The 57,671-nt window shown below is 69.7% G+C and carries 45 protein-coding genes, 1 other RNA gene and 1 pseudogene (1 of these 47 running past the window's edge); 21 read left to right on the top strand and 26 right to left on the bottom strand.

Translation table 11 applies throughout. The features are described from left to right. A protein-coding gene (locus E1287_RS45540) for a BadF/BadG/BcrA/BcrD ATPase family protein (protein ID WP_243718840.1) crosses the window boundary here: on the bottom strand, positions 1 to 1,388 show its 5' portion. It extends 40 nt beyond the left edge of the window; 1,388 of the gene's 1,428 nt are visible here — the first part of the coding sequence; it begins with the start codon at positions 1,386 to 1,388; the stop codon falls past the left edge of the window. A 61-nt stretch (positions 1,389 to 1,449) separates the two neighbouring features. On the opposite strand from E1287_RS45540, the gene E1287_RS10955 reads away from it, so the two are divergent. The 9 genes from E1287_RS10955 (at position 1,450) to E1287_RS10915 (ending at position 16,144) form a co-directional block, all read left to right on the top strand. Continuing rightward, the gene (locus E1287_RS10955; protein WP_243718838.1) at positions 1,450 to 2,454 is read left to right on the top strand and encodes a MurR/RpiR family transcriptional regulator; all 1,005 of its coding nucleotides are present in this window, start codon (positions 1,450 to 1,452) and stop codon (positions 2,452 to 2,454) included. Then, positions 2,451 to 3,344, top strand: coding sequence for an N-acetylmuramic acid 6-phosphate etherase (locus E1287_RS10950; protein WP_131964767.1), 894 nt, complete (start codon positions 2,451 to 2,453; stop codon positions 3,342 to 3,344). The genes E1287_RS10955 and E1287_RS10950 overlap by 4 nt, the downstream gene beginning before the upstream one ends. Positions 3,345 to 3,451: 107 nt before the next feature. Beyond that, the gene (locus tag E1287_RS10945; protein ID WP_243718836.1) at positions 3,452 to 4,105 is read left to right on the top strand and encodes an HAD family phosphatase; all 654 of its coding nucleotides are present in this window, start codon (positions 3,452 to 3,454) and stop codon (positions 4,103 to 4,105) included. Positions 4,106 to 4,130: 25 nt separating this feature from the next. Then, complete coding sequence (locus E1287_RS10940; RefSeq protein WP_131964766.1) at positions 4,131 to 4,640, top strand: hypothetical protein; 510 nt, start codon at positions 4,131 to 4,133, stop codon at positions 4,638 to 4,640. Between the two features lie 65 nt (positions 4,641 to 4,705). Then, positions 4,706 to 6,337: an L-glutamate gamma-semialdehyde dehydrogenase gene (gene pruA / locus E1287_RS10935; RefSeq protein ID WP_131964765.1), complete on the top strand. Its 1,632-nt coding sequence runs from the start codon at positions 4,706 to 4,708 to the stop codon at positions 6,335 to 6,337. A gap of 161 nt (positions 6,338 to 6,498) precedes the next feature. Then, a complete protein-coding gene (locus tag E1287_RS10930; protein WP_131964764.1) occupies positions 6,499 to 7,209 on the top strand; it encodes a haloacid dehalogenase-like hydrolase in 711 nt (236 codons plus the stop codon). 102 nt (positions 7,210 to 7,311) lie between these two features. Then, positions 7,312 to 9,267 (top strand): acetoacetate--CoA ligase, encoded by a 1,956-nt coding sequence (locus E1287_RS10925; protein WP_131964763.1) that lies wholly within the window; start codon positions 7,312 to 7,314, stop codon positions 9,265 to 9,267. Between the two features lie 295 nt (positions 9,268 to 9,562). Then, on the top strand, positions 9,563 to 11,038 hold the full coding sequence (locus E1287_RS10920) for a serine/threonine-protein kinase (RefSeq protein ID WP_131964762.1): 1,476 nt from the start codon (positions 9,563 to 9,565) through the stop codon (positions 11,036 to 11,038). 264 nt (positions 11,039 to 11,302) lie between these two features. After that, entirely contained in the window at positions 11,303 to 16,144 is a 4,842-nt protein-coding gene (locus tag E1287_RS10915) for an NAD-glutamate dehydrogenase (RefSeq protein ID WP_131964761.1), read from the top strand. A 274-nt stretch (positions 16,145 to 16,418) separates the two neighbouring features. On the opposite strand, the gene E1287_RS10910 is transcribed toward E1287_RS10915, so the two are convergent. Both E1287_RS10910 and prfB read right to left on the bottom strand, forming a co-directional pair. Next, positions 16,419 to 17,411, bottom strand: coding sequence for a hypothetical protein (locus tag E1287_RS10910; RefSeq protein ID WP_131964760.1), 993 nt, complete (start codon positions 17,409 to 17,411; stop codon positions 16,419 to 16,421). 122 nt (positions 17,412 to 17,533) lie between these two features. Beyond that, positions 17,534 to 18,649 (bottom strand): peptide chain release factor 2, encoded by a 1,116-nt coding sequence (gene prfB / locus E1287_RS10905; RefSeq protein ID WP_131964759.1) that lies wholly within the window; start codon positions 18,647 to 18,649, stop codon positions 17,534 to 17,536. Positions 18,650 to 18,796: 147 nt separating this feature from the next. Between prfB and E1287_RS10900 the strand changes: the two genes are divergently transcribed. Then, positions 18,797 to 19,837, top strand: a complete 1,041-nt coding sequence (locus E1287_RS10900) for a hypothetical protein (RefSeq protein ID WP_243718834.1) — start codon at positions 18,797 to 18,799, stop codon at positions 19,835 to 19,837. 45 nt (positions 19,838 to 19,882) lie between these two features. Here E1287_RS10900 and E1287_RS10895 read toward each other — a convergent pair whose 3' ends face one another. After that, positions 19,883 to 20,068: a hypothetical protein gene (locus E1287_RS10895; RefSeq protein WP_131964757.1), complete on the bottom strand. Its 186-nt coding sequence runs from the start codon at positions 20,066 to 20,068 to the stop codon at positions 19,883 to 19,885. Between the two features lie 435 nt (positions 20,069 to 20,503). Here E1287_RS10895 and ftsE point away from each other — a divergent pair, with 435 nt between their 5' ends. The 6 genes from ftsE to ssrA all read left to right on the top strand — a co-directional run bounded on the left by ftsE (position 20,504) and on the right by ssrA (position 26,775). Then, positions 20,504 to 21,193 (top strand): cell division ATP-binding protein FtsE, encoded by a 690-nt coding sequence (gene ftsE / locus E1287_RS10890; RefSeq protein WP_117398760.1) that lies wholly within the window; start codon positions 20,504 to 20,506, stop codon positions 21,191 to 21,193. A 172-nt stretch (positions 21,194 to 21,365) separates the two neighbouring features. Beyond that, positions 21,366 to 22,271 carry a permease-like cell division protein FtsX gene (gene ftsX / locus E1287_RS10885; protein WP_131964756.1) on the top strand — a complete coding sequence of 302 codons (906 nt, stop codon included), beginning with the start codon at positions 21,366 to 21,368 and terminating at the stop codon, positions 22,269 to 22,271. A gap of 62 nt (positions 22,272 to 22,333) precedes the next feature. Continuing rightward, a complete protein-coding gene (locus E1287_RS10880; RefSeq protein WP_131964755.1) occupies positions 22,334 to 23,611 on the top strand; it encodes a S41 family peptidase in 1,278 nt (425 codons plus the stop codon). 4 nt (positions 23,612 to 23,615) lie between these two features. Next, positions 23,616 to 24,116, top strand: a complete 501-nt coding sequence (gene smpB / locus E1287_RS10875) for an SsrA-binding protein SmpB (protein ID WP_131964754.1) — start codon at positions 23,616 to 23,618, stop codon at positions 24,114 to 24,116. Between the two features lie 45 nt (positions 24,117 to 24,161). Beyond that, on the top strand, positions 24,162 to 26,099 hold the full coding sequence (locus E1287_RS10870) for a penicillin-binding transpeptidase domain-containing protein (RefSeq protein ID WP_131964778.1): 1,938 nt from the start codon (positions 24,162 to 24,164) through the stop codon (positions 26,097 to 26,099). Positions 26,100 to 26,402: 303 nt separating this feature from the next. Beyond that, positions 26,403 to 26,775, top strand: a transfer-messenger RNA (tmRNA) gene (gene ssrA, locus E1287_RS10865). Positions 26,776 to 27,249: 474 nt separating this feature from the next. On the opposite strand, the gene E1287_RS10860 is transcribed toward ssrA, so the two are convergent. From E1287_RS10860 to E1287_RS10845, 4 genes and pseudogenes are all read right to left on the bottom strand, one after another. Further along, entirely contained in the window at positions 27,250 to 28,572 is a 1,323-nt protein-coding gene (locus tag E1287_RS10860) for an MFS transporter (RefSeq protein ID WP_131964753.1), read from the bottom strand. Between the two features lie 1,338 nt (positions 28,573 to 29,910). After that, the gene (locus tag E1287_RS10855; protein WP_165968959.1) at positions 29,911 to 30,294 is read right to left on the bottom strand and encodes an STAS domain-containing protein; all 384 of its coding nucleotides are present in this window, start codon (positions 30,292 to 30,294) and stop codon (positions 29,911 to 29,913) included. A gap of 292 nt (positions 30,295 to 30,586) precedes the next feature. Further along, positions 30,587 to 30,864: pseudogene (locus E1287_RS45535) on the bottom strand (transposase); the annotation flags it as partial. Between the two features lie 149 nt (positions 30,865 to 31,013). Continuing rightward, a complete protein-coding gene (locus tag E1287_RS10845) occupies positions 31,014 to 31,502 on the bottom strand; it encodes a MarR family transcriptional regulator (protein WP_131964750.1) in 489 nt (162 codons plus the stop codon). A gap of 107 nt (positions 31,503 to 31,609) precedes the next feature. Here E1287_RS10845 and E1287_RS10840 point away from each other — a divergent pair, with 107 nt between their 5' ends. Next, the gene (locus E1287_RS10840; protein ID WP_131964749.1) at positions 31,610 to 32,782 is read left to right on the top strand and encodes a PP2C family protein-serine/threonine phosphatase; all 1,173 of its coding nucleotides are present in this window, start codon (positions 31,610 to 31,612) and stop codon (positions 32,780 to 32,782) included. Positions 32,783 to 33,051: 269 nt separating this feature from the next. Here E1287_RS10840 and E1287_RS10835 read toward each other — a convergent pair whose 3' ends face one another. After that, positions 33,052 to 33,222 carry a DUF1206 domain-containing protein gene (locus E1287_RS10835; RefSeq protein WP_243718845.1) on the bottom strand — a complete coding sequence of 57 codons (171 nt, stop codon included), beginning with the start codon at positions 33,220 to 33,222 and terminating at the stop codon, positions 33,052 to 33,054. Positions 33,223 to 33,502: 280 nt separating this feature from the next. Here E1287_RS10835 and E1287_RS43645 point away from each other — a divergent pair, with 280 nt between their 5' ends. Next, on the top strand, positions 33,503 to 33,652 hold the full coding sequence (locus E1287_RS43645) for a GPGG-motif small membrane protein (protein ID WP_165968957.1): 150 nt from the start codon (positions 33,503 to 33,505) through the stop codon (positions 33,650 to 33,652). An 826-nt stretch (positions 33,653 to 34,478) separates the two neighbouring features. Here the strand turns inward: E1287_RS43645 and E1287_RS10830 are convergent. Beyond that, on the bottom strand, positions 34,479 to 35,003 hold the full coding sequence (locus tag E1287_RS10830) for a MarR family transcriptional regulator (protein WP_165968956.1): 525 nt from the start codon (positions 35,001 to 35,003) through the stop codon (positions 34,479 to 34,481). Positions 35,004 to 35,541: 538 nt separating this feature from the next. On the opposite strand from E1287_RS10830, the gene E1287_RS43640 reads away from it, so the two are divergent. Next, positions 35,542 to 36,735, top strand: a complete 1,194-nt coding sequence (locus E1287_RS43640; protein ID WP_165968955.1) for a PP2C family protein-serine/threonine phosphatase — start codon at positions 35,542 to 35,544, stop codon at positions 36,733 to 36,735. 490 nt (positions 36,736 to 37,225) lie between these two features. On the opposite strand, the gene E1287_RS10820 is transcribed toward E1287_RS43640, so the two are convergent. Next, a complete protein-coding gene (locus E1287_RS10820) occupies positions 37,226 to 38,128 on the bottom strand; it encodes a LysR family transcriptional regulator (protein WP_131964745.1) in 903 nt (300 codons plus the stop codon). Between the two features lie 91 nt (positions 38,129 to 38,219). Here E1287_RS10820 and E1287_RS10815 point away from each other — a divergent pair, with 91 nt between their 5' ends. Both E1287_RS10815 and E1287_RS10810 read left to right on the top strand, forming a co-directional pair. Further along, positions 38,220 to 38,621 (top strand): DUF1330 domain-containing protein, encoded by a 402-nt coding sequence (locus tag E1287_RS10815; RefSeq protein ID WP_131964744.1) that lies wholly within the window; start codon positions 38,220 to 38,222, stop codon positions 38,619 to 38,621. Between the two features lie 401 nt (positions 38,622 to 39,022). After that, complete coding sequence (locus E1287_RS10810) at positions 39,023 to 39,568, top strand: hypothetical protein (protein WP_131964743.1); 546 nt, start codon at positions 39,023 to 39,025, stop codon at positions 39,566 to 39,568. Positions 39,569 to 39,775: 207 nt separating this feature from the next. On the opposite strand, the gene E1287_RS10805 is transcribed toward E1287_RS10810, so the two are convergent. The 15 genes from E1287_RS10805 to E1287_RS43635 all read right to left on the bottom strand — a co-directional run bounded on the left by E1287_RS10805 (position 39,776) and on the right by E1287_RS43635 (position 57,356). Continuing rightward, positions 39,776 to 40,438, bottom strand: coding sequence for an ATP-binding cassette domain-containing protein (locus tag E1287_RS10805; RefSeq protein ID WP_131964742.1), 663 nt, complete (start codon positions 40,436 to 40,438; stop codon positions 39,776 to 39,778). After that, positions 40,432 to 41,427 (bottom strand): ABC transporter ATP-binding protein, encoded by a 996-nt coding sequence (locus E1287_RS10800; protein WP_243718832.1) that lies wholly within the window; start codon positions 41,425 to 41,427, stop codon positions 40,432 to 40,434. Before E1287_RS10800 ends, E1287_RS10805 begins: the two co-directional genes overlap by 7 nt. Then, positions 41,424 to 42,359 (bottom strand): ABC transporter permease, encoded by a 936-nt coding sequence (locus E1287_RS10795; protein ID WP_131964740.1) that lies wholly within the window; start codon positions 42,357 to 42,359, stop codon positions 41,424 to 41,426. The genes E1287_RS10800 and E1287_RS10795 overlap by 4 nt, the downstream gene beginning before the upstream one ends. Then, entirely contained in the window at positions 42,352 to 43,392 is a 1,041-nt protein-coding gene (locus E1287_RS10790) for an ABC transporter permease (protein ID WP_243718830.1), read from the bottom strand. The genes E1287_RS10795 and E1287_RS10790 overlap by 8 nt, the downstream gene beginning before the upstream one ends. Further along, positions 43,389 to 44,804 (bottom strand): ABC transporter substrate-binding protein, encoded by a 1,416-nt coding sequence (locus tag E1287_RS10785; RefSeq protein ID WP_207934132.1) that lies wholly within the window; start codon positions 44,802 to 44,804, stop codon positions 43,389 to 43,391. The genes E1287_RS10790 and E1287_RS10785 overlap by 4 nt, the downstream gene beginning before the upstream one ends. Before the next feature lie 6 nt (positions 44,805 to 44,810). Next, positions 44,811 to 44,984, bottom strand: coding sequence for a hypothetical protein (locus E1287_RS44640; protein WP_207934131.1), 174 nt, complete (start codon positions 44,982 to 44,984; stop codon positions 44,811 to 44,813). A 472-nt stretch (positions 44,985 to 45,456) separates the two neighbouring features. After that, on the bottom strand, positions 45,457 to 46,680 hold the full coding sequence (locus E1287_RS10780) for a LuxR C-terminal-related transcriptional regulator (protein ID WP_165968954.1): 1,224 nt from the start codon (positions 46,678 to 46,680) through the stop codon (positions 45,457 to 45,459). Between the two features lie 126 nt (positions 46,681 to 46,806). After that, the gene (locus tag E1287_RS10775; RefSeq protein WP_131964738.1) at positions 46,807 to 48,264 is read right to left on the bottom strand and encodes a peroxidase family protein; all 1,458 of its coding nucleotides are present in this window, start codon (positions 48,262 to 48,264) and stop codon (positions 46,807 to 46,809) included. 449 nt (positions 48,265 to 48,713) lie between these two features. Next, a complete protein-coding gene (locus E1287_RS10770; RefSeq protein WP_207934130.1) occupies positions 48,714 to 50,198 on the bottom strand; it encodes an amidase family protein in 1,485 nt (494 codons plus the stop codon). Between the two features lie 362 nt (positions 50,199 to 50,560). Next, positions 50,561 to 51,931, bottom strand: coding sequence for a sigma-70 family RNA polymerase sigma factor (locus E1287_RS10765; RefSeq protein ID WP_131964736.1), 1,371 nt, complete (start codon positions 51,929 to 51,931; stop codon positions 50,561 to 50,563). Then, positions 51,928 to 52,191 carry a hypothetical protein gene (locus E1287_RS10760; protein WP_131964735.1) on the bottom strand — a complete coding sequence of 88 codons (264 nt, stop codon included), beginning with the start codon at positions 52,189 to 52,191 and terminating at the stop codon, positions 51,928 to 51,930. Before E1287_RS10760 ends, E1287_RS10765 begins: the two co-directional genes overlap by 4 nt. Before the next feature lie 714 nt (positions 52,192 to 52,905). Continuing rightward, positions 52,906 to 54,600, bottom strand: coding sequence for a discoidin domain-containing protein (locus E1287_RS10755; RefSeq protein WP_131964734.1), 1,695 nt, complete (start codon positions 54,598 to 54,600; stop codon positions 52,906 to 52,908). Then, entirely contained in the window at positions 54,597 to 56,096 is a 1,500-nt protein-coding gene (locus E1287_RS10750) for an alkaline phosphatase D family protein (protein WP_131964733.1), read from the bottom strand. The genes E1287_RS10755 and E1287_RS10750 overlap by 4 nt, the downstream gene beginning before the upstream one ends. A 373-nt stretch (positions 56,097 to 56,469) precedes the next feature. Beyond that, on the bottom strand, positions 56,470 to 57,222 hold the full coding sequence (locus tag E1287_RS10745) for a CHAP domain-containing protein (protein WP_131964732.1): 753 nt from the start codon (positions 57,220 to 57,222) through the stop codon (positions 56,470 to 56,472). Then, positions 57,219 to 57,356: a hypothetical protein gene (locus E1287_RS43635; protein WP_165968953.1), complete on the bottom strand. Its 138-nt coding sequence runs from the start codon at positions 57,354 to 57,356 to the stop codon at positions 57,219 to 57,221. The genes E1287_RS10745 and E1287_RS43635 overlap by 4 nt, the downstream gene beginning before the upstream one ends. Positions 57,357 to 57,671 lie beyond the last annotated feature (315 nt).

The raw sequence follows: 57,671 nt of genomic DNA, 5'->3' as shown, positions 1-57,671 counted from the left end.
CCGGCCGCGCCGACGGCTCCGTCGCCCGCGCAGCGCGGCGCCGCGGCGAAGCGGTCGCGCAGCCCGGTGCGGACGGCCTCGGCGACGGGGCCCTCACGGAGCACCGAGCCGTGCATGACGACCGGTGCGCTGGGGTCGGACAAGGCCGGGCGCACCGCGTCCACGTCGCGGAGCAGCCACTGCGCGGCCTCTTCGGTGATGCGCCTGGCCACCGGGTCGCCGGCGGCCGCGGCGGCCGCGACCACCGGGCCGAGCCGGCCCAGCGCCGCGGGCGGACGGCCGTACACCTCCTTGATGATCGCCTGGGCGAGCCGGGGGTTGGGCGGGGTGCCGGGCACCTCGGGGTGGCCCGGCGGCGCCGGATCGCCCCGCGGGCCGTATCCGCCCGGGTCGCCGCGCGGCCCGTGGCCGCCGGGATGCCCGGGCGGCCCGTGCGAGCCGGGCGGGCCGTGCGAGCCCGGATGTCCCGGCGGCCCGTGCGAGCCCGGAGGCCCGGCCGGACGGTGCGGACCCGCCGGGCCGTCTCCGGACGCCGGATGCGGCACGTTCCCGGTCGGCGGGTAACGGCCGTTTCCAGGCGGCGGGCCGGGCCCGTCGCCGGACGGCGGGCCAGGGGGGTCGGGGAGCAGCACGGCGGTTCCCGTGCCGCTCCGGAGGGGGGTGCCGAGGGGGGTGCCGCCTCCGGAGGAGAGCGTGACGGCCTGCGACAGCAGCGGGGCGCCCGGTGACGACGAAGGGGCGCCGGCCATGGCCAGCGCCCTCGGTCGGCGGGGTCTCCGCCGTTCCGCGTCGATCTCCGCGACCACGGTGGCGCCCAGCAGCGCCCGGGGGACCGAGTCGGTGAGCAGCGTCGGGGAGCCGCGGCCGTCGTAGGCGGCGAGCGCGGCCCGGACGGCCTCCTTCCCGAGCCATACCGCCGAACCCTCGTCCCCGACGAGCCAGCCGTAGCCGTCCGCGCGCTGCACGATCGTCCCGTCGTTGATGACCGCCGCGCCGGCGCCCGTGCCGGAGAACACCACGATGCCCTTGGGCTCGCTGGTTCCGGCGGCGAACGCCACCGCGATATCGGTCACCACCGCGGGCGAGCCGCGCAGGCCGACGGCCTGCCAGGCCTGCCGCGCCGCCGCGACGGCCGCGGGCCGCCCGGCGGAGCCGGCGCCGGCGATGCCGAACACGCCGGTGAGGATGAGGGTACGGTCAAGGTCCCCGAGCGCCTCGCTCAGGGCGGTGGTCAGCGCCCCAGCGGTGTCGCCTCCAGAGTTGGGATTTGCCCCGGGGCCGGTGCCGGAACCGGCCAGGGCACCCCCCAGCGTCAGCACGACGCAGCGGGTCTTCGTGCCACCCGCGTCGATACCGACCACGTAAGGACCGGCCAAATGGGTCAACACATGGCGACCGTAGCCTTTTCTACCGTTGACGTGACATCCTGCGCGTAAGAAAATTTCCATCATGAGGAAACCCATCGGCTCCGAGCGGAGCCTCGAGCAGGGCCCCGAGCGGGGGATCACGGGGGAGCCCGGTTCACCACGGGACCAGGCGGCGGGCCAGGCCCCGGAGCGGGACCGGGACAGCACGCCGCTGAGCACCGTGGTCCGGGTCCGCTCGCTGCTGCCCTCGCTGCCCCCCGCAGAGCGGCGAGTCGCCCAACGCGTCATCGACGACCCCGAAGGGGTCGCCAACTCCACCATCACCGAACTCGCGCAGACGTGCGGTACCTCCGAGACCACGGTCATCCGGTTCTGCCGGGCGATCGGGTTCCACGGGTACCCAGAGCTGCGGCTGACCCTCGCCACGGAGGCCGGGCGGGCGCAGAGCGCCGCCGGGGGCCGGGTCATCGGCAGCGACATCAGTCCCGACGACTCCCTGGAACAGATCGTTGAGAAGGTGACCTTCGCCGATGCGCGGGCCGTCGAGGAGACCGCCTCCCAGCTCGACATCAAGATGCTGGAACAGGTCGTGGACGCGGTCGTCGCCGCGGACCGGGTCGACGTCTACGGCGTCGGCGCCAGCGCGTTCGTCGCGGCCGACTTCCAGCAGAAGCTGCACCGCATCGGACGGATCTGCTCGGCGTGGGCGGACGCCCACATCATGCTCACCAGCGCCGCGGTGCTGGGCAGCACGAGCGTGGCGATCGGCATCTCGCACACCGGGTCGACGGTCGAGACCATCGACGCGCTGGAGGTCGCCAAGAGCAGGGGCGCCAAGACGGTGGCGCTCACCAACTTCCCCAAGTCCCCGATCGCGGAGGTGGCCGACCTGATCCTGACCACGGCGGCGCGGGAGACGACCTTCCGTTCCGGCGCCACCGCGAGCCGGCTGGCGCAGCTCACGGTGGTCGACTGCCTCTTCGTCGGGGTGGCGCAGCGCACCTACGGGCCGACCCGCAAGGCCCTGGAAGCCACATTCGAGGCGGTCCGCGGCCGGACCGTGCGACCCGACCGGAGGCGTCGGTGATCGATTGCGAGCTGCCCACCGAGGGACGGAACCCCCGCACCCTCGACGTCGACACACTCCCCACCCTGGAGGTGCTGCGCCTGATCAACTCTGAGGACGCGACCGTTCCGATGGCCGTGGCGTCCGTCCTGCCGGAGGTTGCCCGGCTGGTGGACCTCGCCGTGGAGTCGCTGCGCGCTGGAGGACGCGTGCACTACTTCGGCGCGGGCACGTCGGGACGGCTCGCGGTGATCGACGCCGCCGAGCTGCCGCCCACGTTCGGCATCTGGGGGCGGGTGGTCGCCCACCACGCCGGCGGGCCGGGCGCGCTGTCCCAGGCGATCTCCGACGTCGAGGACGACGTCGAGCTCGGCCGCCGGGACGCACGCGACGTCCGGCCCGGCGACATCGCCGTCGGCATCGCGGCGAGCGGCCGCACGCCGTACGTGGTGGGCGCGCTGCGCGCCGCCGCCGACGGCGCCCGCACGGCGCTGATCAGCTGCAACCCGCACACCCCGTACGGGGACGAGGTGGAGGTGCACATCGGCCTCGCCACCGGACCCGAGGTGATCAGCGGGTCCACCCGGATGAAGGCGGGCACGGCGACCAAGCTCGTGCTCAACTCCTTCTCCACCACACTGATGATCAGGATGGGCCGGACCTACTCCAACCTGATGGTCAGCGTCAACGCGCTGAACGGCAAGTTGCGCGCCCGGCTCGTCCGCATCCTCACGGAGGCGACGGGCATGGACGCGCGGACCTGCGAGAACGCGCTGACAGAGGCAGGAGGCAACACGCGCGTGGCGCTCGTCTCACTTCTCGGTGAGGTGCCCGCGGCACGCGCGACGGTGGTGCTGGAAGAGGCCGACGGGGGCGTGCGGGAGGCTCTGCAGCGGCTCAGATCAGCCTGATCGATGTTCCGGGGGCCGGCCGGTAGTTGGGGCCGGCGGCCTTTCGGACGGGGGAGTAAGGCAGAACGGGGTTCGGGGAGCGGTCCGAAATCGCCTAATATCGGGCCGTGCGAGATGAACGACACGCGACGCCCAGAGCTGTGATCACCGACTGGGGCGGCGTCCTGACCTCCCCTCTCAACGAGGCGATCGACGTGTGGCTCGCCGCCGAGCGCATCGACGTCCAGCGGTACAAGGACGTGATGCGCGCCTGGGTGAAGCAGGCGTACGACGGCGCCGGGACGAACCCGATCCACGGGCTCGAAGACGGCAGCCTCCCCGCCGCGGAGTTCGAGCGGCTCCTCGCCGCCGAGCTGCTCACCGCCGACGGCGGGCCGGTGCCGGCGGCGGGGCTCATCGCCCGCATGTTCGGGGCGTTCGCGCCCGTCCAGCCCATGTACGACGCGCTCCGCGCGGCCCGCGCCGCCGGGGCCCGTACGGCCGTCCTGTCCAACTCGTGGGGCAACGACTACCCCCGCGACCTGTTCGCCGAGGTCTTCGACGCCGTCGTCATCTCCTCGGAGGTCGGCCTCCGCAAGCCCGACGAGCGGATCTTCCGGCATGCGCTCGCCGTCCTCGGCCTGGACGCCGCCGACTGCGTCTTCATCGACGACATCGAGCACAACGTCCGCGCCGCCGAGGACCTCGGGCTCCACGGCATCCACCACACCGCTCCCGACACCACCATCGCCGAACTGCGCGCGTTGAACGTCCTGCCGTGACCGTCTGGCAGACTGGCTGACCGTCATGCGCGTCTACCTGCCGTCCACGCTCACGCTCCTCGCCGGCGTCCGCGCCGCCCAGGAGATCGGCCCCGCGCCGGTCGCGGCCCACGCGGTCACGCCCGCGCTGCGCGAGTGGTACGCGGGCGGCGATCTGGAGGAGCTGGAGTACGCGGCGCTGTCCGCCGCCGCCCGCGCCTCCCTGCGGCTCCTGGCCGCCGACCCCGCCGCCCCGCGCCGCCGCGTCGTCCTGGCCGCCGAAGTGCCCGACCAGCTGGTCACCTGGCCGCGCGGCGACGCCGGACTGGCCAACGACGACCGCGCGCAGGTCGAGATCTCCGAAGCCGTCCCGTGGAAGAGGATCGCGTCCGGCCATGTGGACGACGCGAACGCCGCCGCCGACATCGCCGCGGCCGCCGAGGCCCTCCCGGCCGCCGACGCCGGCGACGACGACGCCCGGTTCACCGTGGACGGCGCTGAAGGCCACGAACTCCTCTGGTACGCCACCCAGGAACTCCCTCACCTGCTCGACTGACCGGCATATGGGCGGGTAGGTCCCGGCACATCGGACAACGCCGTCGGAATCGCAGGGGAGCCGTCATGGACGCCGCCACCAATGTGCCCGCGCCGGTGAACGAGCCGGTCAAGACCTACGCGCCCGGCAGCGGCGAGCGCGCCGCGCTGGAGGCAAGGATCAAGGAGCTCGGCGGCGGGCAGACCGAGCTGACCATGACGATCGGCGGCGAGCGGCGCATGGGCGCGGGCACGCCGATCGACGTCGTCGAGCCGCACAACCACGGCCACGTCCTCGGCCGGATGGGCGAGGCGACCGAGCCGGACGTGGCCGAGGCGGTCTCCGCCGCGCGGGAGGCCGCGCCCGGATGGCGGTCCATGGCGTTCGAGGACCGCGCAGCGATCTTCCTGCGCGCCGCCGACCTGCTCGCCGGGCCGTGGCGGGCGACGGTGAACGCAGCCACGGTGCTCGGGCAGTCCAAGTCCGTGCAACAGGCCGAGATCGACGCGGCCTGCGAGCTGATCGACTTCTGGCGGTTCAACGTCGGCTACGCGCAGCGGATCCACGAGATCCAGCCGCTGTCGTCCCCCGGCGTGTGGAACCGGCTCGAATACCGGCCGCTGGAGGGGTTCGTCCTCGCGATCACGCCGTTCAACTTCAGCGCGATCGCCGGGAACCTGCCGACCGCGCCCGCGCTGATGGGCAACGTCGTGGTGTGGAAGCCGTCCCCGACGCAGCAGCTCGCCGCGCACTTCACGATGCGGGTGCTGGAGGCCGCCGGGCTCCCGCCCGGCGTGATCAACCTCGTCACCGGGAACGGGCAGGCCGTCTCGAACGTGGCGCTGCGCCACCCCGACCTGGCCGGGCTGCACTTCACCGGGTCCGCCGCCACCTTCCAGAACCTCTGGCGGACGATCGGCGAGAACATCGCCGCCTACAAGGGCTACCCCCGGATCGTCGGCGAGACCGGCGGCAAGGACTTCGTCGTCGCCCACCCGACGGCCGACCCCGCGATCCTCAAGACGGCACTCGTCCGCGGCGCGTTCGAGTACCAGGGGCAGAAGTGCTCCGCCGCGTCCCGCGCCTACATCCCGCGCTCCGTCTGGTCCCGGATGCGGGACGACTTCCTCGCCGAGACCGAGTCCCTCACCATGGGCAACGTCGCGGAAGACCTGTCGCTGTTCATGGGCGCGGTGATCGACGACCGCGCGTTCGCCAAGCACCGCCGCGCCATCGAGCGGGCCCGCGACGTCGACACCATCGAGATCCTCACGGGCGGGGAGCTGGACGACTCGTCCGGCTACTTCGTGCGGCCGACCGTCCTGGAGTCGTCCGACCCGACCGACGAGATCTTCACCACCGAGTACTTCGGGCCGATCGTCGGCGTGCACGTCTACGACGACGGCGACTACGACGCCGTCCTGCACCAGATGGAGAGCGTGTCCGAGTACGGCCTGACCGGCTCGATCATCGCCGAGGACCGCGCCGCGATCGCCGCCGCCACCGACGCGCTCCGGTTCGCGGCCGGGAACTTCTACATCAACGACAAGCCGACCGGGTCGATCGTCGGGCAGCAGCCGTTCGGCGGCGCCCGCGCGTCCGGCACCAACGACAAGGCCGGCTCGGTGTTCAACCTCACCCGCTGGACCAGCGTCCGCTCCATCAAGGAGACGCTCGTCCCGCCGACCGACCACCGCTACCCGCACATGGGCCCCTGACCCGGAGGTGAGGCTCCGCTCGAGCGTGGTTGCGGACGGCACCCGGAAGGCCGGACGATAAGCTCGCCCCGCCGCTCCGGTGGGGCGGGCCGGCGCCGGGGACGCCGCCGCCCGGCCGTGGCCGCCGTCCGCCTGCTCGTCCAACCTCGCATGGGAACGGGATGTCGACGCTCAACCGTCTGGTGCTGTGGAACATCGATCACACCCTGGTCGACGTCGGGCGGGTCACCCGGGACGCCTACGCCGAGGCGTTCCAGCGGACCATCGGGCGCCCCCTCGTCCGGCTGGCGCCCACCCCCGGACGCACCGAGTCCGAGATCATCTTCGAGTCCCTCGCGTTCAACGACGTCGTCACCACCGACGACCATCTGCCCGCCTTCATGGACGCGCTCGCCGAGGCGTTCGCGACCCGCCGCTCCGACGTGCGCGCCCACGGCCGCGTGCTGGCCGGGGCCCGCGAGGCCGTCGAGGCGCTCTCCCATGTGCCCGGCGTCGTCCAGTCGGTGCTCACCGGGTCCGTCCAGCCGAACGCCGTCGTGAAGGTGACCGAGCTGGGCCTCGCCACCCACCTCGACCTCGACGCGGGCGGCTACGAGAACGGCGTCTACAGCAAGGCCGCCCTCCTGGAGCTCGCCCGCACCCGCGCCGGGCAGCGGCACGGCGCCCGCTACCCCGAGGCCGCCACCGTCTACATCGCCGACTCGCCGCGCGACGTCCAGGCCGCGCACATCGCCGGGTCCCCGATCATCGCCGTCGCCACCGGCAGCGCCACCGAGGCCGAGCTGCGCGCCGCCGGAGCCGAACGCGTCGTCGCCACGCTCGCCGACACCAAGGCCGTGGTCAGCGCCATCGCCGACCTGACCCGCATCTGACCGCCGTCCGGCCAACGCGTACGCTCGGGACGATCTGGGAACTTGCGCGGTATGCGGCCTCGGCCGATATTGGGATCGCCGCGCGCCAGTGGAGGGAGAGAGATGTCCCGTGAGGTCGCCGAAGGTTCGCCGCTGTGGGAGCCGTCGGAGGAGGTCGTCGCCAACGCGCGGGTGACCCACTTCGTCCACTGGCTGTGGGACCGGGGCGTCCTCACCGAGACCTATGACGACCTCTGGCGCTGGTCGGTCACGGAGGTCGACGCGTTCTGGGACGCGATCTGGTCCTACTTCCAGGTCGTCGGCGAGCGCGGCGACGGCCCGGTCCGGTCGGGCGGGCCCATGCCGGTGGACGGCCTGAAATGGTTCCCCGGCGCGACGCTCAACTACGCCGCGAACGCGCTGCGCCGGGCCGAGCGGCACCCCGACGAAACCGCGGTGATCTTCCGGTCGGAGGCGGGCGGGCACCGCGTGCTGACGTACCGCGAGCTGGCACTGCACGTGGCCGAGGTGCGCGCGGGCCTCGCCCAACTGGGCGTCGGCAAGGGCGACCGGGTGGCGGCTTACGTCCCGAACATTCCCGAGGCGCTGATCTGCTTCCTGGCCACGGCATCGCTGGGCGCGATCTGGTCGTCGTGCTCCCCGGACTTCGGCTCGTCCTCGGTGATCGACCGGTTCGCGCAGATCGAGCCGAAGGTCCTCATCGCCGTGGACGGCTACGCCTACAACGGCAAGCGGTTCGGCCGGCGGGAGGTCGTCGGGGAGATCGAGGCCGCGCTGCCGACCCTCGCCGCGACCGTCCTGATCCCGTACCTCGACCCGGCCGCCACCCCGGACGGCCTCCGCGTCGGCATGCACTACGGCGACCTGCCGCGTCCCGGCCACGACGAGCTGGTCTTCGAGGACGTCCCGTTCGACCATCCGCTGTGGGTGGTCTACTCGTCCGGGACGACCGGGCTGCCGAAGCCGCTCGTCCACGGCCACGGCGGGGTCGTGCTGGAACACCTCAAGGCGCTGTCGTTCCACCAGGACCTCGGCCCGGAGGACGTGTTCTTCTGGTTCACCACGACCGGCTGGATGATGTGGAACTACCTCATCGGCGGCCTGCTCGTGGGCTCCACCGTCGTCATGTACGACGGCGCCCCGCTCGACCTGTGGACGCTCGCCGCCGAGAACGGCGTCACCTACATGGGCGTCGGCGCGCCGTACATCACGGTGTCCGCCAAGGAGGGCCGCCGTCCCGGCGCGGAACACGACCTGTCGGCGCTGCGCGGCATCGGCTCCACCGGTTCGCCGCTGCCGCCCGAGGGGTTCGCCTGGGTGTACGAGGCGGTCGGCGAGAACCTGCTGCTCGGCTCGTTCTCGGGCGGCACCGACCTGTGCACCGGCTTCGTCGGCCCGTCGCCGCTGCTGCCGCTGCGCGCGGGCGTCATCCAGTGCCGCGGCCTCGGCGCGAAGGTGGAGGCGTTCGGCGACGACGGCGCACCGGTCGTGGACGAGGTCGGCGAGCTGGTCCTCACCGAGCCGATGCCGTCCATGCCCGTCTTCTTCTGGAACGACGAGGGCGGCGAGCGGTACCGCGAGTCCTATTTCGACATGTACCCGGGCGTGTGGCGGCACGGCGACTGGGTGAAGGTCCTCCCGGACGGCGGCTGCGTCATCTACGGGCGGTCCGACTCGACGCTGAACCGCGGCGGCGTCCGCATGGGGACGTCCGACTTCTACCGCGTCGTCGAGGCGTTCGAGGAGATCGCCGACAGCCTCGTCATCGACACCGGGCGGCTCGGCCAGGAGGGGCGGCTGCTGCTGTACGTCCAGCTCGCGGAGGGCGCGTCCCTCACCGACGACCTGCTCGGACGGCTGAAGCGCGAGATCCGGTCGGCGCTGTCGCCACGGCACGTCCCGGACGAGGTGCACGCCGTCCCCGGCATCCCGCGGACGCTGTCGGGCAAGAAGCTGGAGGTCCCCGTCCGCAAGATCTTGCAGGGCACCCCGGTCGACAAGGCCGCCAACCGCGACTCGATGGCCAACCCGGAAATCCTGTCCCATTTCACGCCGTAGGTCCCGTTCGCCGGACGTTCGATTTCGCTTGGGTGACAGGTTGCCCGCCCGTATCGCTGTGGGACGTGACGGCATTAGGGTGGTGCTCCGGTCCAAACGCGTCCGAACGGAAGCGTGTGCGGCAAAACACGCCGTATGGGCGCAGGGTCGGGTGAACTTCCCCTCGGTCTCGGGCGTCACACAGTCGGAGGGGTGATTCCAGGCTGTCGAGCGGAGCTCGTCCGTTGAATGGCGGTGGGTGGGGGCTGGAGGACGGGGTCATGGCCCCGCGATCGAGAGAGGGACGGTTCCACGCATGGAGGTTGGGGCGCTGCGGTCCGGTGATCCGGATCGGCTCGGGTCGTACGCCCTGATCGGCCGGGTGGGCGAGGGCGGCCAGGGGACCGTGTACCTCGGCGCGGACGACGACGGCCACCAGGTCGCGATCAAGCTGCTGCACGCGGACCTGACGTCCGACGACAAGGCCCGCGCCCGGTTCCTGCGCGAGCTGGAGGTCGCGAAGAAGGTCGCACCGTTCTGCACCGCCCAGGTCATCGACGCGGACGTGGACGGCGACCGGCCCTACATCGTCAGCGAGTACGTCCCGGGCCCGTCGCTGAACCAGCAGGTCCTGGACGAGGGCCCGCTCGACGGCGCCGGGCTGGACCGGCTCGCCGTCGGCACCGCCACGGCCCTCGCCGCGATCCACCAGGCGAAGATCGTCCACCGCGACTTCAAGCCGCACAACGTGCTGATCGGCCCGGACGGCCCGCGGGTCATCGACTTCGGGGTGGCGCGGGCGATCAGCGGCGGCACCACCCTCACCAGCCGGGTCATCGGCACCCCGTCCTACATGGCGCCCGAGCAGATCAGCGGCGACGAGGTCGGGACGGCCGCGGACGTGTTCTGCTGGGCGGCGACGCTGGTGTTCGCGGCCACCGGGGAGCCCCCGTTCGGCCAGGACACCATCCCCGCCGTGATCAACCGCATCCTGAACGAGGAGCCCGACCTCGGCGAGCTCGAAGGGCCGCTGCGCGAGCTCGTCCTCGACTGCCTGGAGAAGGACCCCGCGCACCGGCCGGGCGCGCGGCAGGTGCTGATGCGGCTGCTCGGCCACGAGGAGACCTCCCGGACGGGAGCGCCCGCCGCGGTGTCCCGCCCGTCCGGCGACACCGACGAGACGGCGATGCTCGCCGCGGGGTCGGTCCGCGCCGCGGAGATCGGCGACGACGAATTCGAGTCCGACAGGGACTACGACGACGACCGCCTCTTCGAGGACGAGCCCGCCGCCTTCCACGACGGCGGCGCGCCCGGCGACGGCCGACAGGGCGAATGGGCCGCCGAGAGCACGCTGCCCCGCGACATCGCCCCCGCCCGGGACGCGGGCGACGCCCGCGGGCTGCGGCGGGTGCTGGCCGGCTCGGGCCGCTCCGCCGCGCTGGCCGGGGCCGCCGCGCTGTTCGTGGCGATCGTGGTGGTCTCGTCCGTCCTCGCGCTCAACGCCGGCGACAACGGCAAGGCGGGGCAGCAGGTCAGCGACCCGAGCGGGCCGCCCGCGTCGAGCGTCCTGCCGAGCACGCCGCCGTCGACGAGCGAGGAGCCCGTCGAGGAGACCGACACCCCGACCTACCGGCCGACGACGCCCACGTGGACGCCGTCCGAGAGCCCCAGCGAGACCCCGACGGACACCGGCAGTCCGACGCCGACCAAGACGAACACCGGCTCGCCGACCCCGACCGACTCGGGGACGCCCCCAGACCCGTCCCCCGGAACGGGCGACGGGGTCTCCTAGCGCCGGAAGCGCCGGAAGCGGCGGCGGGACGGCGTTCCGGCCACCACCACGCGCGTCCCGGAGACCGGGCGGCACGGGGTTCGGCGATCCCCCCGGACGCCGCCGCCCGGCCTGACATGGTGGCCTGGCGGGACGGCCCGGAGGGTGGGCAAAGCCACGTCCACGTCGCGGCGGAGCAGGTCGGCTTTGGGGCGATTCCTGGCTACGCTGGCGCAGTGAGCGGCGCCACAACGAGGTGGCGAAGGGTCTCTAGGGGAGTACTCGATGAGCGGCATGCTCGATCAAGCGAAGGACGACCTGCTCCGGCGGGCGGCTGAGACGTGCGCGCAGCGTCCGGGGGCGCGCGGCGGGGAGGTGGAGGAGGCCTTCGCCTACCTCCGGCTGTACTACCGGCACGTCGCCCGTGAGGACCTGCTCGACCGGGACCCGGCCGACATCTGCGGCCCCGCGATGGCGCACCGCGCGCTCGGCGAGGAGCGGCCCCAGGGGCGCGCGAAGGTGCGCGTCTTCACGCCGTCGCTGGAGGAGTACGGCTGGGACCCGGGCCACACGGTCGTGCAGGTCGTCACCGACGACATGCCGTTCCTGGTCGACTCGGTCACGATGGAGCTGACCCGGCACCAGCTCGCCACGCACCTGATCGTCCACCCGCTGCTGGGCGTGGACCGCGACGTCGCGGGTCACCTCAAGGCGTTCCGCGGCAAGCTCGACAGCGACGACGACGTCGACGAGTCGTGGATGCACATCGAAGTGGACCGTACCAGCGACCGGTCCGTCCTGGACGCGCTGGAGAAGGACCTGCTCCGCGTCCTGGGCGACGTCCGCGTCGCCGTCGAGGACGAGCCGAAGATGCGGGCCCGCGCCGGTGAGATCGCCACCGCGATCCAGGACTCCGCGCCGCCGCTGCCGGGCAAGGAGCTCGCCGAGGGCGTCGAGCTGCTCGACTGGCTGGCGAACGGGCACTTCACCTTCCTCGGCTACCGCGACTACACGCTCACCGAGAGCGGCACCGCGCTCAAGCCCGAGCCGGGCACGGGCCTCGGCATCCTGCGCAGCGACAAGCAGGAGTCCGACAGCTTCGCGGCGCTGCCGCCCGAGGTCCGCGAGAAGGCCACGGAGAAGCGCCTGCTGGTGCTGACCAAGGCGAACTCTCGGTCCACCGTCCACCGCCCGCTCTACCTCGACTACATCGGGGTCAAGAAGTTCGACGAGTCCGGCGCGGTCATCGGCGAGCGCCGCTTCCTCGGCCTGTTCACGCACGTCGCCTACAGCGAGTCGCTGTCGCACATCCCCGTCCTCAAGCGGAAGCTGGAGGAGGTGCTGGAGCTCGCCGGGTTCACCGCCGACAGCTACGACGGCCAGGACCTCATCGAGATACTGGAGAGCTACCCGCGCGACGAGCTGTTCCAGATCTCCGTCGACGACCTGCTCCCGATCTCGCTCGGCGTGCTCCGGCTCCGCGAGCGCCGCCAGCTCAAGCTCTTCCTGCGCAAGGACCTGTACGGCCGCTACATGTCCTGCATGGTGTACCTGCCGCGCGACCGCTACACCACCAAGGTCAGGCTCCGCATCCAGGGCCTGCTGAAGGACGCGTTCGACGGCGTCAGCGTCGACTACAGCGCGAACGTCACCGAGTCGATGCTGGCGCGGCTGCACGTGGTCGTCCGCGGCGAGCGCGGCCGTCCGCTGCCGGACGTGGACGTCCCCGAGCTGGAGGGACGCCTCGCCGCCGCCATCCGCTCCTGGGAGGACGACCTCGGCGACGCGATCGTCGAGCAGTGCGGCGAGGAGCGCTCGGGGACGCTCGGCCGCCGCTTCGGCGACGCGTTCCCCGAGGCGTACAAGGCCGACTTCCCCGCCCGCACCGCCGTCGCCGACCTGCGCCGCCTGGACGACCTGTCCGCCGACGGCACGGACACGTCCACCAACCTGTACGAGCCGTACAGCGCCGAGCCGGGCGAGCGCCGCCTCAAGATCTACCGGCTGGGCGAGCCGATCTCGCTGTCGCGGGTGCTGCCGCTGCTGCAGAACATGGGCGTCGAGGTGATCGACGAGCGGCCCTACGAGATCAACACGGCGGACGGGCAGCGGTTCTGGATCTACGACCTGGGCCTGCGGTACGTGCCGCCCGCCGGGGTCGCCGAGGAGTCCATCAAGGGCCTGTTCCAGGACGCGTTCACCCGCCTCTGGCGCGGCGAGATCGAGAACGACGGGTTCAACGCGCTCGTCCTGCACGTCGGGCTGAACTGGTGGCAGGCGATGATCCTGCGCGCCTACGCGCTCTACCTCCGGCAGACCGGGACCACGTTCTCCAAGCGCTACATCGAGCAGGTGCTGCTGCGGAACGCGTCCATCACGCGGCTGATCGTCCGGCTGTGGGAGAGCCGCCTCGACCCGACCCTGCAGGGCGGCGAGGAGGAGCGCAGCGCGGGCATCACCGAGGAGCTCCAGGGCAAGCTGGACGACGTCGCCAGCCTCGACGAGGACCGCATCCTCCGCGCCTACCTCGCGCTCGTCCAGGCGACCCTGCGCACCAACCACTACCAGGGCAAGCCGTACCTGGCGATGAAGTTCGACCCGCACGCCATCCCCGACCTGCCCGAACCCCGCCCGATGTACGAGGTCTTCGTGTACTCGCCGACGGTCGAGGGCGTGCACCTGCGGTTCGGGACGGTCGCGCGCGGCGGGCTCCGCTGGTCCGACCGCCGCGAGGACTTCCGCACCGAGATCCTCGGCCTGGTCAAGGCGCAGGCCGTGAAGAACACCGTGATCGTCCCGGCGGGCGCGAAGGGCGGGTTCGTCGGCAAGCAGCTGCCCGACCCGGCCGCCGACCGGGAGGCCTGGCAGCAGGCCGGGATCGCCTGCTACAAGGACTTCATCTCCGGCCTGCTCGACCTGACCGACAACCTCGTGGACGGCAAGGTCGTCCCGCCGCCGAACGTCGTCCGGCACGATGGCGACGACACCTACCTGGTCGTCGCCGCCGACAAGGGCACCGCCACGTTCTCCGACCTCGCCAACGGCGTCGCCGCCAAGTACGGTTTCTGGCTCGGCGACGCGTTCGCGTCCGGCGGCTCCGTCGGCTACGACCACAAGGGCATGGGCATCACCGCCCGCGGCGCCTGGGAGTCGGTGAAATACCACTTCCGATCCCTCGGCACCGACGTCCAGAACGAGGACTTCACCGCCGTCGGCATCGGCGACATGTCGGGGGACGTGTTCGGCAACGGCATGCTCCTTTCCGGGCGCACCCGCCTCGTCGCCGCGTTCGACCACCGGCACATCTTCGTCGACCCCGACCCGGACGCCGCGGCCTCGTTCGCCGAGCGCCGCCGCCTGTTCGACCTGCCCCGCAGCAGCTGGGCCGACTACGACACCGCGCTGATCTCCAAGGGCGGCGGCGTGTTCCCCCGCACCGTCAAGTCGATCGCGCTGACCCCGCAGATGCGGGCCGCGCTCGGCATCGAGGACGGCGTCAAGGCGCTCACCCCGTTCGAGCTGATCAAGGCCATCCTGAAGGCGCCGGTCGATCTCCTCTGGAACGGCGGCATCGGCACCTACGTGAAGTCGTCCATGGAGAACAACGCCGACGTCGGCGACAAGGCCAACGACTCCGTCCGGATCGACGGCGGCGAGCTGCGCTGCCGCGTCGTCGGCGAGGGCGGCAACCTCGGCGTCACCCAGCTCGGCCGGATCGAGTTCGCCCGCACCGGCGGGCTGATCAACACCGACTTCATCGACAACTCCGCCGGGGTCGACACCTCCGACCACGAGGTCAACATCAAGATCCTGCTCGACCAGGTCGTCCGGGACGGCGAACTGACCGGCAAGCAGCGCGACGGCCTGCTGTACGAGATGACCGACGAGGTCGGACGGCTCGTCCTGCGCGACAACTACGCGCAGAACGTCGTCCTCGCCGCCGCCCGCGCCCAGGCGCCCGCGATGCTGCACATCCACGCCCGCTACCTGCGAAAACTCGAACGCGACGGCCGCCTGCAGCGGCGCATCGAGTTCCTCCCGGACGACAAGGCCCTCGCCGAGCGCAGGCAGGCGGGCCTCGGCCTCACCAGCCCCGAGTTCTCCGTCCTGCTCGCCTACGCCAAGCTCGCCCTCGACCACGACCTCGTCGAGTCCGACCTCGCCGACGACCCGTACCTGGAGTCGTGGCTGGTCGACTACTTCCCGACCCCGCTGCGCGAGCGGTTCCGCACCTACATGGACCGGCACCCGCTGCGCCGCGAGATCATCACCACGGCCGTGGTGAACGACCTGATCAACGCGAGCGGCTCCACGTTCGTGTTCCGGATGAACGAGGAGACGGGGGCGTCGTCGTCCGACATCGCCCGCGCCTACCTCGTCGCCCGCGACGTGTTCGAGATGCCGAAGTTCTGGCGGTCGGTCGAGTCCCTGTCGCACCAGGTCGACCAGTCCACGCAGATCGCGATGCTCCTCGAAGCCCGGAAGCTGACCGAGCGCGGCGCCCGCTGGCTGCTGCACAACCGGCGGCCGCCGTTCGACATCCGCGAGACGATCGACTTCTTCGCCGGGAGCGCGGCCACGCTGAGCACCCACCTGTCGAAGCTCCTCGTCGGGCTCGACCTCGCCGCGTTCGAGCAGCGCCGCGACGGCTTCGCGCAGCGCGGCGTCCCGGACGAGCTGGCCGAGCGCTGCGCGACGTTCGTCCCCGCCTTCTCCACCTTCGACCTCGTCGGCATCGCGCACGACACGGGCCGTCCGGTGGAGGAGGTCGCGGAGGTCTACTTCGACCTCGCCGACCGCCTGCAACTCTCCCGCCTGCGCGAACGCATCATCGCGCTGCCCCGCGACGACAAGTGGCGCTCGATGGCCCGCTCCGCGCTCCGCGACGACCTGTACACCGCCCACGCGGCCCTGACCAGGGACGTCCTCGTCACCAGCGAGCCGGGCGGGCAGCCGGAGGAGCGCATGGTCCACTGGGCGGAGAAGAACAAGCCGGCCGTCCAGCGCGCCCAGCAGACCCTCAGCGAGATCTGGGAGAGCGACAGCTTCGACCTAGCAACCCTCTCCGTGGCCCTAGGCGCAATCCGCACCCTGGTAACGGCCAGTTCCCTTCCATCCGCCGAATAGGACCAGCCGACATCAGCCACCGCCGCAACCACGCAACAACCCGAACAGTCGCGATCGCGTCCGAAGGCAGGTTTCGAGCTTGCGAGAAACCTGATCGCGCAGCGAGCCGCTAGGCGAGTCGGAGCGATGCCAGCGATCGCACGCGTTTCTCGACGATGGAGGGCCCCCAGGGCCCGAAGGAGGAGAGAAAGGCCATAAAAACAGCACCGTCGGATGCCGGGCTGGTCTCGCTGCAGCGGTCAGAAGCGCGGGACCGCCCGGCACCCGACGGAGATCAGGTGCCGTGCGCGGTGACGGCCTTGCGGTACATCCCGGTGACCGTGGCGCGGCCCTTCGGCGGGACGGCGGCCAGGTACTGCACGAGGACGGTCGTGTCCATGCGCGTCCGGGCGGCCTTGACCGGGACGAGGCCGAGAAGGTCCCCGCCTACGGCCAACCGTCCCCGCTTGGACGAGGAGTACGCCTCGTTCTGCTTGAGGACGTACCAGACGAGGGCCCCCCGGTCCTTGGTACGCAGCGCGAACACCCGGTACTGGGAGGGGGAGAACCGGGACGAGAGCGTGACGCCCCGTCCGGCCAGGGTCTTCTCGCCCTGCTTGAGCGCCTTGTACGTCTCGCTGGTCTGCGCTCCGTCCGCCATGAGGGACGCGTTCGCCGCGCCGGGCCCGTCGGTGAGGAGCGCGGCATGCGCCGCGGGCACCTTGCCGGGTGCGGCGGCGAGGCCCTTCCTCTCGTCCGCGTCGACGGAGGTGGCGAAGCCCTCCGGGTCGAGCGCGATGTTGCTCAGCGCGTCGCTGGTGGGGTAGGGGTTCGCCGTCAGCAGCCAGGGCGCCCCCGCCTTGGCCTGCGTGAACAGCAGCGCGTGCCGCATCGAGCGCTTCCCCTGCCCCGTGACGGCGCCGGCCGCGAACCAGTGCGGGTACCCGCTCACCCGCGGGATGTAGAACGACGTGTTCGTGAACCTCACCGTGGGCGGCGGGCGCTTGATGACGCGGCGGAGCTTGAGCGAGGCGTCGTCCATGGACAGCTGCGGGTCGGCCTCGATGCCGGGCAGGACCGTCCGGTCGAGCTTGCGGCCGGCCCGGTTGGCCTCGGCGGTGTAGGCATCGAGGACCTGCTGGGCCTGCGCCTTGCTGAGTGCCGGCGCGGCCGCGCGTTTCTCCGCCTCGGCGGACGACGGTGACCCTTCCGAGCAGCCGGTGCCCAGGGCGGCCGCGAGCAGGCAGGACGTGCAGAGTGAAGCGACGGTGACGTTGCGTGCGGGCATTGCGAGAAGCCCCCCGAAGTGGCGACGGAGATCCGGACCGCACGCCATCCTCGCAGAGTGACTGCATGGTCACTCTGTGAACACGAAACCTCGCCGGGCAAACTTTACGAAGGACGCCCAGGTCAGGCGGTCTGCTGCTCCTGCTGGCGCATCCAGCGGATCTCGGCCTCGATGAACTCGTCGATGTCGCCGTCCAGCACGGCCGAGGGGTTGCCGACCTCGATGCCGGTGCGCAGATCCTTCACGATCTGGTACGGGTGCAGCACGTAGTTGCGGATCTGCGTGCCCCAGCTGCTGGTGCCCTCGCCCCGCAGCGCGGACATCTTCTCCGCCTCCTCCTGCCGCTTGCGCTCCAGGAGCTTGGCCTGCAGGACGTTCATCGCCGTGGCCTTGTTCTGGATCTGGCTGCGCTCGTTCTGGCAGGAAACGACGATGCCGGTCGGGATGTGGGTGATCCGGACCGCCGAGTCGGTGGTGTTGACGCCCTGCCCGCCGGGACCGGACGACCGGTACACGTCGATGCGCAGGTCGTTCTCGTCGATGTCGACGTGGTCGCTCTGCTCCACCACCGGGACGACGTCCAGGCCCGCGAACGACGTCTGGCGGCGGCCCTGGTTGTCGAACGGGGAGATCCGGACGAGCCGGTGCGTGCCGTGCTCGCCGCGCAGCGTCCCGTACGCGTAGGGCGCCTTCACCGTGAACGTCGTCGACTTGATCCCCGCCTCTTCGGCGTAGGACGTCTCGTAGACCTCGGTCGGGTAGTTGTGCCGCTCCGCCCAGCGCAGGTACATGCGCTGGAGCTGCTCGGCCCAGTCGGCCGCGTCGACCCCGCCCGCCTGGGCGTTGATCGTGACGAGCGCCTCCCGCGCGTCGTACTCGCCCGACATGAGGGTGCGGACCTCGAGCTGCTGGATCGCCTTGAGCAGCGCCGCGAGCTCCTCGTCGGCCTCCGTGCGGGTGTCGGCGTCGTCCATCTCCCGGGCGAGCTCGTACAGCGTGGCGGCGTCGTCGAGCCGCTGCCGCAGGCCCTCGACCTTGCCCAGCTCGCTCTCCAGGTACGACAGGCGGCGGCCGACCGTCTGGGCGCGCTCCTGGTCGTTCCACAGGTCGGGGTCGGCCGACTGCTCGCGCAGCTCGGCGATGTCGCGCCGCATGCCGTCGAGGTCCAGCACCTGCTCGATGCCGGCGAGAGTCGAGCCGAGCTCCTTGAGCTGCTCTTCGGGTTCGATGCCTGCCACGTCTTCGAGCTTATAGCCGCCGCGACACCGGTCGGGCGTCCGGCCAATATCATGTGGGTGGCAGAATCACGGGCCGAGGAGGCCGGCCGAGGACGGCGGGCCGTGGAAGTCGGTCCGGGGGACGGGTCTGTGCAGAGGTTCTCGCGGATGGTCGCGGCAGCGATGGTCGTCGTCATGCCGCTGGCCGCGGGCTGCGCCGAGGGCAAGGCGAAGGCGCGGCCGACCGCGAGCATGCCCACGACGTCGCCGCCCGAGCCGGTCCCCCTGACGCGGGACGTCGCCGAGCGCGCGTTCCGCACCTACGTCACCGACGAGGACGTCGCGAGGGCCGCGGGCGACGAGCGGCTGGCGCTGACCTGGACGTCCGACGGCCAGTCCCAGCTCACCGCGGCCGAGTTCCGCAAGGCCGCCTACGACGGCGACCCGGTGCGGCGCTTCGTGTACGGCGAGCCCAGGCTGTACGTCCCGAAGGTGAAGGACCCTTCCGTCTACCCGCAGTGGTTCCTCGTGTCGGTCGACCGCTCCGTCCTGGGCGAGTCCAAGAGCAAGCGCAGGGCGCTGATGGCGTTCATCCTGCGCGGCCCGTCCGACGACTGGAAGCTGACGCTCGCGACCCTCCTGCAGCCGAAGGCCAAGGAACCAGAGGTCTCGATCGACAAGGACGGGTACGCGACACCGCTGAGCAGCGACGACAGGTCGATCCTGATCCGTCCCCGCGACGTCGGCGGGATCCAGGCGACGATCGCCGCGGAGGGCGGCCGCAGCGTGGCCGCGAAGGTGATGAAGTCCGGCGCGGTCACCACGGGCTTCTACCGGGCGGCCCGGCGGGCCAAGAAGAAGGCGCGGGAGAAGGACCTCACGCTCCAGGTCGTCTACACGGCGACGCCCTTCCCCTACTTCGGGCTGCGGACGAAGAGCGGCGGCGGCCTGATCATCTATTCGCTGTTCCGCAACACCTCGCTCGCCGCCAAGGACCCGGAGACGCCGAAGCCGGAGATCCCGGAGGAGGCGGAGCATCTGCTCGACGGGACCGTCGAGGGCAACGAGGTCACGACGACGTCGACCCTGCATTTCGCGGCGTACGACCCCGCGCGGGCCGAGAAGGGCGAGCCGCAGCCGAAGGCGCATCTGATCGCGGACGACGGCGCGATCTCCAAGGCCGCCACCCCGCCGATCAAGAAACCATAGGGAGTCGCGGGCGCCGGGCGCCCGGGCGGTTCTCCGTGGAGGGTCCTAGCCGTAGACCCGCTGGACGACGAGCGCGACGAAGAGCAGCGCGACGAGCGCCGCCAGGACCAGGGCGGGCGGTACGGCCGGGCCGTGCCGGTGCAGTTCGGACCGGGCCTCCCGGCAGGTCGCGCAGCGCCCCTCCACCACCGGGTTCGAGCACCGAGCGCAGATCAGATGTTCGCAGCTCATGTCGTGGCCCCAATCTTCGAGAACGGGACGCCGGCCCCGTGGCGGGGAAACGTCGACGTGTCTGGATGTCTGTCGAGCTTGTCTGGTGTCCGTCCACCTATTAGGTATCTTTCTCCATCATCCAGCCTAGCCGGACTGTATGGTCGTTCCGGCAAGTCCGGGAGCTTGACGGTACGAAACGACCGGACGTCGGGAGACGGTTCGCATGGCACTGATCGGACGGGACAGACTGATCGGGCGGTGCGCCCACCCTGCGCGTTCGTACCACGTCGAGTGGGACGAGACAGTTGACTCTCCCCTCTACACTGCTCGAAGGCTCCGCGTCCCACCCGGTCGCGAAGCCGGGCGGCGCAGGCCGGAGACCGCGGGCGAGGAGTCCGCGGGTGCGGTCCGGGCCGCTCCCCAACCCCTAGACTGAACCGCCGTGATGCAGCCGTGATCCATTTCGACAACGTCACCAAGGTCTACCCGAGCCAGAACCGGCCCGCCCTGGCGCACGTGAACGTCGCCATCGAGAAGGGCGAGTTCCTGTTCCTGGTGGGGCCGTCCGGCTCCGGCAAGTCGACCTTCCTGCGACTCATCCTGAAGGAGGAGCGTCCTTCCCAGGGTCACGTGCACGTGGCGGGCAAGGACCTGAGCAGGCTGAGCAACTGGAAGGTGCCGCACCTGCGCCGCAGGATCGGCTGCGTCTTCCAGGACTTCCGCCTTCTCCCCAACAAGAACGTCTTCGAGAACGTCGCTTTCGCCCTCGAGGTGATCGGCAAGCCGCGGCGGTTCATCGGCAAGGTCGTCCCGGAGGTCATCGACCTCGTCGGCCTCGAGGGCAAGGCCCACCGGATGCCGGACGAGCTGTCCGGCGGCGAGCAGCAGCGCGTCGCGATCGCGCGGGCCTTCGTCAACCGGCCGATGATCCTGCTGGCGGACGAGCCGACGGGGAACATCGACCCCGCGACCTCGATCGGCATCATGAAGGTGCTGGACCGGATCAACCGGACCGGCACCACCGTCGTGATGGCCACCCACGACGCCGCGATCGTCGACGCGTTCCGCAAGCGCGTCGTCGAGCTGGAGGACGGACGCGTCGTCCGCGACCAGTCCCGCGGCGTGTACGGGCAGGCCTACTGACCCTCCACGGCACATCCATCTGAACCATCGATTCCTTCCGGGTCGTACGACACCGAGTACCGAGTACGGCGTCGCGGCCGACAGGTGGGAACCGCCCGCATCGGGCCGCGTTCCACGGTACGGAGACGGCCCAGGCTTCCGGCGGGACACAGGCGATCAAGGACAGCGAGGCATGCGCGTACAGTTCGTTCTCCAGGAGATCTGGATCGGTCTCCGCCGGAACATGACGATGACGATCTCCCTCGTCATCACCGTCGCCATCGCCATGGCGCTCTTCGGCACCGGGCTGCTCCTGCGGGAGCAGGTCCGGGCGTCCAAGAGCTTCTGGTACGACAAGATCGAGGTCTCGATCTTCCTGTGCGCCAAGACGAGTTCCAACGAGGCCTGTCAGAAGCAGGACATCACCGAGCAGCAGCGGCAGACCCTCAAGTCGCAGCTGGAGAAGATGCCGCAGGTCTCGAACGTCGAGTACGAGAGCAAGCAGCAGGCGTACACCCGGTTCAAGGACAACTTCGCGGGCGCGCCCGGCTTCGTGGAGAGCACCAAAGAGGGTGACATCCCCGACTCGTTCCGGGTGAAGCTGAAGAATCCCGAGGAGTACAAGGCGGTCGCGCAGGCGATGCTCGGGCAACCGGGCGTCGATACCGTGATCAACGAACAGGAGATCCTGAAACGGTTCTTCCGGATCCTGAACGGCCTGCAGGTGGCCGCGCTGACGATCGCGTTGATCCAGGTGGTCGCTGCGGTGATGCTGGTCGGCAACACGGTCCGGCTGTCGGCGTTCAACCGGCGCCGGGAGACGGGCATCATGCGGCTGGTCGGCGCGTCCAACACCTATATCCAGATGCCGTTCATCCTGGAGGGCGCGATCGCGGGGCTGATCGGCGGGATGTTCGCGTCCATCCTTCTCGTGTTCAGCAAGAAACTGCTGGTCGACAGATTGGCGGGAGACGTCCAGCTCGTCAGCCAGCTCGGCTGGAGCACGGTGGTCGCGGTCATTGTGCTGTCGATCTGCTTCGGCGTGCTGCTCTGCGCCGTCGCGTCGTTCCTCACGCTGCGCAGATATCTGAAAATCTGAGCGGTGACCGGATCCGGCTGAAGCGCCGGGTCCGGCGCCGTCCGCCGCCCTACACTTGCCGCATGATCCGGTCCGTGTCGCTCCGGGGGTGGCGGGCCCGGCGAACCCCCCATGCGGGCAAGGGCGGGCGCCTGCTGCGCGGCGGCGCCGTCGCCGCCGCGATCCTCTGCGCCTACGGGCTGGGGATGGTGAGCGGCTCGGGGTCGCAGCGGCACACCGCCGTAGCGGGCGGATCCGTCCTCGACGAGGCCGCCGCGAAGATCGGCGGCCATGCCGCGAAGCCGGTCGGACGCGCCGAGCTCGACCGCGCCGCCATCGAGGGCATGCTGCGCGGCCTCGGCGACCGGTGGGCGCAGTACTACTCCGCCCGCGAGTACGACGACGTCGAAGGGCGCCTGACCGGCCAGTACAGCGGCGTCGGCCTGTGGCTCGGCGCCGCCGACGGCGAGCCGCGCAAGGACGGCGAGCCGCGGCAGGACGATGCGGGCGTGCTGGTCGCGAGCGTCCAGCCGGGCAGCGCCGCCGCCCGTGCCGGGGTGCGGCCGGGCGACGTCATCACCGGCGTCGGGAACGCGTCCGCGGCCGGCTGGGGCGTCGAGCGGGTCGCGCAGGCGCTGCGGGGACGTCCGGACCAGCCCGTCGAACTCACCGTCGAGCGCGACCGTAGAACGAAGCGGTTCCATCTCGTCCGCACACCGGTCCCCGCAGGAGACGTCACCGTGACCGACCTCCCCGAGCAGGCGCGGGTGATCCGGATCGGCGCGTTCACGCGCGGGACGGGCCGGCAGGTCCGCGCCGCCGCCACCGGACGGTCGCCGTCCGGCGGCCCCCCGGGCGGTGTCCTGCTCGACCTGCGCGGCAACCCGGGCGGGCTGCTGGACGAGGCCGTCGAGACGGCGTCGGCGTTCCTGTCCGGCGGGCCCGTCGTGACGTACGAGCCGCGCGGGCGGCCCGTCCAGCAGCGCACGGTGAGCCTGCCCGGCGACGCCGGGACGCCGCTCGTCGTGCTGGTGGACGCGGGCACCGCGAGCGCCGCGGAGATCGTCGCGGGGTCCCTGCGCGACCGCGACCGCGCGGTGATCATAGGATCGCGTACATACGGGAAGGGTTCGGTGCAGGAGCCGATCCGGCTGGCCGACGGGTCGGTGATCGAGCTGACCGTCGGTCGCTACCGCACCCCGAGCGGCCGTAACCTCGACGGGGTCGGGATCGAACCCGACGTGGCGGTCTCCGCCGACCGTCCCCCCAAGGAGGCCGAGCGGAGGGCCCGGACGGTGCTGCGCGGCCTGCGCGCCGCCCTGCCGCGGGGGACCGAAGGGCCGCACAAGGACGAGGACTGAGGACGTGGCACGCGACACCGGGCGCAAGAAGGACAAGGACGCCGCCGGGCACAGGCTCATAGCCAAGAACAAGCGGGCCCGCTACGACTACCACATCGACGACACGTGGGAGGCGGGCATGGTGCTGATGGGCACCGAGGTGAAGGCGCTGCGCGCCGGACGCGCCTCCCTCGCCGACGGCTACGCGCACGTCCGCGACGGGGAGGTGTGGCTGGAGAACGTCCACATCCCCGAGTACACGGAGGGCACCTGGACCAACCACGCCCCCCGCAGGCGCCGCAAGCTGCTGCTGCACCGCCGCGAGATCCAGAAGATCATCGCCAAGTCGGAGGAGCCCGGCTGGACGCTGATCCCGCTGTCCCTCTACTTCAAGGACGGGAGGGCCAAGGTCGAGATCGGCCTGGCCCGTGGTAAGAAGGCGTACGACAAGCGCCAGGCCATCGCAAAGCGTGAAGCCGAGCGGGAGATGCAGAAGGCGGCGGCGGCCCGGTTCAGGAGACGGTGAAGGGTGCCGATGACCAACCGTGGCCGTAGGCGTTCCGCGCGGGGAATGCGGGGCGCGCGGGCTCCGCTGGGCGCGCGGACGCGCAGGCGTCAGGGCGCGTCCCTCGCGGTCTGCGGCGCCCTCGTCGCGTCCCTGACGACGGGCTGCTGGGCCGAGCCCTCGGCGATGCCCGCCGTCCGCGACTTCCTCATCGCCTGGCAGGTCGGCAACTACGAGGCGGCCGCCGGCCGGACCGTCGGCATCGACAGGCAGCAGGTCGAGGACGCGCTCAGCCGCGTCCGGCAGCAGCTGGACGCCGCGTCCCTGCGGCTGTCCCTCGGCACCCAGGTCAAGGGCAGCGACGTCGACCAGATCGTCAAGAAGGGCGACGAGGCCGACGCGCGCTTCACCGTGAAGATCGACCTCGGCGAGAACGGCCAGCCGTGGGAGTACCCCGGGCTGATGCACCTGCGGCGCGTCGGCGGCAAGTGGAAGGTCGTCTGGAGCCCGTCCATCATCCACACGAAGCTGAAACCCGGCCAGCGGCTCGCGGTCGTGACGGAGGTGCCGAAGCGCGCGCCCATCACCGACACGCAGGGCCGCTCCATGCTGCGGGCGGTCGACGCCTACATGGTCGGCGTGTTCCCCGGGCAGCTCGCCGACCCGCAGAAGACCCTCGACCTGCTCGCCAAGCAGACGAAGATCGACGGCGGCCGCCGGCTGGACGCCGAGCGCCTCCTCGGCCGCGTCCAGTCCGCCCCGCCGCAGGAGTTCCTCCCGCTCCTCACCCTCGAGATGCCCACGCACGCCAAGCTGATCCAGCGGCTCAACCGCGTCCCGGGCATCCGGTTCCAGGGCGTCAAGGCCCCCATCGCGCCCGCGTACGCGCCCGAGCTGATCGGCGGCCTCGGCCCCGCCACCGCCGACCGCCTCCAGCAGGTCGGCGCCCCCTACCAGCCGGGCGACACCATCGGCGTCAGCGGGATCCAGCTCCTCCAGCAGCGCCGCCTCGCCGGGACGCCCACCGTCCGGGTCGTGGCGCAGGACGAGACGGGCAAGAACACCGAGGAGCTACGTTCCTGGCCGGGCCAAGACCCGCAGGTCGTCCGGACGACGCTCGACCCCGGCTACCAGCGCCGCGCCGACTTCGCCCTCAACGGGGTGCCGTACCCCGCGTCCATGGTGGCCGTGCGTCCGAGCACAGGCGAGGTGCTGGCCGTCTCCAACCACGGGACGAAGGGCCAGAACCTCGCGTTCGAGGGCCACTACCCGCCCGGCCTGACCTTCGGGGTCGTGTCCGCCGAGGCGCTGTTCTCCCAGGCCGGGATGAACCAGGCCACGAAGACGACCTGCCCCGGCGAGGTGACCGTCGGCAACAAGACGTTCAGCAACAAGGCCCGTCCTGACGGCCCCTTCGCGAACCATTTCGCCGCGTCCTGCAAGACGACCCTCGCGCAGCTGAGCGGCAAGCTGGACGCGCAGACCCTCGTCAAGGAGGCCGCCCAGCTCGGCGTCGGCCAGAACTGGGGCCTGCTCGTCCCGGCGTTCACCGGCTCCGTTCCGACCCCCGCCGACGACGGCGAGAAGGCCGCCGCCATGGTCGGCGAAGGCAGGGTCGAGGTGAGCCCCCTCGCGATGGCCCTCGTCGCCGCCGCCGCGCAGAACGGCACCTGGAAGCCGCCGTACGTCCTCTCGGACATCCCCAAGACCGTCCAGGCGCCCCCTCCGCAGAACCTGCGGCCCGAGTCCATCGCCAGCCTCAAGAAGGTCCTCGGACGCAACGCCAAACTCGGCAACGCCCGCGGCGCCCGCGTCTCCGGCGACGTCGTCGGCGTCGCCGCGCTCGCCACCTACGAGCGGGACGGGCAGACCAAGACCATCTCGTGGTTCGTCGGCTCCAGCGGCGACCGCGCCTTCGCCATCGCCGTCGAGGGCCGCGTCAACACCCCCCAGCTCGCCGCCAGGTTCCTCACCGGCTCTCCCACAGGTCGCTCCGCCGGATAGCCGACTTTGTGATCCTTTTACGCGCCGGGCGCAACTAACCCGCCGCTCCCGAGCGTCTTTACGGGTGACTGAGACTCCGCTTGGGGGGTTGCGGACTCAGTCGCCGTGATGAGACCAGAGCCTCGTCTCGGGGGAGGCTCTGCCGTCCGGACCGGCCCGACCCTGCCGGTCGACCCCGGTGGGCGCGACCAGTTCGCGCTCACCGGGGTTCACGGCTGCCGGGAATCACGTTGCCCCGTCACGCGTTATCCTTGTAACGTCATCGTGCGGACGTCCCCGGACGCCCGTTTGACAACTAAACATGGGGGTGACCGGCTTCGACTTCGGTCGTTCGAGCCAGGGGAAGCGGGTCGAGGGTTGCTGTCGTGACCTCGTAAATCCTGTGACAGCAAACCAATAACTGCCAACACGAAGCAGTCCCAGTTCGCCCTCGCCGCCTGAGCGAGGAGTGAACTGTGTCAGCCCGGGTGAGTCTCCGACCCGGGGTCTGGCATCGTAAGGAGACTCCACCTGCCGGCCCGGTCGCGGGGCCGGTAGGGAAACCCAACAGCGACTGAGTCCGTCGGCGACACGCCTGCGTGAGCGCCGGGACTGAGAAAACGCCAAGCAGGCTGCACCCGGAGAAGCCCTGACCCATCACCGAAGGACGCGGGTTCGATTCCCGCCACCTCCACTCTGGGCGACGTGTGCTCGGCGGCCTTGGGGTCGCCTTCGCCTCGTCGTTCCGGTCTGTCTTTCTGGGGGGCGACCCCCAGACCCCCGGTGTGGGGGTCTCCCCCCACGCCCCCTCCATGGCTATGCCGTCGATCAGATCTGATCGGCGGCATTTCTATGTGTGTGCCTGGCGCTAACTCGCCGCGTCCAGCGAAACGAGTCACCCCGCCCAACCCTCTCGCCCTCCACACGGAGGCCGGCGTCATCGAGCCGGGTCGCCACCGTCCGCGGAACGTATGAGACGTCACCCACCCGAACACCTCCTTGAGGCCCCGGTTGGCGTTACTCGGGTTCCGCACACCTGTCGCGAGAGAGCGACTGCAGCGGTGGTCCCTGGTCGCCGAGAAGGCATGCGGGCGGCTCGAACCTTGGCTCATCTCGTCCCCGGACAAGGCGGCCAGCGAAGTCTTGGAAGAAGATGAAGACCAATGACGGTTCAGCCGCTCGCCTCGTTTTCTGGAAGGGAGTCGGATTGTGGCTGTTTCGGGGCGGTGTCCGATCGCCGGCGAAGGTTCCGGATCGCTGGCAGCGTCAAGATCGTCGCGTTGGCCACGATCTGCCAGGCCGCACCCGCCGAGAGCACAACCGAAATGCTTGAGACCGTGGCGATCGGTCCGGCCAACGCCAGGCCGATCGGGCCGGCGGCGTAGGAACCGAGCGCGACATAGGACATCACCCGGGAGATGGCGTCGGGAGGCACACGTTCCTGTATCGAGGTATGCATGAGGGTGGTGAACACCGAACTTGCTATTCCGGCCGCGACCGCCCCCACGCAGACGACGGGGAGTGGCGCTCGGGCCGCCAACGTGGCCGATGGAGCCGCCCAAGCGAACGCGACGATCGTAGAGACGACCAGTGGTTGCTGTGGGCGTCGTCCAAGCAGGAGCAGCCCGCCGAGAATCGAGCCGGCACCGTAGAGGGCCACGACGGTTCCCCACGCTCTGGCACCGCCGTAAGACTGGTCCGCCGCTGCCGGCCCGAGCACCAGGTACGGTGCCCAGACGATCAGATTGAACATCGCAAACTGCAGCGTTGTGATCCATAGCCAGGTATGCGCCCGGAACAGTCGCCAGCCCGCTTTCAACTCTGCTACCAGCGAGGTGGCCGCCGTGGTCATGGAGGCGGTAATGCGGAGGCAAAGCAGCGCGACGATGCTGATGAGATAGCTGATGGCGTCGATCGCAAGGACGGCCGCCGGCGCGATGACAACGATCAACAAACCGGCCAGTGCGGGCCCGCCGACCCTCGTCGCGGAGCGGCTGATGCTGATCAGAGCATTGGCATCGTGGAGATCCGATGATGGCACCAGGCTCGGAATCATCCCGTTGAACGACGGTTGGAACAGCGCCTCTCCGACCCCATTGAGCCCAACCAGCAGCAGCAGGGACCATAGCGGCGGATCGGAGACGAAAAACAGCAGGGCAAGCATGCTCTGGCTCACCACTCGGAGGCAGTCCGCCGACGGCATGACCCATCTGCGAGGAAAACGGTCCCCTAGGAGGCCACCGCCGAGCAGTAACAGCACCATGGGAACGATCCGGGCGGCCAGCACGCAGCTAAGGTCGGTCAGCGACCCGCCCTTGTGCAAGATAGCGAAGACCAAGGCTACCGACGCCATCTCTGTCCCGAATTGAGAAGCGCAGTAGCCGATGAAGAAGACTCGAAAGTTTCGCTGGCGAATAACACCTAAACGGCCAGACGGTCGTCGCAAGAACGGCCCCGTCGATTGTGTCGAACCCGGCAACGCGATGCCCTTCACCTAGTGGTCATGTGAGAACGTATTTAAAGGAGCGTAGCTCTTCCGTAGGGGTGCATGCCGAATACCCTGTCACGTTGCGTGACCTCGGTGTTCTTGTAAAACACGCCGCCGAGCCGATGGACTTTGAACGGTCCCGGATCAACTTGGGTCCGCGCCACCATGGCCGCGATGGCCGCCAACCGGCATGTCGGCGGACGCCCGCCGCACGGATATCGGCTGGTCGACTGCCGAATGGCTCACCGCCGATGGAATCCCGTAACCGCCGGCCTACGACCGCGCCCGCAACCGGCACCGCACTAGGCTCGCCTGGTCCAAGGGCGCCATCCGCGTCATCTTGGCCAACCCCGGGGCTACACCGGTCGGCAGGTGCGGAACAAACAGCGCAAACGCGAAGTCCTCATCGACGCCCACGATGTCACCCTCGGCCACGAGACCAGGCTGAGCTGGAACCCCAAGGACGCGTAGGTCTGGTCGGAAAAGATCGTCAACCCGTCGATCATCGACGAGCAGACCTTCACCGACGTCCGGCGGATGCTCGCGGGCCGCGGCCGGGCCGACCAGCCGCGCCCCCGTACCGCAAACGGCACACCTATGTGCTGCGCGGGGCGCTGTTCTGCGGGATCTGCTGCCGCCAGACGTAGGTTCATGTCGGTACCGCCACGTCGTGCACGTCCGGCGAGTTGCCTTCAAGCTGATCAGGCCCGCAGCGCGGGCGCTGATCATGCGCAGCTGCCCCGCGACGACCAGGCGGAGGCCAGCATGGCGCCGACAAACCGCAGGGGCCGGACGCGCTCCTGGTCCGGCCTCGAGCGCACCGGCAAGAAGAGCCGAGGGCAAGGTGGCACGTCTACATGATGTCCACCACCAAGGCCGGGCGTTAACGGACGAGCTTCAACGCACGCCCCACTGCGCTGATTACATCGGGACGTTCGGTTGCTCACAGCACTAGGGCATGTTTCGGGAGTGGTCAGCGCTGTGTGATCCAGTTCAGCACGTCGGTGGCGACGTCGCGCAGGTGTTCGGCGCCGACGCCGAATGGGCGGAGACGCTCGCGCGGTCTAGGGGAGCGCTCTGCCCCGGCGGCTCGTTCTTGTTCGAGGCCCGAGGGTCGGTCCGGTGTGCCTGGTTCGGGTGGGCTCGCGAGCGGAGATCGGTACGCCGCGGCATCCTGGCGTCGGACAGGTCGCGGTGTGGAGTGACCTCCTGGATGTCGCGCTTCCGCTGGTACCCGTCCAGCGGTCCTGGCGCTTCTCCCGCCCCGGCAACCGGCCCGGCGGCGAGGTGGTCATCTCGGTCTCGACCCCGCTGTTTCCAGCGGGACAATAGTATGAGGAGCGGTTACTTCATCTGTGCCGCGTGCGCCGGTGGCATTCCGGTGAGCGCGGCGCGGAGTGCCGCCGTCGCATCGCGGTGAACCGGTATGCGTTCATCGAGCTTGGTCTGCCGGATGACTTGCCGCACGAGCGGCTGCAGCCCGGCCAGCCGGACCGATCCGCCATGCTGAACTGCGTGGCTGTGGGTCCGCATGATCGCGTGCATCGCCGTACGGTCCAGCGTCGTGACTTCGGAAAGATCGACGACCAGGTGATCGCCGGGGCCTTGCCGGACTCGCGTGATGTATGCGTCGAACTCTTCGACCGCGGACCCGTCCAGCTCACCCTCGACCGAGACGAGTGTGGCCCCGGGAAGCGTATTGCTGTACAGACTGAGTCGTCTGCCCACGCGACCTTGCCCTCCTTGTCCTAGCCTGCGGCTGGGTGGCGTCAGCTCAGATCACCCCCTCATGCGGACGGCCCGGCCGCCTTGACCAGAGTCCCGGAGCTGCGCTCGGCTTTCCGGGCGGCACATGCCACGTCGTCTTGGTGTGGCACCATCCAAAGCTCTGCGATGGAGCGCAAGTCTCACGAGTCGATAATGATTGCCATATGGCAACTATATCCTGGCCGGCTGGCCCTGTCGATCTCCGTATCGTCCGGCGGCGGAGCTGGCTCCTCGCCGGGCATCGCCGGGGCGCCGAAACCGGCTCGTCCAGCACCAGGTGGGTGCGGCCTGGTCCGCGCCCGCGCGGCCGTCCGGTCGGTGGAACGCCGTTGCACGGTAGGACCTGACGGCCCGAACACCGGCGGCAGTAGCTGCCACGTACAACCTTTGGTGGCCACGAAGATGATCGCGGCCAGCACCTCACGATCCCGCGGCGCCGGCTGCCGCCCTGCGGCCGCGTCGGAGCTGGCAGCACCACCCGCTGAACAGTTCCCGCAACTCCGCTGGCACCAGCCGCTCGACGATCTCCACAACCGCGGGCGACCGTCATCAAGCCACTTGAGATGACGCCCTACTAATAGTGCTCGGTGTCGTCGAACGGGGGATGGGTTTTCGCGCTCGCCGCCGTGCGGCGTGGCCGGCTTGGGTGTGGCCGCCCCTGTCTGAAGGGGGTGTCTGTCTCAGGCCCGCATGGGGCCGTCGCCCTCGACCAGGGCATTTGTGGAGGTACTATCAACGATGGCCTGAAGGTCGGAGAGTCCGCGCAGCAAGGCGGCGCGACCGGTTGCTGACATCTGGCTCATGAGTGCGGCCAGCTCACGTTGGCGCCGGTGGACAACTTGATGAAGGAGCTGCCGCCCATGACGCGTGATTACCAGCGTGGTCCTGCGACGATCGGCGTCGGGTGTCTCCCGCTCTACGAGGCCGGCCGCCTGCAGCCGGTCACAAAGGCGCGAGACCGACGAGGGAGCGGCCACCAGAGCCTCCGCAAGTTCATTGATGGTCAGTCCCGCTCGCCGGTCGATGGCGAGGAGGCAGTCGAATTGCTGGCTGGAGATGGACGGCTCGGCGTCCTCGCGGCTTTGGGCCCACAGCAGTGCGAGGTGATCGGCTGCGCGCATGACGTCGGTGGTGATGACTTCCGAGGGGGAATCCCTGGGGCCGGTCATTCTGTTATCTCACCCGTGCCAGGAGGGTTGGCGGCTGACCATCGATCCCCTACCCGTCACGGAGAGTCTCATTCGGGGCACCTGAGAGCTATATCGGTGATGCACTGATGGCGCGATCACATCTCCCGGCCGAGGTGGAGCGCGCGATCCGCGCGGCACCGGCGCATTCGTTGCCCGAGTCTCTGGAGAAGGCGATCGTGGAGGGGCTGCCTGATGTGGTGGACGTTCGGTTGCTCTTGGCCGACTATCACCTCAGCGTGCTGCTTTCACCGGATGGCGAACTCGACGACGCCCCCATTCAGATGCTGGGCACTGCGGCCGGGCGAGTGTTCATCTCCCGCCGCCCGATGCTGGAGCCCGTCACGCTCGAGGACGGCAGCGCGGCGTGCGAGATTCTTGCGCCGGTTCTGGCGCGAGGTGAGCGCCTGGGCGTGCTCGGTGTCGTGACGACGGTTCCCGAGCCCGGCCGACTTGTCGATGAACTGGCCGAGATCGCCGAGATCGCCGGCGCGGCCCTGAAAGTCGCCTGGAACCACACCGACCGCTACGAACGGGCTCGCCGTCGGCGCCGGCTGACGCTCGCCGCTGAATTGCAGTGGCAGTTGCTTCCCGGCCAGGGCTGCGCGGGTTCGGAGTACAGCCTGGCGGGCCACCTGGAGCCGGCCTACTCAATCGGTGGCGACAACTTCGACTGGTCCACTGAACAGGACCATCTGGCACTGACCGTGACCAACGGCTCTGGCACGGGCATCCAAGCGGCCTTGCTGACCTCGCTGACCGTGGGAGCGCTACGGAACGCGCGGCGTTCGGGCGGAGATGTGGCCGAGCAGGCAAGCCTGGCGGGGGACGTCGTCCATGCCCGTTACCGCGGCGAGGAATTCACCGAGACACTGGTATTGCGCATTGATCTGGCCGATGGACTGGTTTCGGCGGTCGACGCGGGATCCCCGCGCATCCTTCGCATGCGCGGGGCGAAGGTGACCCCGATCGAACTCGAGCATCAGATGCCGCTGGGGATGTTCGCCGAAACCGCTTACGAGGTTCAGCATTTCAACGTCGAGCCTGGAGACCGCCTCGTCATCGTGAGCGACGGGGTCTTCTCAGCCGCCGCTCCCAACGGCGGCGATTACGGAACGATGGTCCTGGAGCAGCAGATCCGGCGTACTCGACTACAGGACACGTCAGAGGTCCCGCTGTCGATCATCGCTTCCCTGATCGACTATCACGAAGGCCGCGACCTTGCTGATGACGCCGTGGTGCTCTGCCTCGACTGGAAATAGGTATTCCGGATCGTCGCAGTTCCCTTAAGGGCGACGGTTGAGCAAGAGCCGGGCCACCGCGAGCGCGACGAGAATCACCACAACAAGCAGGATGATCTTGATCAAGGTTTCTCCCGGTATCTCCATGAGTCATTAGTTGTCATATGGCAACTGAAGCGCCAGGCTGTAATGTACCTCACTCGTCAAGGGCGAAACGCCGACGTTGCCGCGGCCCCCTGGCCGGCGCCTGCCGATTCGCAAACTGAACGTCGCTCCCGCCGGTGCGCTGATCAGGCCCGGACGGTCTCCACTTTGCGCCAGCACGCTTCGCAGAAGGAGTACACCCCGAAGATCGCCAATCCCACGGCCACGGCGACCAGCAGCCATGGGCCCGCTGGGGCGCGCGCCGACTCGCGCAAGGTGCCGTCCACGCCCTTGGCCTTGCCCGGGTCGAAGGCGATCGCGGCAGAGCCGAGAAAGACGTCGACTTCGCTGAGGACCAGGCCGCGGACGTCCCACGGTCTTGCACCCCGGTGCCCGGCACGCTGCCTGCCACGTTCGCCGGCATATCGCCACCTTCATTGGGGCGGGCGGCTCTCCCCGTTCGGCATCAAGGCAAACGCGCGTCGTCCAAGGCCTGGGGTAACGATGGCGGCCCACCGTCGGTACCGGCACCGATCGCAATGCCCTGCCGCTTCATTGGGCGTGTTTGAGCATCCATTGCCTGGGAACCGTTGCCCCATGGCAACAATCTTGTGGGCCATCGCAGTCATCCTGGTCATCGCCGGGATCTACGTACTGATCGCGCGCCGCGACATCCTCTGGGGCGTGGTCCTGATCATCGTCGGGCTCTTGGTCGGCCCCGGCGGCGTCAGCATTTTCAGCCCCTAGCCGTCCAGCACCTCTCGCGATGCGGCGCCTTCACGACCACCTTCTCGCCCCCGGGTCCTGTTCGCCGCGGCGATTGCGGACCCCGCTACAAGGAGAAACCGGTGAATCGAATCCTCAGTGCCCTTCGAGCCATTCTCGGAACGATCGTGACCGTCATAACACTGCCGTTCAGGGTCGTGCTGAAACTTCTGAGCCCATCACACCGCCGCGGCGGCGGGAGGACGACCCGGCGCTCCGCCCCCTGACTTCCCGAGGAGATGGAGCACGGCGCCCCTTACAAGAAACGGCAGATGAGATTTATCGAAGCCCGCTTGGCTCGCTGCACGAGGGCCGCTGTTTCCAGGGGCAGGATCGATCTCTTCACTGGCGTCCAGGTCAGGTTGAAGTGGCCGTGGAGGTGGCCCTGTGCGCATCGTCGATAACCGCCAGCCATGATCTCCACGTCCACGCCGAGGCGCCCGGCAGAGCAGTTCGGCGAAAGGGTCGGGGTGCGGAGTAGGCGCAGGTCAGGGCACTCGGCGCTGTGCCGATTCCAGCACGATCCGGATCAAGGTCTGCATATCCTGCCAGCCGACACTGGCCGTGTGGGGCGAACCTGGCTGTGGCACCGTCCACCGCCGGGGCCCGCACCTGCACATGTGGTCTACTCATCGGGGCTGCGGGCATCGCCATTCCATTCTTCGGCGATTCCCTACCACCCGTGTAGGGGAGTGTGCTCGTCGGTGATCAGAGGCTTTGATGACAGCGAGGTTTGCCGGACCAGGTGACGTCGGCTCCGCTCATCCTCTCGATGAGGTCGCCGGCACTTGGACGGGGCCACAGCGCACTAGGCGGAGCGGTCTCGCATGATCGGTGTCTGCGCGACGTCCGGTTGCGCGACGTCCGGCTGTTCGCACAGCCGTCCGAACTCCGTGAGGGCATCGATGAGGCATCGCTGAGACGCCGATGTCATCCCGGCCAGCGCCTCCGCCACCGCTGACCTGCGCCTTTCGCTCAGTTCGGCGAAAAGGGCCTGCCCCTCCTCGGTCAGTCGCAGGACGACCTCGCGGCGATCGGCCAGCGCCCCCTCCCGGATGATCAGTCCTGCTGCCTCCATGCGGTCGCACAGCCGGCTGGCCGAGGACGGAATGGCGTCCAGCTCGGAGGCCAGGCCGCGCAGATTGACCTCGCCATGGCGGGCGATGATCTCGATCGTCTGCAACTGGATCGGAGACAGAGACACCTCGAGATCTCGTCCGGCCCGGTTCCACAGCACCACCACGGCCCCCAGGGCACGCTCAGCCGCCGTGACGACATCGGCGTTCACACCACTGCTCAGCGTTTCGGCAGCAGGCAGCTCTCCGCGACTCACGAACGGCCCTCCCAACGATGCTGCAGTAGCCGCACGCCGTGGCACCAGCGTCGGTGAACAGGGCCGTCACCGGAGGTTTCGGCCCAGACGACGCCGCCGGTGCGGATCACAGCGACCGGCGCACCCTCACGATAATCGACCACGCGATCGGTTTCCGTCCTGCGACACCATCGACGCAGGCCCGCGCCTCCATCCGCCGTTCATTACCAGACTCGGCCGTCCGGCTCACGGGCCAACTCCCGGGACCGCGCCGACCAGCGGTGAACATTTGCCATATGGCAAGCTTTATGCCAGTCTGCGGATCGGTCCTTCCGACTCCCGCAAGGGACGTCCGGGCTGGGCGCCGATCGAGGGAGTCGGGTCGGCGACCCAAGTTCACCTCCACCGAGGTGAGTTCTGGAAATGGGGACTCCGGAGACTCCAATCCACATCCGGTCCGGCTGCGCTCCGGCGCGCGTTCTGGACACGACGGTGGCGGCGGCGCCGCGCGCCGGCCACCTGTGGTTCGCGTCCCAAAGAGCTTGGAGGTTCAGCTGAGATGGAGGACGCGATGACCCCGCCGGATCGGCGGTGGAAGATCGAGACCGCTTTGCGTGCGGCGCCGGCGCATTCACTGCCCGAAGCGCTGACCGCCGCCGTCCTCGGCTGCTTCCCCCAGACAACATCGCTTCGGCTGCTGCTGGCCGACTACCAGCGACGCCTCCTGCTGCCCATCGATGATCATGACTCGTCCGGTCCGGTCCGGATCAGCGACAGTCCCGCAGGCCGCGCATACGGCACCCTGAGTCCGGTGCCGGTCCCGGCCATCGTCGGAACGGCCGGAGAGCGACGCTTGTTCATCCCGGTGACGGCGCGCGGAGAACCCCTGGGTGTGCTCGAGATTCGCCTGAGCGCCGGTTCCGACGAGGTGCTCGGTGACTCATTGCTCGCTGAACTGGCCCAGTTGGGTGAGATCGTCGGCTGCGCCCTGAAGTTGGCATGGAAACACACCGACCGCTACGAACGCGCCCGCCGGCACCGGCGGCTCACCTTGGCGGCCGAACTGCAATGGCAACTGCTGCCCGCCAATGGATGCGGTGGAGCTGAATTCAGCATGGCCGGCCATCTCGAACCGGCGTACGCGGTCGGCGGCGACAACTTCGACTGGTCCACCGAACGCGACCATCTGACTCTCAGTGTCACTAACGGCTCGGGCAACGGTGTCCAGGCCGCCCTGTTGACCTCTCTCACCGTTGGAGCCCTGCGCAATGCCCGCCGGTTCGGCGCGGATCTCGCCGACCAGGTCAGCCTTGCCAACGACATGGTCTATGCCCGCTATCGGGGCAGCGAGTTCACCGAGAACCTCGCGTTGCGCATCGACCTGGCCGATGGCATGGTGTCCGCGGTCGACGCAGGCTCACCGCGCATCCTGCGAATGCGCGGAACCCACATAGAACCCCTCGACCTCGACCCCCAAATGCCCCTCGGGATGTTTCCCGACACCCGCTACCAGGTCGAACGATTTCAAATCGAATCAGGGGACCGCCTGATCATCGTCAGCGACGGCGTCTGCGACGCCCAGGCACCCGACGGTGGCGCCTTCGGCACCGTCCTGCTGGAGGACACCCTCCAGCGCACCAGGTCACTTGAGGCGTCCGAGGTACCGCTCTCGATCATCAATGCCCTGATCGAACACCGTCAAGCCACTGACCTGGACGACGACGCGGTCGCCGTCTGCCTCGATTGGAAATAGCCCACATGGTGCCGCTCCGACCTCCGCGCCACCACAAGCCGCCTCGCGAGACCCGGCGGAGTCACAAAGCCGGGAACTTACTGCCATTCCCTGCACCGTGAGCCGGAGATATTGCTCACGCATGTCCGCGAGCAGAGCAGGTCTGCGCTTCTCCACGTCCGCGATGCGCCGGGGTTAACCACCGCGGCCTAGAACCGGGCGCGCATCGATCCGATCAGACACCCGTCGGCAGGGGGCGAACGATGTCGTAGCGGCGCACCGCCGCCGGCCGACCCGCTCGCCGCGCTCGTCCTCCCGTTGTGCCCGGCTCGTCCGCCGAGGCCTTCGGCCTCCGGCCGTCACATCTCCACCTCCTTCCCTGTGCCGGTCCGGAGAGGAGGCATAGACGGTTGTGAGGGACGCCTCTGCTCGGCGCGCTCGACGGTCCGCCCCGGGGGCAAGGTCTTCGGCCTCGCCGCCGCAGGCGTCGGTCTCGCTTGACCTTTGCGCGTCAGTCCGGCAGCCAGTGCAGTTCGTGCGCCAGGGTTTTGGCGACGGCACGGATGCGGTGGTGTAGCGGCGACTGGTCGCGTGGGAGGACCAGGTGGATCGTCAGGCTGGGCGCGTCCCGCAGCGGTCGCCAGGTGAGGCCGGCCGGTTGTGCCGTGACCGCGGCTTCTCCGGCCGGGGCGAGGGTGACCCCGTCGCGCAGGTCGCGCTGAGACATATCGAAAGAGACTGCGGGCGTGTGGAATCGGGGGTGTGGTTGGGTGTCTCGGAACAGTGCGGACAGCTGATCGTGGATCACGGGGTTGGCCGCACGGTCCGGGAGTCGCAGCGGATACGCGGCCGCGTCCACGATCTCGATCTCCGGGTGTTCGGCCAGCGGATGGTGCTGCGCCAGCTGGACCCCGACGCGCAAACGCCGCAGCAGGAACCGGCGCACGCCACGGCCCGGCTGTTCACCGCGGGTGATCCCGGCATCGATGCGGCCGTCGGCGACCGCGGGGGAGATCTCCGGTGTCGCCATCGGGACCGCGCCGACCTCGAGTCCGCTGTTGCCGCGAATCAGCCTGTCCACCAGGGTTGGTGCCGTCTCGGCCCCGGCGCTGAGGCTGTATCCGATGCGCACCGTGCCCAGTTCACCGGCCGCCGCGCTCCGGGCGGTGTCCCATGCCCGCTCCAGCGCCGCCAGCGCGGGCGGCGCGGACTCCGCCAGAGCCGCACCGGCCGTGGTCAATACGACGCTACGCGTGTTGCGGACCAGCAGGGCCGTACCGAGTTCCGCCTCCAATCGGCGCATCCGGGCGCTGAGTGCGGGCTGTGCGATACCGATCCGTGCGGCCGCGCGGGTGAAGTTCAATTCCTGCGCCAGCACCAGGAAGTACCGCAGGCTCACCGTGTCCGGCGCCACGTGCCCTCCCTGCCGATTGATAACGATCCGTTCTGAGTCTATCCCGTACCGGTCTTTCCCTCGCCCGCACATCGAGCCCTAGCCTGCGCATATGACGATTCAACCGGCCGTAGTACCCGTCGGCGGGATCGATCGATCTGAGTGTCAATTCGAAGTCGGACGTGTCCGGCCGAACACAGGAGGTTTCCATGGCAAAGGGCTACTGGTCAGTGTCTACACCGCCATTTCCGATCATGAGAGGCTGGCTGCCTACGACAAGCTGGCCGGTCCGGCTGTCCAGGCTGGGGGCGGGCGCGTCCTGTCACTCCTTCCGTCCCTTGGCGGTCGAGTCGTCGCCCACGAGGCCGGAATCACGCAACGCGTCGTTCTGGTCGAGTTCGACAGCTTTGAACAGGCCGTCGCGGTATACGAGAGCGAGGCATATCAGAAGGCGCTGGTGGCCTTCCCCGACGGCGTCGAGCGTGACTTCCGCATCATCGAAGGAATCGACTGACCGGCGGGCCCAGCCATCGCTGAGCATCCGTTACCTGATACGCACACGGTGCTGAACGACGACTCACGAGACGAGTTCGAAGCCATGCCCCGCGTACCCGTGGGCCAACCGGTTCCGTGCGGAATTTCGAGTTAGCGTTCCGCTTCGTTGTGGCGCCGCCTCTTCGGGCTCTAGTGAGTTTGATCTGTAGTCAACCTCCGAGGATTCAGCGGCGTCCTCCAGAGGACCGCGCAGCCGAACGAAAGGCATGTATGCGCTTGCAATCCCTTCTCGCGACAGCCGCCGCCCTCACGGTCACCATCGGCGCTGCCACGGCCGTGGCGGTCGTTCGGAGTGGCGACGGCACCGGCGACTCTCCTCAAGACCTCACTGCGAGCCGCGCACCTTCGTTCACCCAGATCATGAACAGCCTGCCCCGGGGCGCGGCCCTCTCCCCGGCCAGGAAACCCGCCGTCCCCGACGACTTCAACGGCGACGGCTACCGCGACATCGCCGGCCGCGGTCCCGACCGGACCGACGGTGATCTCATCACCGTCATCTACGGCGGCCCCAAGGGCGCCGATCCGGCCCGCCGCCAGCTGATCGCCGCTCCGGGCGGCGGCTCCGGCATCGGAACCGAGCGGCGGAGCGTCTCCGTCGTGTTCGGAACCAGGACCGGCCTCGACACCAAGGCCCTGCGGACCTATCGCCATGGTTTCAGGGCCATTCCCGACCGGCACGATTTTCCCGGCCGGTTCGGCGGGGAACTCTCGCTCACCGACACCGACCGCAACGGCGAGATCGAACTGGTCGTCGGCGCACCGCACCGGGACGGCAAGGAGGGCCGCCTGTACATCTTCACCGACGCCGCCGAGGAGCTGACCACCAAGGGCATGAGGCGCTTCACCCCGGCGGACCTGGGCATCGCCGGCAGGAAGGCCGAACTGGGCGGAACCCTGCTCGGCTGATCGCACGCCGGCGACATGGCACACGACCGCCCTGCCCGTCACCCTTGGCAGGCCGGGCCAGTGGGTCTTGGACGGCATGACCGGCGCGGGGGAACCGCCCGGAGCCGAGCCGCCCCGACCACGGGCTGGGACGTTCGCGCGGCAGGTTGGACCACGTGGTGGGTGGTCACTCACGGGTCGATGCGGCAGGGCTGATCGGTCGGGCGTTTATGCCGTGGTCTGGGTGGGGGTGGTGAGGTCGTGCCATTGGATGATGTCGTCGCAGGTGGTGTTGAGGAGATCGGGGTCGTGGCTGACCAGGAGTGCGCCGCGGTGGCCCTGGTCGGTCTGGGTGCGGATGAGGTGGATGAGGGTGGCGGCGCTGGAGGCGTCGAGCATGGCGGTCATCTCGTCGCAGAGGAGGTAACGGGGGTCGGAGCCGAGGGTGCGGGCCAGGCAGGCGCGCTGGAGTTGGCCGTCGCTGACCTCGTGGGGGCGCCGGTCGAGTAGGTCGGGGGTGAGGCCGACGAGGTCGGAGAGGCGGTCGGTTTCGTCGTCGGCGGCGTCGGACGGCAGGTGTGCGGCGACGATCCGGCGCAGGGTGTGGCGGGGGTCGGCGGCGGCGCGCGGGTGCTGGAAGATGACGCCGATCCGGCGGCGTTGGGCGGCTGGGGCGGCATGGCGGAAGCGGTGGATCGGTTCGCCGTCGAGTTCGAGGCGTCCGGCGCGGGGTGGGTGCAGGAGTGCGAGGACGCGGATGAGGGTCGATTTGCCGCAGCCGCTTGGGCCTTGGACCCCGATGACGCGTCCGGGTGTGAGGGTGATGGAGATTCCGGGGAGGACGTCGGGGCCTCGCCGGTAGCCGGCGACCAGGCCGGTGGCGGTCAGCATGCGTCCTCCGTGGATACTCCCGCTCGGGTGACTCGGGGGCGGGCGCAGGCCAGGCTTCGGTGCGGGGTGACCGGGACGAGGGCCGGGTCGTCGGTGCAGGTGGCACGGTCGGGGCAGCGGGGCCGGAAGGCGCAGCCGGACGGCAGCGCGGACAGGTTGGGAGGGTGGCCGGGCAGCGGCGTGAATCCGCGGCCGGGCGTGGCATCGAGCAGGGCCCGGGTGTACGGGTGCAACGGGTTCGCGAACACGTCGCCGGCCGGACCCTGCTCGATGATCCTGGACGCGTACATGACGGCGAGGTCGGTGGCGGCGCGTTCGGCGGCGGTGATGTCGTGGGTGATGAGCAGGATCGCGCGGCCGGAGTCGGCAAGGTCGCGCAAGGCGTCCATGGTGTGGTTCACCAGCGGACGGTCCAGGCCGGAGGTCGGTTCGTCGGCGAGGATCACGTCGGGGTCACCAGCCAGGGCGAGGGTGAGGACGGCACGCTGCGCCATGCCGCCGGACAGTTCGTGCGGGTAGCGGTCCAGGGCGGTGGGGGCCAGGCCGGCGGTCTCGGCGAGACGGTCGGCTTCGCGCTTGCGGTCGGTCACCTCGGGACGGAGGGCGCGGAGGGTCTCGGTGAGCTGGGCGCGGACCGTGCGGACGGGGGTGAGCGCGGTGGCCGCGGACTGCGGCACCAGCGCGACCTTGCGACCGCGGACTCGGCGGGCGAGCGTCCGTTCCGGGGCGGTCGTCAGTTCGAGGAGGCCGCCCGCGGTGTCGAGCCAGACCGCGCCGCGAATCTCGGCGTTGCCGGGCAGCAGCCCGAGGAGTGCGGCGGCCAGGACGCTCTTGCCGCAGCCGCTCTCGCCGATCAGGGCGAGGAGGCGGCCGGGGTGGAGTTCGAACGAGGCGTCGGTGACGGCTCGCACGAGGGAGTCGCGCAGACGGAAACGCACGGAGAGCCGCTCGGCGCGCAGAAGCGGCGACGTCGTGTCCGCCGGGGTCACAGGGCCAGCTCCGATCGGCGCCGGGGGACGAGCCGGTCGCGCCACCATCCGGCCAGGCCCGCGACCGCGAGGGTGACGGCGATCAGCACTCCCGCGGGTGCGGCGATCGTCCACCAGGCGCCGAGGAGGACGTCGTCGCGGCTGTCGGCGACCATGGTGCCCAGGCTGGGCAGGTGCGGTGGCAGGCCGAGGCCGAGGAAGCTGAGCGCGGTCTCGTGCCAGACCGCGTGCGGCAGGAGCAGCACGGCGGCGAGGGCCGACTGCGGGGCGACGGCGGGGATCAGGTGCCGGGTGAGGACGGTCAGCCGGGACGCGCCTCCCGAGATCGCGGCGTCGATGTAGGGGCGGGAGCGCAGGGACAGCACTTCGGCCCGGACGATCCTGGCGACGGTGGTCCAGTGCGTGAGTGCGATCGAGGCGATGACGGCCATCAGCGACCCCCGGTAGAGCGCCACGATGAGGATGCCGAGCAGCAGGTGCGGGACCGCGTTGAAACCGTCCACCAGCCGCATCACGACCGAGTCGACGATCCCGCCGGCGGCGCCCGACGCCGCGCCGATCAGGGTGCCCAGCACGGTGGCGACCAGCGCGCAGGCGAGGGCGACCAGCAGCGACACCCGGGCCCCGGCGGCCGCGCGCACCAGCACGTCCCGTCCGGAGTCGTCGGTGCCGAACCAGTGCCCGGGTCCCGGCGCCTGGCGGACCGCGTCGTAGTCGACCGTGCCGGTGGTGGCGTCGGTGAACAGCGGCAGCACCCCGATGACGGCGACCAACGGGATGAGCACGGCCAGCGCCGCGAGCAGGCGCATCCGTGCGGACGCGGCCGCTCGGGGCCGGGCGGTGCCGCCGGGACGGCGCCTGCCGCCCGGCCGCCACCGGTCGTCGACGGCGGGAGTGCCGGCGGTAGGAGTCTCGTGCACGGCCTCAGCCATCGGCGGCCACCCTCGGGTCGATCAGCAGGACGGCGACGTCGGCGCACAGATTGCCGATCAGCACGGCGGCCGTCGCGAGCAGCGTCAGCGCGACCAGCAGCGGGAAGTCGACGTTCAGCCCGGCCTTGACCATCGCGCCGGCGACGCCCGGCCAGGAGAACACCTCCTCCACCAGCACCACTCCGGTCACCAGTTCGGGAAGGCGGGTGCCGACGGTCGTCACGAACGGCAGGAGCGCGACCGGAAGCCCGTGCCGCAGGACGATCGTGCGTTCGGACAGGCCTCGTGCCCGTGCGGCGGCGACGTGATCGTCGGCCAGACCCACCAGCAACTGCTGCCGGACGGTCAAGATCAGCCAGGGCAGCTGAGAGATCGCCAGAACCAGTGCGGGCAGCGCCAGATGCCGGACGGTGGACAGCGCACCGCCCTCACCGCCGGCATCGCTGACGCCGCCCGCGGGCAGGAGCGGCAGGGCGACCGCGAACACCGCGATCGCGCCGAGCCCGAGCAAGAAGGTCGGCAGTCCTTCCAGCGAGTGCGCCAGCGTGACCACGAACCGGTCGACCCAGCCGCCCTGCCGCCACGCCGACCACACGCCCAGGAACAGGGCGATCATGACCGCCAGTGCGAGGCCGGTGCCCGCGAGCAGCATGGTCCAGGGCAGCCGTTCGGCGATCACGGTCGCCACCGGCTGGCCGAAGCTACGGCTGGTTCCCCAGTCGCCGCCGAACACGCCACCGAGCCAGTGCCCGTACTGCTGCCAGACCGGGTCGTCGAGGCCGAGCTCGGCGCGCGTGCGGGCCACGTCGGCCTCGGCGGCGGTGAAGATCCGCGTTCCGTAGTACTGGTACACCGGGTCGAACGGAGAGGCCGCGCCCAGCACGAACACCGCCCCGGACACCACGCCCAACAGCGGGACCGCGATCGCCAGCCGCCGCGCCGCCATCAGCGCGGCGAGCCGCCATCGGCCCGGTGACGCATCGTCGCGCACGACCGCGCCTTCGGGCGCGGTGGTGATGTCGGTCTCGCTCATGCGGACCGCGACCATTTCTCCAGGTTCCACCACGGCCCCCAGGACAGGACGCCGTGCACGTGCGGGTCCACAACCGGCTGGTAACCCGGCGCTTGGCCGCGCACCACGTAGCTGTGGTCGAGGAAGACCAGGAACACCCACGGCGGGTTCTCCATCAGGCGCCGCTGCATCGCCCGGTACGCCTCCGCCCGCGCGGCCGTGTCGAGCGTGCGACGTCCGCGATCCAGGGCCGCGTCCACGGCGGGGTCCTTGTAGGAGCCCGGGTTGTTGAAGCCGTCCTCGGCCTGCGAGGAGTGCAGCAGCCCGTACGCGACCAGGTCCGGGTCCAGCGGCGTCCCGCCGCCCATGACCAACGCGTCGTTCTTCATGCGCGGCTCGATCGCGTCCCAGCCAAGCCCGACCAGATCGACCTTCACGCCGACCTTGCCCGCGTCCGAGGCGAACCCGTTGGCCAGCGCCTTACGCACCGAGTCGTCCGACGGATACATCAGCGTGAACCGCGCCGCCTTGCCGTCCTTGGACCGCATGCTGCCCGCTCCCGCCCGCCAACCCGCCTCGTCCAGCAGCCGCGCCGCCTCTGCCGGATCATGCGGGAACGTCGCCGAAGGGTCGGAGAACTCACCGAGCACCTGCGGGATCGGCCCGTAAGCGGGCTTGCCGCGTCCCGACAGGAGCGCCCGGATCATCCCCTCCCGGTTGACCGCCAGGTTCAGCGCCTTGCGGATCGCCGGGTCGGCGGTGACCGGGTTGTTCTGCGGCATCATCACGCCGCGGTAGTCGGCGCTGAGGTGGTGGTAGGTCGTGGTCCCGGACTTGCCCGCGAACGTTCCAGCCAGCGCGGGTGGCAGCACCGTCCCGTCGAAGTCGCCGCGCGTCATCCGCTGCGCCCGGGTGTTGTCGTCGGGCACGAACAGCACCGTCAGGCGCTGGATCTTCGGTGCGCCGCCCCAGTACGCCGGGTTCGCCGTCAGCACCAGCCGCTCACCGCGCCGCCACTCGGCGAACCGGTACGGGCCGGTGCCGACCGGACGGCTGTTGATCGGCGCGGCCTCGACCTTTCCGCCGGTCACCGCCTCCGACGGAACGATGCCCAGGATGAGCTTGTGCGGGAACGGCGCGTACGGATGCTTGAGCCGGAACTCCACGGCGTCCGCCCCGGTCTGCCGCACCCCCGCCAGCATCCGGAACGAGGACGCCACCGGTGAGGCCGCCTTCGGATCGAGCAACGCCTTGTAGGTCGCCACCACGTCCTCGGGGCCGAACGTCGACCCGTCGTGAAACTTCACCCCGCTCCGCAGGCGAACCGTCCAGCTCTTTCCGTCCGCCGACGGCTTCGGCGCCTCGGCGGCCAGCGCCGGCTGCGGCCGCCGATCCGCGTCATGGGTCATCAGCCCGTCGTAGAGCTTGCTCATGCCCTCTTAGGCGAACCCCATCAACGGGCTCAGCGACTCGTCCTCGTAGGGATCCGCCAACACCAGCCCGTCGGCATTGGACGAGCTCTCGGGCGCGGCGCACGACGCCAGCCCCATCATCAGCACCACGGCACCGAGCACCGCACCGAACCGGGACCTCTCGCCCCACATGCCACCCATGCAGGGCAAGCTAGCCTCGATCATCTGCTTGTCGCAAGATGTTCGCAGTTGCGATGAGCAGGCAAGTAGCAGAAGAGCCCACGCCAGGGCAACGGCGAAGCGTCATGACCTGAAACGGACAAAAGCGACACCGTCTCATCCGTGCCGAGCCGCCGGGCGAATCCAGAATGACCACGCATGTCGCCTCGGCTCCAATGAGGCCCGCACCCACGTGATCGCAAGGCGCAGTGGTGACACCGCCAGGCGGATCATGTGCCGCCACTTGCCCTCCGCTGGTCGCTTCCCCCCGTGCGCAGGGGGCGCTTCAGGGGAGGCCGGGGGGCGATGCCCGCCCGCCGACTCCCAGCCGTTAGCGTGCGTACCGGTCGCGGAGCTATTCGGCGAACGCCTGTAGCCGGGACCGAAGCCCTTGGGGACGATCTCGGATGAGGTGTGGCTGCCTTGGGCGCGGGGTGGCTGTAGTGGTGGCGGGCTACTCCTCCATGACCAAGCCCAATGAGTAGGCGACGGCGAGGGCTTCGGCCCGGTTGCGGACGGAGAGTTTTCGGAAGAGCCGGGCCTGGGTGTTCTCCACGGTCTTGCTGGTGATGCCGAGTGCGGCGGCGGTCTGGCGTACCGAATGGCCCAGCGCGATGGAACGGAGAATGTCGAGTTCGCGGGGGGTGATGTCGGAGCGGACCAGGTGGGAGCGGGTCGCCGTGGAGGGGGCGGCCTCCGAGGTCGCATAGCTCTGGGCTGCCAGCGCGATCACGTGGGTCAACTGCTCGGAGACGTCGTGCGCGCCCACTACCGCGTCCGCGCCGCGGAGGAGTTCTCCGGAGATGGTCGCCCGCTCGTACGGGCTGATCACCACGACGGTGCGGGTGCCGAGGAGGCGGGTGGCCCGCCAGTCGGCGGCGGCTCCGTCGACGAGGACGGTGATGGCCCCGTCGCGCAGCCGGATCAGCTCGTCCTCCTCCGACGGGATGTCGGGGCCCAGCACCAGCACCGGCACCGCGTGCCTGATCAGGGTGAGCACCACGCTGCGCCGGACGTCGCAGCAGGTGCCGATGACCACGACCACCAGGGCGCGGCCGGGACGGCCCGGCGCCGGGCCCGTGTACGGCGGGGTCCGGAGCAGGCCCATGCGGGCGGCGCGTGCCACGACGTGGGTCTGGCTGTGCACGTCCAGCTTGGCGAAGATTCGCCGTTTGTGGTTCTGGACGGTGGCCTCGGAGACGCCGAGGAGCGAGGCCATCTCGCGGACGCTGAAGCCGAGGCTGATCAGTGACAGGACCTGCCGGTCCCGGTCGGTGAGGACCGCGGGTCCGGGTCGGCGGTCCACCAGCCCCGGGCCCTCCTGCACGGCCTCCACGAGCGCGTGGAGGCCGCGGGAGTGCGGGACGAGCCGGGTCGCACCCGCGTGGGCGGCCGCGAGGATGGCCTCCGCCGAGAGCCGCTCGTAGGTCAGCACGATCGCCAGCTCACTGCTCAGCGACCGCAGCGCGAGCACGCCCGCCGTCTCTTCCTCCCCGAACCGAACGCCGATGTCGACGAGCACGACGTCGGTGCGCCGCAGCCCGCACAAGGTGAGCAGATCGGAGAACCGTTCGGTGGCGCCGGTCACGATCACGTCCGGAAGCGTGGACAGTGAGTCGGCGACCGCCTCCCGCAGCAGACGGTCGGGCGACCGCAAAGCGACCCGAGTACCGGTCATGGACCTGGAGCATTCTGTTCCGACGCTTATCTGGATTTTGGCGTGTCTGGACGGCTTGTCACCCCTCATCGGGAATCGAAATTTCACAGCCGGGAACTTGAACGCTGAAAGCTGCGGCGGGCCTCGCTACTGGCCGCGGCTCGCCGGGTCCACCTGTGCGAACGTGAGCAGGTCCACCATGCGGAAATCGCCCGCGCGGCGGCTCGGCAGGGTGGGCCGCCAGTTCGGCTGGACCCGCAGGAAGGACTGCGGGTCGAGCTGCAGCAGCCCGATGAAGACCTCGCCGACGAGCCGGGCACCGACCCCGGTCATCAGCCGGCCGTCGCCCAGGGCCTGAGCCTCCTTGAGGACGTAGTACCAGAGCGGGGCGCTGTTCTCGATGCCGATGCCGAAGGTCGCGAGTTCGGAGGTGTCGATCATCGGGATGCCCATGGTGCGTGCGAGCTGCTGACCCGACGGCACCGACCACGTGAGGTGCCGCAACAGGTTGCGCTGGGGCAGTGCCGTCGGGGTGGTCTGCCCCGGGATGGCGGGCAGCGGCAGGTCGAACAGCGGCGTGGAGACCTTGGCGTCGATGAGCTTGTTGGTCTTCAGTTCGCCGTCGCGGAAGTCGAAGAACGTCTGCCAGCCGATGAAGCGCCGCGGGGCCCGGGAGAAGCCGCGCAGGTCGACCGGGTCGGCCTGGCCCTCGCCGGCCGGGTCGAAGATGAACCCGAAGAACGGCTGCCCGCCGTCCCCGGCCAGGTTGGCCCGGTACGAGGGGCGCACCATGCTGTGCCCGAGCCGGTAGGCGATCTGGAATTCCACCGGGATGAACGCCGCGCCGGACGGCCGGTAGAACTGCCGGCCGAAGCGCAGGATGTGGTCGATCAGTGGCTGCCCGATGATCTGCGGCAGGAACTCGCGCAGGATGATCCACTGGTAGTGCCAGGTGACGGTGCGGCGGGCGGTGGCGAAGACCTGGGCCTGTGGTACGCCCTGCGTCCGCGTCCGGTCCACCACGCGGTTGTGGAAGCGCAGGAACGCCGCGTGCAGGCCGGAGATCATCAGGTTCTCGTCGTTGCGCTCGTCGGCGATGATCGCGGTGGCGCCGTCGGTGCGCGGCACGTCCTCGAACAGGCCGCCGCTCTCCACCCTGAACTTGTCGCGGTCTGCCGGGTCGTAGAACTGCGGGTCGGACGCGGGACCCCGGCCGTAGACCGAGTCGAGGTCGAACACCGCGGTGCGGGTGTTGGGTGAAGTCTCCGGCGGAGTGGGCACACCCAGCGGCGAGGTCTGGTCGAACGTCATGTCATGGTCGAGAAACTGCCCAAGGAACGTGGTGCCCGCCGTCTGGAACGGGTTGTCGACGTTGTTCGGGCTGAGTGCGGGGTGGGTGATCAGGCGGATCGGGCCCTCCTCCAGCGGGTCCTTGGCATCGATCAGCCCGCCCTTCTTGCCCATCTCCATCAGGCCGGCCCGCACCCGGTCGTTGGCCTCGGCGAACGGCGGCAACTGGAAGATCCGCCCGAAGTTGTTGGCGAGCGTCCCCTCGGCCCTGGCACGCGCCGCCGCCGCGATCGCCGTGCGCGGATCGAACGTCATGACGGTGACGGCCGTGGCCCCCGCGCCCCCCAGGAATGCCCTTCTGCTGAACCCTCGGCCTGCTCTTTCGGGGTTCCCATTCGAGGGTCCCATTTCGAGCCTCCTGGCCAATCGACTTTGGTAGTCGCGAAGTCTGCGACCGGGAGGAAACGGAGGCAATGGTCCCAGGGGATACCCATTCACCCAGGGGGTTTGGCCCTACCTGGTGGATTCATGTCCCCCTGGTGGTTACGTGTCCCGCCGACGCAGACGACCAGTCGACCGACTTTACTCATCGTTGCGTTGACGTGGTGGTTGAAGAGTAGGTCCGAACACGTGCGCTGATCTTGTTCGGGTTACTCCGCATTTTCGGTGGGTGGGTTCAGTCGGGAGTCTGGTGTGCGTGGTTGCGGGCGGTCAGGCCGAAGTGGTGTGCGAGGACGCCGCCGAGGACGGAGCCGAGGCGGTGGTCAGTTCAGGGGTGGGGTGCTTGCCGGTGGTCGGCGATGATTTGTCGCTTGCTGGTAGTCGAAGCCGAGCCCGAGCAGTGTCGGCTCGCTGAACGGCCGTCCCAGTAGCTCGACACCTACCGGCATGCCGTCGGGTGTGAAGCCGGCGGGGATCGTCATCGCGGGGAACCCGGTGTTGGCGGCGAGGGCGCAGATCCTGAGCCCCACCTGGGGCTGCCCGATCGGCGCGGCCTGCTGTGAGACCGCTGGGTAGACCAGTGCGTCCAGGTCGTGGTCCTTCATCAGCTTGTGGAGCAGCTGTTGCGCCTCCAGGCGCCGGGCCAGCCGTTGGTGGTAGGCGTCCTGCGGGCCGGTCGAGGTGCCCAGCCGTTCCTTGAGACGCTGCAGGACGGTGGGTGTGACCTGGCCGGAGGTGACGATGTCGGCCAGAGTCACGATGTCGGACGGTGGCTCCAGCCGGGCCAGCGAGCGCGGGAATCGTGAGCCTGGCGCCGCCAGGTAGCGATTGAGGTCGCGCTCCATTTCGTCGACGAACACCCAGGAGGCGTCCACCGCCGACATCAGTGCGGGTTGGGCCGGCACATCGACGATGGTCGCGCCCTGCGAGGCCATGTCCTGGGTGGCCGCCCGGACCAGCGCCGTCGTCGCCTGCGCGGGCCCCGACGTGCTCAGGTAGTCGGTGAACACGCCGATGCGGGCGTTGACCAGAGCGGTGTCGTCCAGGGCGGTGGTGTAGGTGCGGGGGATCCGTCCGATGGACGCCTTGGTGGACGGGTCGTCCGGGTCGTATCCGGCGGTGGCGTCCAGGATCAGTGCGATGTCGGTGACCGACTTGGCGAGGGGGCCGCCGGTGTCCTGGGTGTAGGAGAGCGGTGCGATGCCGTCGCGGCTGGACAGGCCCTGGCTGGGTCGCAGGCCGACCAAGCTGTTGTGCGCCGCGGGGCTGCGGATGGAGCCGCAGGTGTCCGAGCCCAGGCCGGCCGCGCCGAAGCCGGCCGCGATGCCGGCGCCCGTGCCGCCGCTGGAGCCGCCCGGGTTGCGGGTCTGGTCGTAGGGGTTGCGGGTCTGCCCGCCGAGCGAGCTGATGGTCTCGACGCCGGAGGCGAACTCGTGCAGGTTGGTCTTGGCGACGATGACCGCGCCGGCCGCACGCAGCCGCGCGACCTGCTCGGCGTCATCGGCGGTGCGCCAATGCCTTAGCGCCAGCGAACCGTTGGTCGTGGGAAGGTCGTGGGTATCGTAATTGTCCTTGATCAGGATGGGGATGCCGTGCAGCGGGCCGCGGACGCGCCCCTTTCGGCGTTCGGCGTCAAGCCGGGCGGCATCAGCGACCGCCGTATGGTCCCTGCGAATGACCGCATTGACACCAGGCTGGTCGGCATACGCCTGCTCGTAGGCATCGATGCGCGCCTGATATGCCTTGACCAATTGGACCGAGGTGACCTGGCCGTTCGCCAGTAATTCGCCTAACTTGGCGGCGTCCATGTCCACCACCCACTTGGCGATGTCGGCCGGTGCCGCCAGGTGTCCTGTGTCGCCTAGCGCGGCAGCCGCACCGGTTGTGAGCACAGGCCCCGTCAGGACGACGATTCCGGCCACGAAGGCCGCTGCTCGGGTGTACGGGTTCCGCCTTCGTCTTGCCACATCGGCCTCCTCGTCATCGATTGGCGCCTCTCGACGTACAGCACAGGAGATGTGCGGTTCAGCCATGCCGACCGGGAAGGGGCCGCTGCTGTGTGCCGCCTTGATTATGGCTCGGGCATGCCGTAACGGCTATCTGTCAAAAGGGCCACATCGCCCACGAAGGCGGGCGTCGTGTGGCTCTCATGCGGGTGGAGTCGAGGCTGTCATCGTCGGAGGCCGGTGAAAGCTTGGCAGTCGAACTCGGTCAGGACTCCTTGGTCGAGTGATCCATCTACGAGGCAGATAGAGGTGTCCTGCCACAGCGTTAGCGTGCAGGAGGCCCCGGTCGTTTGCGCGGAACACCCCACCCATCTGAATGATTGCTCGCTGTAATTTCGGCGGCCTGTCAGCGTTACCACTGTTCCGGGACGGTACTGCTGACGGCAGGCGATCAGGTCGCGGCAGGTGAAGGCGCCGGGCTCGACGTGAACGCTCATGTTCGTCCAGATCCCGAGCGTGGCCTGGCTGCTGGACGGGTTGGTCAGCCGTTTGAGTTGATCGTGCCACGGCATGCTGGGGAGAAAGATCAGCCTTGCGATGAGGACGAGTCCGAAGAGCAACCCGACGAATTGCCAGACATCGTCGAGAAAACCGCCGCCAGACGACGGCTGTTTCTGGGGCGGTTTTGGTTCCTTGGCGAGAGAGGGGCCGCTCTGAGGGTCGTTCGGTCGCTGCTGTTGTTGCTGTTGGTTCTGTCGCTGATGGAGATGGGTCCTGATCCCCTCGAAGAGGTCCGGGTCGAGGATCGGCAGGAAGGCGGGGGTGATGAACCAGCCCGCGCCCACCTTCTTCTTGAGGTCGCGGCAGGTGCCGCACTGCGCGATGTGCTTGACGAGCGCACGCCGCAGGTCGTCTCCCAGCAGGCCGCCGCGCCAGGAAGCCTCAACGAGGATCTGCTGGAAGCGTGGACAGGGGTTCGCGATGGTCCGGCGGGCCATGAGCGTGACCGCTAGGGCATCACGCGTCAGCTTGCGCGCCTGCGACAGCTGACGGGCCGCCTGCGGGGCGGGGATGCCGAGCTCGGCGGCAAGGCTCTGACCGGCCTTGCCCGCGGTGAGGTTGGCCAGCAGGGCCGCCCGGTACCTCTCGGGGAGGCTGTCGAGGGATTCGCGCACCAGCTTGACGAACCAGTCCCAGCTGCCGCGCGCCTCCGCCTCGCGGAACATCACCTCGATCGAAGGCTGCGCCGTGGTGGAGGCGGTCGCCTCGACCAGCCGTTCCTCTCTGTCCCCTCGGGCCGTCGCCTCCTCCAGATAGGAGGCGAGCCGTCGTCTGGCTATCGTCCGGATCCACGGCCCGAACCTGCTGGGGGCCTGCGCCTGCCTGGTCAGGCTCTTCCATACCTCGAAGAGCGTCTCCTCAGTCAGGTCTTGGGCGTCCTCCCGCCAGGCCGGACGCAGTTGGCTGACGAAGAACCGGTACATCTGCGGCGCCCACCGGTTGAACAGCTCGTCGTAGGCGTTCCCGTCCCCCGCGTGCACGGCGGCGGCCAGTTCGTTGTCGCTGGCCTCTGACCAGTCGTTTTCCGCGCTCATGGCCGCATCACCAAACCCGCATCCGGAACGGACGGTGAATGTTGCTCGGTGTCGTCAGGGCACGACGTGACGTCGCCGCCAATCCTCCGGGCCACGCGTTGGCGGCTTGTGGCCAGCCAGCGCGTGAGCAGGTCGATGAGCATCTCGGCGACGTGCGTGACGATTGCCCAGGCGAGCCCGTCGGGCAGTAGCGAGCTCATCAGGGTCACGCACAGCCGCAGTCCAATGCGGGCGGGCCGTCCGTTGAGTTTGTGGATCACATCTCCTCCTTCGCGATCCGGTCGAAGGAGAAGTGGCGGCGGCCGGGGGGCTTATCGGCCTTGCCTCCAAGATTTTTCCAAGCAATCACGGCGAGCTGGTCAGCGGGTGCGGCGGCGGGGCCGCCGGGTGTGACTTCGGGTGGTTCGGTGAGCGGGAGTGTGGCCCGGTGTCGCAGTGCGGCGCTTGTCCCGGGCCTAGGTTGGCCGTACTGGGTTTGGCGAGGGCCTGGTCTTTCATCGGCGGGGAGGCGTGTGCCTGTTTGTCGTCAGCATGCGACTTCTCCGTGGGAGGGGTCACCGGGGTCGCGGAGGGGGGTGGTGTGGCCGTTGTGGAGGTCGAGCCATTGCCCACCAGACTTCCGCTGGACCTGCCCGGCAGTTCGCCGCTGGGCAGGGGGTGAGCTGGACGGGTCGGCCGCGATCGTCGATGCGCAGCCGGTACAGGCGATCGGGTCCGTTCTCTCCGTCCTTGGGCGTGCCCAGCAGGTAGAACGTGCGATTGCCGGAGGTGCCTGCCGCCGCGGACCACCTGCCCACACCACGTGGAGCGGACACCCGCTGGAACGTGCCTATGACACTCGCCGCGCCCGGCCCCGGTTGCTCGCGCCCGCCGTTTTTCTACGACGTCTGGGCTTTCGCCACCTAGCGGCCTGGGAGCAGTAGATCTGAGCCGGCCGGGGTGCTCGGGAGAGGGCCCCGGCCGGCTCAGGTGGGTTAGCGGGCGGTGATCTCGGCGGCTGAGGCGTAGGGTCCGCCGCCTGATCTGGTGGAGATGAGGCGGACGAGTTCGGCGTCGACCGGGGCGAAGGTGGCGGTCTTGGCGGCCTTGTTCGCCGCCCAGGTTCCCTTCGCCACCTCGGTGAAGGTGATTCCGTCGGTGCTCACCTCGATGGTGTAGTCGAGGATGTCGCCGTTGGGGCTGCCGTCCTGCCGGGGCAGGTACTCCAGCGAGCTGATCTTCCTGACCCCGTCCAGGTGGACGGTGATCGACTGCGGAAGGGCGACCGGCGGGCTCCATTCGGTGTGCCAGAAGGTGCCCGGATTGCCGTCCACGGCCTTTTCGGGCTCGTTGCCCACGTGCCAGCTGGTCGCGAACGCCGGGGCGTAGTGGCACTTCTCGGGCACCGTCACCGGTACGTGGACGGACTGCCCGCCGAAGAACACCGTGACGCGGTAGTCGCCGGGCGGTGTCGTGACCGGTGCGGTGACCGGCAGGTACAGGTCACGTGCCTCGCCCGCGGGGACGGTGAGGTCGCGCGCCGTGCCGTCCACCCGCAGTGGTGCCTGGGCCTCGGCGCGGACCGTCGTGGTCGTTTCCTTGGCGGACGGGTTGACGGAGCGGGCGGCGACTGCCGAGACCCGGCCGGTGCCGGGTTCGCACTGGTCCAGGTTGATCCGGGCCGGGAACACCGTCCGGCGGGCTGCCGCGTCGGGCTGCAGGCGTGCCCAGGTGAAGGGCTGGTCTGCGTAGTAGTTGCCGCAGGCGGGTCCGGCCTTGCGCGAGTCGCCCCGGTCGTAGGCCGCCTTGCAGGTGGCCGGGTTCGGGACGGCGTTGTCGTACTCGACGTCCATGGCGGACTCGGCCACGCGGCCGCGTGCGAACAGGAAGTTGGTGTACTGACGGGTGGAGACGCGGGAGTCTCCGACGAACGCGGCCTCGTCGTAGGCGCTGGTCTGGGTCAGGTACGACCAGAAGGGTGCGAGCGCGCAGCCGAACTTCTGGGCCTGTGCGCAGCGGATGCTGGAGAAGTCCGCGCCCAACACCGCCATTTCGGTGTCACCGGCGCGCTTGCGCAGTGCGGTGGCGAACTCGGTGGCGGCGGCCTGCGCGATGGGCGCGCCCACGGCGCCGACGCGGCCGCTCATCAGGTGGGTCTCCTGGGACGAGCCGCGGCCCACCACCGTGAGCTGGGCCTGGTCCTCGCCCTGGACGCGCACGAAGCCCGCCGCGCCCCGTCCACTGAGGGTGTCGGTGTTGATCAGGATCGCGCTGGCGCGGACACCTCCGTCATCGAGGAACGGGGTGCGCCCGGGGGAGACCGCGACGCGGTAGCTGTCGCGGGTACTCCGGCTCAACTGCTTGGCCAGATGAACGGCGCCCGGCCCGAGAATGTCGGTCAGCAGCAGGACGTCGGGCGCCCTGGGAGCGCCCTTGACCACGCGGCTCGCGAAGTGGTCGAGGTCGGCGGTGTCCGCGGCGTCGGCGGGACGCATCGCGTCCTGCAGGTTCGCCTGGACGACCAGCAGGTCCGCCGGACGTTCCGCGGGTGCGGCGAGCGCGGGCCCGGGTCTGCCGAAGGCGCCTGCCGCGAGCAGCCCGGCCAGCAGGGTGCCGACCATGAGCGTGGCCGCCGTCGCCAACGTTGGGGCGGACCCCAAGCGGCCGATGAAGTTCTTCGCCATGTTCATGCTCCCGCGTCCTGCAGGCCGGGGCGGCCTGCCTCCACGACGAACCGGCGGCGTACCGCGATCACGCCGCTCTGGTCGGTGACCTTCGAGATCACGTTGTAGTCGGTCTCCCAGGTGTTCGCGGCGACCCGGCAGGCGACGTAGCCGCGCAGGTTGTTGACGAACTTCAGGTGCGGGTTCGCCCGCAGCTGGAGGCGGCTGCCCTCGGTCATGTCCACGCCGTTGCCGCCGCTGGAGATGGACGTCCCCATGAACTCGACCCCGATGGTCGGCGAACTCTGGTCGTTGAAGTCCGCCTTCAGGTCGGCGGCCGCGCTCCAGTGCGCGTCACCGGTGATCACCACCGGGTTGGCGACCCGGCGCTGCCGGATCCCGCCGAAGAGGCGCCGCCTGGCCGCCTCGTACCCGTCCCAGATGTCGGGGTGGAACTGCTCGATGCCGCCGTCCGCGGTGAACCGGTTCTGCTGGTACATCTCCACCTGGTTCGCCAGCATGTTCCAGGTGGTGCGGGACTTGCCGAGACCGTCGAGCAGCCAGCGCTCCTGCCCCGTGCCCAGCATGCTGCGGTCGGCGTCGAAGCGGCGCGCGAAGTTCTGCGCGCTGCGGTACTGGCGGCCGTCCAGGACGAAGAAGGACGCCAGCTTCCCGTACCGGAACCTGCGGAAGATCTGCATGTCGGGGCCTTGCGGCATCGAGGACGGCCGCAGCGGCAGGTTCTCGTAGTACGCGCGGAAACCGACGGCGCGCATGCGCAGGACGTTCTCCGGGCTGATCCCCGGGACGCTCTCGTCCGCCCAGTCGTTGATGACCTCGTGGTCGTCCGGGGTCACGATCCACGGGGCGCTCCTGTGCGCCGCCTGGAGATCGGGGTCGCTCTTGGTCAAGGAATAGCGGAGGCGGTACTGCGCGAGGGTGAACAGCCGCGCGTTGTGCGCCGGGGACAGGGGCGTGTTCCGGACACCGCCGGTGGGGCCGTAGGCGCCCTCGTAGATGTAGTCGCCGAGGTGGAAGATCACGTCCAGGTCCTGGGCCGCCATGTGCCGGTAGACGGTGTAGAAGCCGTCCACCCACTGCTGGCATGAGGCGAACGCGAGGGTGAACGGGGCGGCGGCCGACGGGTCCGGAGCGGTGCGGGTGCGGCCTATCGGGCTCTCCTCCCCGCCCACATGGAACCGGTACCAGTACTCGCGGCCGGGTCTGAGGCCCTTGACCTCGACGTGCACGGAGTGCGCGAGCTCCGGCGTGGCCAGAACGGAGCCGCGCTTCACGACCCGGCGCATCGAGTCGTCCTCGGCCACCTCCCAGCGGACGGGCACATCCTTGCCGGGCATGCCGCCCAGTCCGTCGTCGGCCAGTGGGGTCGTCGCCAGCCGCGTCCACAGGACGACGCCGTCAGGCCACGGGTCGCCGGAGGCCACGCCGAGGGTGAAGGGGTATCCGGCAAGCCGTGGGGACGCCTGCGCGGGATCCGGGGTCAGCCGGCTCAGGGCCACCATGCCCGCCACCCCGAGGCCTCCACCTAGGACGCCACGGCGGCTGATGGCGAATCCACTGCCACGTGCATTCACTTTTTCTTCTGCTCCTCTGTCGGGGAACACATGCCGACCCGAGCACTCGTAATAGACTCGGTTCGGCAGTGCGAAAGCACCTGGAGAGCGCTGCTCAGGGCACAGATTGAGATTAAAGATCGCGCCGCCGGGGGTACAGGTACGGGCCGGTGGCGGCAAGATGAAGATCGCCGGCTGGCTCGATGAATGAATGCGACCGAAATGGCACGCTAAAGCGCCGGCTCATTGGCCGTCCGGTGACGGGGAAAGGAACGGCCCGCCACCGAGAGGTGGCGGGCCGTACGGGAATGACGCTGTCCGTTCAGTCGCGTCCCTGCGTGCGGGCGAGGGCCGTGAACAGTTGCGCGTACGCCCAGCCGTCCACCTGGTCCCCGAACCCCGGCTTCGCCGACGAGCCCACGGACTTGCGCACCAGCCGCAGCGCCTCCGCCGTCTTCGGGCCGTACTCGCTGTCCGTCTTCCCGAGCGCCTCGCCCTGCCCGGCCGCCCGGATCAGCTCCTGGAGGGCCTTGACGGCCTCTCCCTTGTCACCCTTCTTCAGCCCGATCAACGGATCCTCCTCAACCGATGACGACCCGCCGGACGACGAGCCGTAGGCCGGGCGCCCGTACCCGGCGATGACGCCGGCGGCCCGGACGCGCCGGCGCACCGCGTCCCCTGTGTTGGCCTCGATGGTCTGCACCCGCCCGCCGCCGAGGACCTTCTCGACCACGCCGACGTGGTCGATCGCCCCGATGGAGTCCGTCGCGCCCCAGTCGAAGAACACGATGTCGCCGGGCTTCGCCCGGTTGACGCTCGCGGCCGTGCCGCCGTGCCAGCGGCCGATCTTCTGGAAATCCTGCGCGTGCCACACCGTGAAGGCCCTGTCCCCGCCCGGCAGGACGGATTTGGCGTTCCCGCTGCGCCGCGCCCAATACGTGACAGCCATATCGCACCACTCGGCACGAAGGAACCCGTTCCCGTGCCTGGACGCGTACTCGCGGGTGATCGCGTTAGGACGGCCCGACATCCCGATCGTTCTGCGCGCCTCAGCGAGCATGCGCGCGGCGCTCATCCAGCGTCCGATGCGTGGAAGAACCCATCGGCGTCGGGCTCGCCGTACAACTCCCGGAGAACCTTCTCCTCATCGGCCTCAGTCGCGCTGGCGCCGTTTTTCGGCGCCGGTGGCATCGGCTCCGTCTCGTCCATACGACCCTCTCGACTAGTCACCACGGTGGGGTGCCCGCTGAGCCGCCCACCCGCGCCCCGCTACATTGCACCGCACCATAGATCGAAATCCCGGAGTTCGGCGAACGTTTTCCCGCCGTCCCGCCCTCCTTCACCCGGCCGGAGATGCAAATTCGCGGAGATGCGCATCCATGCAGCGCACCATTGTAAGAGAAATGCCTGAGAGGACGGGTGGCTTCGCGCACATCCATTAGCGGTCGTCACGTTTCGGGGACGGCCTCGACTTGGCCTGCCTCATCGGCTGGTGGCCGTCCTGGATCCGGGGCCCGGTGGGTG

This window comes from Actinomadura sp. KC06 (genome assembly GCF_004348735.1).
Lineage (GTDB): Bacteria > Actinomycetota > Actinomycetes > Streptosporangiales > Streptosporangiaceae > Spirillospora.
The sequence above is the reverse complement of the archived record's forward strand: the minus strand, read 5'-3'. Positions and strand labels throughout refer to the sequence as shown.

What these genes read in the sequence shown, in the direction of transcription:
- E1287_RS10910 (WP_131964760.1), bottom strand. Translation starts at nt 17,411, where the DNA reads ATGCCCGCACGCAACGTCACCGTCGCTTCACTCTGCACGTCCTGCCTG.
- pruA (WP_131964765.1), top strand. Translation starts at nt 4,706, where the DNA reads ATGGACGCCGCCACCAATGTGCCCGCGCCGGTGAACGAGCCGGTCAAG.
- E1287_RS10930 (WP_131964764.1), top strand. Translation starts at nt 6,499, where the DNA reads ATGTCGACGCTCAACCGTCTGGTGCTGTGGAACATCGATCACACCCTG.
- E1287_RS10755 (WP_131964734.1), bottom strand. Translation starts at nt 54,600, where the DNA reads ATGAACATGGCGAAGAACTTCATCGGCCGCTTGGGGTCCGCCCCAACG.
- E1287_RS43635 (WP_165968953.1), bottom strand. Translation starts at nt 57,356, where the DNA reads ATGGACGAGACGGAGCCGATGCCACCGGCGCCGAAAAACGGCGCCAGC.
- E1287_RS10745 (WP_131964732.1), bottom strand. Translation starts at nt 57,222, where the DNA reads ATGAGCGCCGCGCGCATGCTCGCTGAGGCGCGCAGAACGATCGGGATG.
- E1287_RS10940 (WP_131964766.1), top strand. Translation starts at nt 4,131, where the DNA reads ATGCGCGTCTACCTGCCGTCCACGCTCACGCTCCTCGCCGGCGTCCGC.
- E1287_RS10770 (WP_207934130.1), bottom strand. Translation starts at nt 50,198, where the DNA reads ATGGACGCCGCCAAGTTAGGCGAATTACTGGCGAACGGCCAGGTCACC.
- E1287_RS10895 (WP_131964757.1), bottom strand. Translation starts at nt 20,068, where the DNA reads ATGAGCTGCGAACATCTGATCTGCGCTCGGTGCTCGAACCCGGTGGTG.
- E1287_RS10815 (WP_131964744.1), top strand. Translation starts at nt 38,220, where the DNA reads ATGACGATTCAACCGGCCGTAGTACCCGTCGGCGGGATCGATCGATCT.
- E1287_RS10900 (WP_243718834.1), top strand. Translation starts at nt 18,797, where the DNA reads ATGGTCGCGGCAGCGATGGTCGTCGTCATGCCGCTGGCCGCGGGCTGC.
- E1287_RS10870 (WP_131964778.1), top strand. Translation starts at nt 24,162, where the DNA reads ATGCGGGGCGCGCGGGCTCCGCTGGGCGCGCGGACGCGCAGGCGTCAG.
- E1287_RS10780 (WP_165968954.1), bottom strand. Translation starts at nt 46,680, where the DNA reads ATGACCGGTACTCGGGTCGCTTTGCGGTCGCCCGACCGTCTGCTGCGG.
- ftsX (WP_131964756.1), top strand. Translation starts at nt 21,366, where the DNA reads ATGCGCGTACAGTTCGTTCTCCAGGAGATCTGGATCGGTCTCCGCCGG.
- E1287_RS44640 (WP_207934131.1), bottom strand. Translation starts at nt 44,984, where the DNA reads ATGGGTGGCATGTGGGGCGAGAGGTCCCGGTTCGGTGCGGTGCTCGGT.
- E1287_RS10795 (WP_131964740.1), bottom strand. Translation starts at nt 42,359, where the DNA reads ATGGCTGAGGCCGTGCACGAGACTCCTACCGCCGGCACTCCCGCCGTC.
- E1287_RS10915 (WP_131964761.1), top strand. Translation starts at nt 11,303, where the DNA reads ATGAGCGGCATGCTCGATCAAGCGAAGGACGACCTGCTCCGGCGGGCG.
- E1287_RS10750 (WP_131964733.1), bottom strand. Translation starts at nt 56,096, where the DNA reads ATGGTGGCCCTGAGCCGGCTGACCCCGGATCCCGCGCAGGCGTCCCCA.
- E1287_RS10845 (WP_131964750.1), bottom strand. Translation starts at nt 31,502, where the DNA reads ATGACCGGCCCCAGGGATTCCCCCTCGGAAGTCATCACCACCGACGTC.
- E1287_RS10840 (WP_131964749.1), top strand. Translation starts at nt 31,610, where the DNA reads ATGGCGCGATCACATCTCCCGGCCGAGGTGGAGCGCGCGATCCGCGCG.
- E1287_RS10805 (WP_131964742.1), bottom strand. Translation starts at nt 40,438, where the DNA reads ATGCTGACCGCCACCGGCCTGGTCGCCGGCTACCGGCGAGGCCCCGAC.
- E1287_RS10785 (WP_207934132.1), bottom strand. Translation starts at nt 44,804, where the DNA reads ATGAGCAAGCTCTACGACGGGCTGATGACCCATGACGCGGATCGGCGG.
- E1287_RS43645 (WP_165968957.1), top strand. Translation starts at nt 33,503, where the DNA reads ATGGCAACAATCTTGTGGGCCATCGCAGTCATCCTGGTCATCGCCGGG.
- E1287_RS10955 (WP_243718838.1), top strand. Translation starts at nt 1,450, where the DNA reads ATGAGGAAACCCATCGGCTCCGAGCGGAGCCTCGAGCAGGGCCCCGAG.
- E1287_RS10880 (WP_131964755.1), top strand. Translation starts at nt 22,334, where the DNA reads ATGATCCGGTCCGTGTCGCTCCGGGGGTGGCGGGCCCGGCGAACCCCC.
- E1287_RS10925 (WP_131964763.1), top strand. Translation starts at nt 7,312, where the DNA reads ATGTCCCGTGAGGTCGCCGAAGGTTCGCCGCTGTGGGAGCCGTCGGAG.
- E1287_RS10810 (WP_131964743.1), top strand. Translation starts at nt 39,023, where the DNA reads ATGAACAGCCTGCCCCGGGGCGCGGCCCTCTCCCCGGCCAGGAAACCC.
- E1287_RS10920 (WP_131964762.1), top strand. Translation starts at nt 9,563, where the DNA reads ATGGAGGTTGGGGCGCTGCGGTCCGGTGATCCGGATCGGCTCGGGTCG.
- E1287_RS10790 (WP_243718830.1), bottom strand. Translation starts at nt 43,392, where the DNA reads ATGAGCGAGACCGACATCACCACCGCGCCCGAAGGCGCGGTCGTGCGC.
- E1287_RS10775 (WP_131964738.1), bottom strand. Translation starts at nt 48,264, where the DNA reads ATGACGTTCGATCCGCGCACGGCGATCGCGGCGGCGGCGCGTGCCAGG.
- E1287_RS10765 (WP_131964736.1), bottom strand. Translation starts at nt 51,931, where the DNA reads ATGAGCGCGGAAAACGACTGGTCAGAGGCCAGCGACAACGAACTGGCC.
- E1287_RS43640 (WP_165968955.1), top strand. Translation starts at nt 35,542, where the DNA reads ATGGAGGACGCGATGACCCCGCCGGATCGGCGGTGGAAGATCGAGACC.